Origin of the sequence: Paraburkholderia graminis C4D1M, assembly GCF_000172415.1 — a bacterium.
In the GTDB taxonomy this organism is placed as follows: Bacteria; Pseudomonadota; Gammaproteobacteria; order Burkholderiales; family Burkholderiaceae; genus Paraburkholderia; species Paraburkholderia graminis.
Genome location: NZ_ABLD01000021.1, coordinates 56,727 through 113,451 on the forward strand (window position 1 = coordinate 56,727; position 56,725 = coordinate 113,451).

At 63.8% G+C, this 56,725-nt stretch carries 50 protein-coding genes and 1 pseudogene (1 of these 51 running past the window's edge); 20 read left to right on the forward strand and 31 right to left on the reverse strand.

Features of this window, described 5'->3' with window-relative positions; genetic code table 11:
* On the reverse strand, positions 1–114 hold the 5' portion of the coding sequence (locus tag BGRAMDRAFT_RS25455) for an ABC transporter ATP-binding protein (protein WP_006051753.1). The gene continues 1,053 nt to the left of window position 1, outside the view; only the first 114 of its 1,167 coding nucleotides appear in the window; the start codon lies at positions 112–114; its stop codon lies off the left edge, out of view.
* 94 nt (positions 115–208) lie between these two features.
* Positions 209–1,309, reverse strand: coding sequence for a polyamine ABC transporter substrate-binding protein (locus BGRAMDRAFT_RS25460; protein ID WP_006051754.1), 1,101 nt, complete (start codon positions 1,307–1,309; stop codon positions 209–211).
* A gap of 426 nt (positions 1,310–1,735) precedes the next feature.
* On the opposite strand from BGRAMDRAFT_RS25460, the gene BGRAMDRAFT_RS25465 reads away from it, so the two are divergent.
* The 3 genes from BGRAMDRAFT_RS25465 (at position 1,736) to BGRAMDRAFT_RS25475 (ending at position 5,014) form a co-directional block, all read left to right on the forward strand.
* On the forward strand, positions 1,736–3,031 hold the full coding sequence (locus tag BGRAMDRAFT_RS25465) for an Nramp family divalent metal transporter (protein WP_006051755.1): 1,296 nt from the start codon (positions 1,736–1,738) through the stop codon (positions 3,029–3,031).
* Positions 3,032–3,325: 294 nt separating this feature from the next.
* Positions 3,326–4,690 carry a phospholipase A gene (locus tag BGRAMDRAFT_RS25470; RefSeq protein ID WP_006051756.1) on the forward strand — a complete coding sequence of 455 codons (1,365 nt, stop codon included), beginning with the start codon at positions 3,326–3,328 and terminating at the stop codon, positions 4,688–4,690.
* A gap of 120 nt (positions 4,691–4,810) precedes the next feature.
* Positions 4,811–5,014, forward strand: coding sequence for a DUF1289 domain-containing protein (locus BGRAMDRAFT_RS25475; protein ID WP_006051757.1), 204 nt, complete (start codon positions 4,811–4,813; stop codon positions 5,012–5,014).
* Positions 5,015–5,023: 9 nt separating this feature from the next.
* On the opposite strand, the gene BGRAMDRAFT_RS25480 is transcribed toward BGRAMDRAFT_RS25475, so the two are convergent.
* The 3 genes from BGRAMDRAFT_RS25480 to BGRAMDRAFT_RS25490 all read right to left on the reverse strand — a co-directional run bounded on the left by BGRAMDRAFT_RS25480 (position 5,024) and on the right by BGRAMDRAFT_RS25490 (position 8,493).
* A complete protein-coding gene (locus tag BGRAMDRAFT_RS25480; RefSeq protein WP_006051758.1) occupies positions 5,024–5,680 on the reverse strand; it encodes an OmpW/AlkL family protein in 657 nt (218 codons plus the stop codon).
* Positions 5,681–5,748: 68 nt separating this feature from the next.
* Complete coding sequence (locus BGRAMDRAFT_RS25485) at positions 5,749–6,939, reverse strand: NAD(P)H-dependent flavin oxidoreductase (protein WP_006051759.1); 1,191 nt, start codon at positions 6,937–6,939, stop codon at positions 5,749–5,751.
* A gap of 129 nt (positions 6,940–7,068) precedes the next feature.
* Positions 7,069–8,493, reverse strand: coding sequence for an aldehyde dehydrogenase family protein (locus BGRAMDRAFT_RS25490; RefSeq protein WP_006051760.1), 1,425 nt, complete (start codon positions 8,491–8,493; stop codon positions 7,069–7,071).
* Between the two features lie 199 nt (positions 8,494–8,692).
* Here BGRAMDRAFT_RS25490 and BGRAMDRAFT_RS25495 point away from each other — a divergent pair, with 199 nt between their 5' ends.
* A complete protein-coding gene (locus tag BGRAMDRAFT_RS25495) occupies positions 8,693–9,145 on the forward strand; it encodes a hypothetical protein (RefSeq protein WP_006051761.1) in 453 nt (150 codons plus the stop codon).
* 103 nt (positions 9,146–9,248) lie between these two features.
* Here the strand turns inward: BGRAMDRAFT_RS25495 and BGRAMDRAFT_RS25500 are convergent, their stop codons facing one another.
* Entirely contained in the window at positions 9,249–10,841 is a 1,593-nt protein-coding gene (locus tag BGRAMDRAFT_RS25500) for an ABC-F family ATPase (RefSeq protein WP_006051762.1), read from the reverse strand.
* 225 nt (positions 10,842–11,066) lie between these two features.
* Between BGRAMDRAFT_RS25500 and BGRAMDRAFT_RS25505 the strand changes: the two genes are divergently transcribed.
* Positions 11,067–11,276: a dodecin gene (locus tag BGRAMDRAFT_RS25505; RefSeq protein ID WP_006051763.1), complete on the forward strand. Its 210-nt coding sequence runs from the start codon at positions 11,067–11,069 to the stop codon at positions 11,274–11,276.
* Positions 11,277–11,430: 154 nt separating this feature from the next.
* Here BGRAMDRAFT_RS25505 and BGRAMDRAFT_RS25510 read toward each other — a convergent pair whose 3' ends face one another.
* The 4 genes from BGRAMDRAFT_RS25510 to BGRAMDRAFT_RS25525 all read right to left on the reverse strand — a co-directional run bounded on the left by BGRAMDRAFT_RS25510 (position 11,431) and on the right by BGRAMDRAFT_RS25525 (position 16,364).
* Positions 11,431–12,537 carry a BMP family ABC transporter substrate-binding protein gene (locus tag BGRAMDRAFT_RS25510; RefSeq protein ID WP_006051764.1) on the reverse strand — a complete coding sequence of 369 codons (1,107 nt, stop codon included), beginning with the start codon at positions 12,535–12,537 and terminating at the stop codon, positions 11,431–11,433.
* A gap of 65 nt (positions 12,538–12,602) precedes the next feature.
* Positions 12,603–13,532, reverse strand: a complete 930-nt coding sequence (locus BGRAMDRAFT_RS25515) for an ABC transporter permease (RefSeq protein WP_006051765.1) — start codon at positions 13,530–13,532, stop codon at positions 12,603–12,605.
* A 28-nt stretch (positions 13,533–13,560) separates the two neighbouring features.
* Positions 13,561–14,667, reverse strand: a complete 1,107-nt coding sequence (locus BGRAMDRAFT_RS25520; RefSeq protein ID WP_006051766.1) for an ABC transporter permease — start codon at positions 14,665–14,667, stop codon at positions 13,561–13,563.
* An 83-nt stretch (positions 14,668–14,750) separates the two neighbouring features.
* Positions 14,751–16,364, reverse strand: a complete 1,614-nt coding sequence (locus BGRAMDRAFT_RS25525) for an ABC transporter ATP-binding protein (protein ID WP_006051767.1) — start codon at positions 16,362–16,364, stop codon at positions 14,751–14,753.
* A 249-nt stretch (positions 16,365–16,613) separates the two neighbouring features.
* Between BGRAMDRAFT_RS25525 and BGRAMDRAFT_RS25530 the strand changes: the two genes are divergently transcribed.
* Complete coding sequence (locus tag BGRAMDRAFT_RS25530) at positions 16,614–17,546, forward strand: LysR substrate-binding domain-containing protein (RefSeq protein WP_006051768.1); 933 nt, start codon at positions 16,614–16,616, stop codon at positions 17,544–17,546.
* Positions 17,547–17,625: 79 nt separating this feature from the next.
* Here the strand turns inward: BGRAMDRAFT_RS25530 and BGRAMDRAFT_RS25535 are convergent, their stop codons facing one another.
* Both BGRAMDRAFT_RS25535 and BGRAMDRAFT_RS25540 read right to left on the reverse strand, forming a co-directional pair.
* Positions 17,626–19,041 carry an 8-oxoguanine deaminase gene (locus BGRAMDRAFT_RS25535; protein WP_006051769.1) on the reverse strand — a complete coding sequence of 472 codons (1,416 nt, stop codon included), beginning with the start codon at positions 19,039–19,041 and terminating at the stop codon, positions 17,626–17,628.
* A gap of 172 nt (positions 19,042–19,213) precedes the next feature.
* Complete coding sequence (locus BGRAMDRAFT_RS25540; RefSeq protein WP_157140678.1) at positions 19,214–19,471, reverse strand: hypothetical protein; 258 nt, start codon at positions 19,469–19,471, stop codon at positions 19,214–19,216.
* Between the two features lie 118 nt (positions 19,472–19,589).
* Between BGRAMDRAFT_RS25540 and uraH the strand changes: the two genes are divergently transcribed.
* Together uraH and BGRAMDRAFT_RS25550 are read left to right on the forward strand one after the other, a co-directional pair.
* On the forward strand, positions 19,590–19,943 hold the full coding sequence (uraH, locus tag BGRAMDRAFT_RS25545) for a hydroxyisourate hydrolase (protein WP_006051770.1): 354 nt from the start codon (positions 19,590–19,592) through the stop codon (positions 19,941–19,943).
* A 180-nt stretch (positions 19,944–20,123) separates the two neighbouring features.
* Complete coding sequence (locus BGRAMDRAFT_RS25550) at positions 20,124–21,317, forward strand: urate hydroxylase PuuD (protein WP_006051771.1); 1,194 nt, start codon at positions 20,124–20,126, stop codon at positions 21,315–21,317.
* 378 nt (positions 21,318–21,695) lie between these two features.
* Here the strand turns inward: BGRAMDRAFT_RS25550 and BGRAMDRAFT_RS25555 are convergent, their stop codons facing one another.
* The 9 genes from BGRAMDRAFT_RS25555 to tadA all read right to left on the reverse strand — a co-directional run bounded on the left by BGRAMDRAFT_RS25555 (position 21,696) and on the right by tadA (position 30,516).
* On the reverse strand, positions 21,696–22,208 hold the full coding sequence (locus BGRAMDRAFT_RS25555) for an ureidoglycolate lyase (protein WP_006051772.1): 513 nt from the start codon (positions 22,206–22,208) through the stop codon (positions 21,696–21,698).
* Positions 22,205–23,218, reverse strand: a complete 1,014-nt coding sequence (gene alc, locus BGRAMDRAFT_RS25560) for an allantoicase (protein WP_006051773.1) — start codon at positions 23,216–23,218, stop codon at positions 22,205–22,207. Before alc ends, BGRAMDRAFT_RS25555 begins: the two co-directional genes overlap by 4 nt.
* A 73-nt stretch (positions 23,219–23,291) precedes the next feature.
* Entirely contained in the window at positions 23,292–23,813 is a 522-nt protein-coding gene (gene uraD / locus BGRAMDRAFT_RS25565; RefSeq protein ID WP_006051774.1) for a 2-oxo-4-hydroxy-4-carboxy-5-ureidoimidazoline decarboxylase, read from the reverse strand.
* Entirely contained in the window at positions 23,810–24,760 is a 951-nt protein-coding gene (gene puuE / locus BGRAMDRAFT_RS25570) for an allantoinase PuuE (protein ID WP_006051775.1), read from the reverse strand. The genes uraD and puuE overlap by 4 nt, the downstream gene beginning before the upstream one ends.
* 240 nt (positions 24,761–25,000) lie before the next feature.
* On the reverse strand, positions 25,001–25,828 hold the full coding sequence (locus BGRAMDRAFT_RS25575) for an aspartate/glutamate racemase family protein (RefSeq protein ID WP_006051776.1): 828 nt from the start codon (positions 25,826–25,828) through the stop codon (positions 25,001–25,003).
* Between the two features lie 60 nt (positions 25,829–25,888).
* A complete protein-coding gene (locus BGRAMDRAFT_RS25580) occupies positions 25,889–27,370 on the reverse strand; it encodes an NCS1 family nucleobase:cation symporter-1 (protein ID WP_006051777.1) in 1,482 nt (493 codons plus the stop codon).
* 355 nt (positions 27,371–27,725) lie between these two features.
* Positions 27,726–28,562, reverse strand: coding sequence for a GntR family transcriptional regulator (locus tag BGRAMDRAFT_RS25585; protein WP_006051778.1), 837 nt, complete (start codon positions 28,560–28,562; stop codon positions 27,726–27,728).
* Between the two features lie 310 nt (positions 28,563–28,872).
* Entirely contained in the window at positions 28,873–29,799 is a 927-nt protein-coding gene (gene ldcA, locus BGRAMDRAFT_RS25590) for a muramoyltetrapeptide carboxypeptidase (RefSeq protein WP_006051779.1), read from the reverse strand.
* A gap of 180 nt (positions 29,800–29,979) precedes the next feature.
* The gene (gene tadA, locus BGRAMDRAFT_RS25595) at positions 29,980–30,516 is read right to left on the reverse strand and encodes a tRNA adenosine(34) deaminase TadA (protein ID WP_083803852.1); all 537 of its coding nucleotides are present in this window, start codon (positions 30,514–30,516) and stop codon (positions 29,980–29,982) included.
* Positions 30,517–30,605: 89 nt separating this feature from the next.
* Here tadA and BGRAMDRAFT_RS35075 point away from each other — a divergent pair, with 89 nt between their 5' ends.
* Positions 30,606–30,884 carry a hypothetical protein gene (locus BGRAMDRAFT_RS35075; RefSeq protein WP_198143939.1) on the forward strand — a complete coding sequence of 93 codons (279 nt, stop codon included), beginning with the start codon at positions 30,606–30,608 and terminating at the stop codon, positions 30,882–30,884.
* Positions 30,885–31,097: 213 nt separating this feature from the next.
* Here BGRAMDRAFT_RS35075 and BGRAMDRAFT_RS25605 read toward each other — a convergent pair whose 3' ends face one another.
* Together BGRAMDRAFT_RS25605 and BGRAMDRAFT_RS25610 are read right to left on the reverse strand one after the other, a co-directional pair.
* Positions 31,098–31,544 carry a DnaJ family domain-containing protein gene (locus BGRAMDRAFT_RS25605; RefSeq protein ID WP_006051782.1) on the reverse strand — a complete coding sequence of 149 codons (447 nt, stop codon included), beginning with the start codon at positions 31,542–31,544 and terminating at the stop codon, positions 31,098–31,100.
* 258 nt (positions 31,545–31,802) lie between these two features.
* Positions 31,803–32,408: a 2'-5' RNA ligase family protein gene (locus BGRAMDRAFT_RS25610; protein ID WP_006051783.1), complete on the reverse strand. Its 606-nt coding sequence runs from the start codon at positions 32,406–32,408 to the stop codon at positions 31,803–31,805.
* A gap of 240 nt (positions 32,409–32,648) precedes the next feature.
* On the opposite strand from BGRAMDRAFT_RS25610, the gene chrA reads away from it, so the two are divergent.
* The gene (gene chrA, locus BGRAMDRAFT_RS25615; protein ID WP_006051784.1) at positions 32,649–33,977 is read left to right on the forward strand and encodes a chromate efflux transporter; all 1,329 of its coding nucleotides are present in this window, start codon (positions 32,649–32,651) and stop codon (positions 33,975–33,977) included.
* 285 nt (positions 33,978–34,262) lie between these two features.
* On the opposite strand, the gene BGRAMDRAFT_RS25620 is transcribed toward chrA, so the two are convergent.
* The gene (locus BGRAMDRAFT_RS25620; RefSeq protein ID WP_006051785.1) at positions 34,263–35,123 is read right to left on the reverse strand and encodes a class I SAM-dependent methyltransferase; all 861 of its coding nucleotides are present in this window, start codon (positions 35,121–35,123) and stop codon (positions 34,263–34,265) included.
* Between the two features lie 284 nt (positions 35,124–35,407).
* On the opposite strand from BGRAMDRAFT_RS25620, the gene BGRAMDRAFT_RS25625 reads away from it, so the two are divergent.
* Complete coding sequence (locus BGRAMDRAFT_RS25625) at positions 35,408–35,938, forward strand: low affinity iron permease family protein (RefSeq protein WP_006051786.1); 531 nt, start codon at positions 35,408–35,410, stop codon at positions 35,936–35,938.
* Positions 35,939–36,356: 418 nt separating this feature from the next.
* Positions 36,357–37,198: pseudogene (locus BGRAMDRAFT_RS25630) on the forward strand (EamA family transporter).
* Positions 37,199–37,253: 55 nt separating this feature from the next.
* On the opposite strand, the gene BGRAMDRAFT_RS25635 reads toward BGRAMDRAFT_RS25630, so the two are convergent.
* The 6 genes from BGRAMDRAFT_RS25635 to BGRAMDRAFT_RS25660 form a co-directional block, all read right to left on the reverse strand.
* Entirely contained in the window at positions 37,254–37,871 is a 618-nt protein-coding gene (locus BGRAMDRAFT_RS25635) for a hypothetical protein (protein WP_006051789.1), read from the reverse strand.
* A gap of 144 nt (positions 37,872–38,015) precedes the next feature.
* Entirely contained in the window at positions 38,016–38,807 is a 792-nt protein-coding gene (locus BGRAMDRAFT_RS25640) for a molybdopterin-dependent oxidoreductase (RefSeq protein WP_006051790.1), read from the reverse strand.
* 2 nt (positions 38,808–38,809) lie between these two features.
* Positions 38,810–39,418 (reverse strand): cytochrome b/b6 domain-containing protein, encoded by a 609-nt coding sequence (locus tag BGRAMDRAFT_RS25645; RefSeq protein ID WP_006051791.1) that lies wholly within the window; start codon positions 39,416–39,418, stop codon positions 38,810–38,812.
* 107 nt (positions 39,419–39,525) lie between these two features.
* Entirely contained in the window at positions 39,526–41,652 is a 2,127-nt protein-coding gene (locus tag BGRAMDRAFT_RS25650; protein ID WP_006051792.1) for a protein-L-isoaspartate(D-aspartate) O-methyltransferase, read from the reverse strand.
* Between the two features lie 16 nt (positions 41,653–41,668).
* The gene (locus BGRAMDRAFT_RS35645) at positions 41,669–41,998 is read right to left on the reverse strand and encodes a four-helix bundle copper-binding protein (protein WP_006051793.1); all 330 of its coding nucleotides are present in this window, start codon (positions 41,996–41,998) and stop codon (positions 41,669–41,671) included.
* Between the two features lie 203 nt (positions 41,999–42,201).
* Positions 42,202–42,996 (reverse strand): OBAP family protein, encoded by a 795-nt coding sequence (locus tag BGRAMDRAFT_RS25660; RefSeq protein ID WP_006051794.1) that lies wholly within the window; start codon positions 42,994–42,996, stop codon positions 42,202–42,204.
* A gap of 414 nt (positions 42,997–43,410) precedes the next feature.
* On the opposite strand from BGRAMDRAFT_RS25660, the gene BGRAMDRAFT_RS25665 reads away from it, so the two are divergent.
* Positions 43,411–44,625 (forward strand): hypothetical protein, encoded by a 1,215-nt coding sequence (locus BGRAMDRAFT_RS25665; RefSeq protein ID WP_029971643.1) that lies wholly within the window; start codon positions 43,411–43,413, stop codon positions 44,623–44,625.
* 28 nt (positions 44,626–44,653) lie between these two features.
* On the forward strand, positions 44,654–47,278 hold the full coding sequence (locus BGRAMDRAFT_RS25670; RefSeq protein WP_006051796.1) for an ATP-binding response regulator: 2,625 nt from the start codon (positions 44,654–44,656) through the stop codon (positions 47,276–47,278).
* Between the two features lie 33 nt (positions 47,279–47,311).
* Here the strand turns inward: BGRAMDRAFT_RS25670 and BGRAMDRAFT_RS25675 are convergent, their stop codons facing one another.
* Positions 47,312–48,505: a hybrid sensor histidine kinase/response regulator gene (locus BGRAMDRAFT_RS25675; protein WP_044021885.1), complete on the reverse strand. Its 1,194-nt coding sequence runs from the start codon at positions 48,503–48,505 to the stop codon at positions 47,312–47,314.
* 457 nt (positions 48,506–48,962) lie between these two features.
* On the opposite strand from BGRAMDRAFT_RS25675, the gene BGRAMDRAFT_RS25680 reads away from it, so the two are divergent.
* From BGRAMDRAFT_RS25680 to BGRAMDRAFT_RS25700, 6 genes are all read left to right on the forward strand, one after another.
* On the forward strand, positions 48,963–50,210 hold the full coding sequence (locus tag BGRAMDRAFT_RS25680; RefSeq protein WP_006051798.1) for an MFS transporter: 1,248 nt from the start codon (positions 48,963–48,965) through the stop codon (positions 50,208–50,210).
* 389 nt (positions 50,211–50,599) lie between these two features.
* Positions 50,600–51,580 (forward strand): TetR/AcrR family transcriptional regulator, encoded by a 981-nt coding sequence (locus BGRAMDRAFT_RS25685; protein ID WP_006051799.1) that lies wholly within the window; start codon positions 50,600–50,602, stop codon positions 51,578–51,580.
* Between the two features lie 130 nt (positions 51,581–51,710).
* A complete protein-coding gene (locus tag BGRAMDRAFT_RS25690) occupies positions 51,711–53,390 on the forward strand; it encodes an acyl-CoA dehydrogenase (RefSeq protein WP_006051800.1) in 1,680 nt (559 codons plus the stop codon).
* Positions 53,290–54,210, forward strand: a complete 921-nt coding sequence (locus tag BGRAMDRAFT_RS35650; RefSeq protein WP_232292369.1) for an acyl-CoA dehydrogenase domain-containing protein — start codon at positions 53,290–53,292, stop codon at positions 54,208–54,210. Before BGRAMDRAFT_RS25690 ends, BGRAMDRAFT_RS35650 begins: the two co-directional genes overlap by 101 nt.
* A 116-nt stretch (positions 54,211–54,326) precedes the next feature.
* Positions 54,327–55,769, forward strand: a complete 1,443-nt coding sequence (locus BGRAMDRAFT_RS25695) for a 3-oxoacyl-ACP reductase (RefSeq protein WP_006051802.1) — start codon at positions 54,327–54,329, stop codon at positions 55,767–55,769.
* A gap of 2 nt (positions 55,770–55,771) precedes the next feature.
* Positions 55,772–56,707: a MaoC/PaaZ C-terminal domain-containing protein gene (locus BGRAMDRAFT_RS25700; protein WP_006051803.1), complete on the forward strand. Its 936-nt coding sequence runs from the start codon at positions 55,772–55,774 to the stop codon at positions 56,705–56,707.
* Positions 56,708–56,725: the final 18 nt, after the last annotated feature.

The window sequence follows — 56,725 nt, forward strand, 5'->3', positions numbered from 1 at the left end:
CTTCACGACGTCGACGACCTGCACGAAATTATCGGCGGCGGCGTCGATCGCGGCGTTGCCGCCGGCGGGCGACACGGCCGTCCGGTCCAGCGCGCCCGGCTGCTCACTACTCATCACAATGCTTCACTCCGGCGTTTGACGAACAAAGCCCCCGGTGAACACCGAGGGCTTCTTGATGATGCTGTTACCCGTTCACTCCGGCCACGCTTCAGCGGCCGGACTTGAACTCGGTCCAGAGCCGCGTCTGCAGCCGCTGCACTTCGGGCGGCAACGGCTTCAACAGGAACAGCGTCTTGATGACTTCGGGCGGCGGGTACACGGCGGGATCGTTCGCGACGTCCTTATCCACGTATTTACGCGCTTCGAGATTCGCGCTCGGGTAGTAGACGGCGTTGGTGATCGCGGCATGCACTTGCGGCGTTTCGATGTAGTTGATCCACTCGAGCGCGGCTTCCTTGTTCTTCGCGTCCTTCGGAATCGCCATCACGTCGAACCATACGGGCGCGCCGCCCTTCGGAATGTAATACTCGATCTTGTACGGCTTCTTCGCTTCGATCGCGCGATGTTTCGCGATCACCACGTCGCCCGACCAGCCGTAGGCGAAGCACACGTCGCCACCCACCAGATCGTTGATATAGCCCGACGAGTTGAACTGCGTGATGTACGGGCGAATCTTCTTGAGCATCGCGAGCGCCTCGCGATAGTCGGCCGGATTCGTGCTCATCGGGTCTTTGCCGATGTAATGCAGCGCGGCGGCGAACATCTGATCCGGCGCATCCAGCACGGACACGCCGCACGCCTTCAGCTTCGAGATGTTTTCCGGCTTGAAGAGCACGTCCCAGTTATCGAGCGGCACATTCTTGCCGAGAATCTGCTGGGCCTTCGTCACGTTGTAGCCGAGTCCGGTCGTGCCGTACGCCCAGGGCACCGTGAACTTGTTGCCGGGATCGGCGCCGGCCACAAGCGCCATCAGCGACGGGTCGAGGTACTTGAGGTTCGGCAGCTTTGACTTGTCGAGCGGCGCGAAGATGCCCGCGGCGATCTGCTTGCCGGCGTAATTGCTGGTCGGCACGACGATGTCGTAACCGGAATTGCCGGTCAGCAGCTTGGCTTGCAGCGTGTCGTCGCTATCGTAGTTGTCGTATTTGACCTGGACGCCGGACTGCTTCGTGAAGTTCGGAATGGTGTCCTTGGCGATGTAATCGGACCAGTTGTACACGTTGAGCTGCGTATCCTTCGCTGCCGCCGTCAACCACGGCGCCGCGCACAAGACCAGCGCAGCCACTTGCCCCACTACCCGTCTTTTCATCCCGTTCTCCGATCGTGCCGGTCCGAGCCGGCCGTCCTCACGCACGCCGCGAGCTGCGCCATGCTGCGCTAGCGGCTCCCCTGAAAAACCCGAAAACTACCATCAATTATTGCGCGGTCCAAAAAAAATGCCGCAGTGTCGCGCAAACGGTACAGCGTAAGCCGCGCCGCCGGAAAATGGGCGCAATTTTAGCGGGTTATGGGCGCGTGTCTACCCGAAAAAAACGCCGCCACGCTTAGGCGCTCTGGCGGCGGCCTCACGTAGGCTCCCACGCGCATGACAAGCCAAACGCGAAGCCGGGCGACGGAGCACAATAGCTGACAACGGACAAGGGGCAACAGCGGCGAGGCGCGGGCTCGATCGGCAGCAACGCGCCCGGCGGGCACAAGCCTTGCGAAACCAGGCAGTCTTTGACCTCAGGCATCCATGAACACCAATCCGTTCGCGCTGCGCCCAAACCGCCGTCGACGTCTGCCCGAAGGAGGACCCGCGCACTGGTTCTCGTTCGTCGGCGCGGGTGCGCTGATTGCCGTCGGCTATATCGATCCCGGCAATTGGGCAACGGCGCTCGGCGCGGGCGCCGGCTACGGCTACCAGTTGCTCGGCATGGTGGTGCTCTCCAGCCTGATGGCGATGCTGCTGCAATGGCTGTCGTCACGGCTCGGCGTCGTGACCGGGCGCGATCTCGCGCAGGTTTGCCGCGAGCGTTCGGGGCCGCGCCGCACGATCTTCCTGTGGCTGACCAGCGAAGTGGCGATCATCGCCTGCGATGTCGCCGAAGTGGTCGGCAGCGCCGTCGCGTTGCAATTGCTGCTGGGCGTCTCGCTGACCGTGGGTGTGCTGATGTCCGCGGTATGCACGTTCGCGCTGCTGGCGCTTCAGCAGATAGGCGGCCGCAAGCTGGAAGCGGTGATCGCGTTGCTGATCGGCTTCGTCGGCTTGTGCTTCGTGATCGAACTGGCGCTCGCGCGGCCCGACTGGCACGCGGCGCTGGCGGGCACCGCGCCCAGCCCCGAGCTTCTGCGCAACGCGGGCATGCTGTGGCTCGCGGCGGGCATCGTCGGCGCGACGGTGATGCCGCACAACCTCTATCTGCACTCGTCGCTCGTCAAGCATCACGCGCCCGACAACAGCGACGCGCAGATCAAGGCCGCGCTGCATGTCGTCAATATCGACACCATCGGCTCGCTGCTCTTTGCTTTCGTGATCAATGCCGCGCTGCTGATCGTCGCCGCCGCCGTGTTCCATGCGAGCGGCCACCGCGACGTCACCGATCTCGCGGACGCTCATCGTCTGATCGCGCCGCTGCTCGGCACGCGCTGGGCCGGCATCCTGTTTGCCGCGGCGCTGCTGGCCTGCGGACTGAGCGCGACCGTCACCGGCACGCTGGCCGGCCAGGCGGTGATGGAAGGCTTCCTGCAACTGCGTCTGCCGCGCTGGAAGCGTGCGCTGCTCACGCGCGCACTGGCAATCGGACCGGCGCTGGTGGCCGTGACGATGTTCGGCCAGGAAGGCTCGAATCAGTTGCTGGTGGCAAGCCAGGTGGTGCTGAGCCTGCAATTGCCGCTCGCGGTCGTGCCGCTGATCCGCTACGCGTCGGATACGAGCCTGATGCGCGACTGGCGCGTGCACGGCGTGCCGCTGGTGCTGGCGTGGATGTCGGCGGCTTTCATCATCCTGCTGAACGGCGCGCTGCTGTGGCAGGTTGCGTTGGGTGAGTGAGCCGCCTCGCGAGCCGCGAGGCCATTCGCCAATCGTTGCAACGCAGTTGTAAATATTCTTTTAGTATTTCGAGTTGAACGGCGCCGCCGCTGGCCGTGGCGCCGCCTTCGCCGTAGTCCCGATGGCTGCCTGCGCTATTGCGGCGGCCATTCGCTTGTTTGTCTTGCCACCGCGTTGTGCCGTCTGCGTGCCGTATCCGCCAGGCGGCGGCGATGACGCCATGCCCCGCGCATGACTTCAGTCGACACGCGGCGCGCCGTTTTGCTCACCGCCCTTGCTCCTGGACGACAGCCCATGCCGCTTCCTGCTTTGCCTCCGGCTTTCCTCATTGCTGCATTCGACCGCCTTACCCATCGCGCCTCCGCCAGACCCTTGCGCGTGCCCGGCCACCGCTTCGGCCGCGGCAGACTCGTCTGCGTCCTCGCTGCGCTGGTGTTGTCGAGCGCCTTTCCCGGCGAGGCGGCGGCCACCGTCGCGATGCTGCAGCCGGCGCGCATCGCCGCGGCCAACGAGCCGCTGCAGATCACGTTGCTCTATTCCGCCGACGACGCCACGCCGCTTACCGTCGCCGTGCCGCAAACGCTGCGCGTGAACCTGAGCGGCGGCGAGCAGTCTGCGCAGCCGCTCGAACTCGCGCGCGAAGCGGGCGTGCCCGACACGCTGCGTCTGCGGCCGGGCCAGTTCCGCAAGGTGCGCTTTTCCGCGCCTTGGCCGGACTCGGCTCGCGGAGAAGTGCGTGTCGATCCGATCGGTTTCGATGCTTCGCCCGCGGTCGTCGTGATCAATCGCGGTCCCAACCAGAACGCCATAGCGCAGGCCGAGCGCAGCGAAAGCCAGGCCCGCACGCCGGCCCAGGCCGCGGCGACGGCTGCCGCGCTCGACGGCCCCTCGGGCGACGCGATCTCGCCGCCAGGCGACTCGCTATCGACGACCGGACGCGGCGTGCTTGCGCACGTTTCCTACTACGACCCGATGTATATCGGCGTCGGCCACAACGGCGACACCAATGCGCGGCTGCAACTGAGCTTCAAGTATCGCTTGCGCATTCCCGACGACCTGCGCTCCAAAGCCTTCACCGACAACCTCTACTTCGCCTACACGCAGACGTCGATCTGGGATCTCTCCGCCGACTCGCGTCCGTTTCGCGACACGACGTACTCGCCGCAGCTTTTCTACTACGTGCCGGACACGGGCTGGCGCAGTCCGTTCTTCACGCGCATGGGTTTTGCGGCGGGCGTCGCGCATGAATCGAACGGCAAAGGCGGAAGCGATTCGCGCAGCATCAACATGCCGTTCATCCGCCCGACGTGGGAATTCGGCGATCTGACGGCCAACCATCTGACGGTGTCGCCGAAAATTTATTACTACGTCGGCACGTCCAGTAATCCGGACATTGCGGACTATCGCGGCTATGTCGATCTGCTCGTCAAATACGGCAGCCCCGATGGCTGGCAACTGGCGACCACGCTGCGCAAAGGCACGAAGCACTGGTACGGCAGCGTCGACACGCAATTCACCTATCCGCTCGCGAAGCTGCTCGGCAGCGCGTGGGGCGGCTATCTGTGGATCGGTTATTTCAACGGCTACGGCGAGGATCTGCTCGACTACAACAACCGTCAGCACTGGATGGCGCGAATCGGTTACAGCATCGCGCGGTGAGGCCGACGCGGGCCGCGCTCGGCGGCGGCGCAGTATCGGCCTCGCGGACGGGCTCGGGCGGCTTCACGTCCCGTATCGGTTAACATAGCGGACCTCCGCTTTTCTGCTGCAAGGTTTCCGATGGCTTCCAATCTCCACGCTCTACCCGACAGCCCGTGCATCGGCGTGTGTTCGACACTTTTCGACGAAGTCTGCAAAGGCTGCGGCCGCACGGCCGGCGAGGTATCGAACTGGGTATTCATGAGCGATGAAGAAAAGCGGGCCGTGTGGACCCGCATCGAACGCGAAGGCACGGCCATGCGTTTTCAGAACGACAAGCTCTGAGCGTTTCGCTCAGAAGCGCATGCCGACGCCGAGCCCCACCACCACCGGATCGATGCTCACGCGGCCAAGCGGCTGCCCGCCGAGCGATGCATCCGTGTGCATCCAGATCTTCTTGATGTCCGCGTTGACGAAGAGCGTCTTTGTCACCTGCACGTCGACGCCTGCCTGCAATGCCGGACCGAAGCTGTGATTGCGGATCGACACCGGCTGCCCGCCGGCGTGCAAGCCATTGTTATAGAACAACGTGTAGTTCAGACCCGCGCCGACATACGGACGCACGCGCCCCGCGTGATTGAAGTGATATTGCAGCAGCAACGTGGGCGGCAGCACGTTCACTCCGCCAAGCGGGCCGATGCTCGAAGTCAACTGATGACGCGACGTGCCGAGAATCAGTTCGACGCCGAGATAATCGCGGATCATGTAGGTCAGATCCAGTTCCGGCACGATCGCGTTGTTGACGTCGGTGTTCAGCGTGGAGAGCGTGCCTGTCGTCGATACGCTCGGCATGATGCTGATTGCGCGCAATCGAACGATCACGTCGCCGGCGTGAATGCCGCTCATCGAGTCGTCGCCGGCGGCATGCGCCTGCGGAATGAGCGCGGCGGCGCAGAGCAGCCCCGATGCCAACGCAGCCGTCCTGATGGTGTTGCTGAGCGAGAGCTTCATTTTTCTTCCCCTTTTTGTTGATCTACGGGGATTGTCGAAGCTCCCGCCGCGCGTCACGTTGACTCCCATCAACCGAGGGAGAAAGCCAGCCGCCCTGCGACAGCCGGTCGCGTCGCGCCGGTCAACAGCAGTTCGATCAGGTCGTGCACGCTGCGAATCGCCGAGCCGAACGGCAGCGCTTCCTTGCCGCGAAAAAAGAGGCCGTTGGCCACATCGCCGCGCAAGGCCGCGGCAAGCCGCGTGTCGATGCAGAAGTGCCCGAACTTTTCGACGCCGTCACGCCACCCGCACACGCTCAGACATTCGAGCGCCGTCGGGCACGCCTGCCTGAGCGCGCCGACCTTCTCGCGAATCCTCGCTTCATGCCGCAAATAGCGCGTGAGCCACGGCGTTTTCACGGCACGCGCGGGCAAACCCGTCACGCTGACGAATTCGACGATGTCATCCGGCGCCGCCTCGGCCAGCACGCGCTTGAAGTTCGGATGCGCGTCGCCTTCCTCGGTCACGGCGAACGGCGTGCCGAGCTGCACGCCGTTCGCGCCCGCGTTCAGCAGCGCGCGCACGGCCTCATGACTATTGATGCCGCCCGCGAGAATCAACGGCACCTGCTTGCGATCGATCCCGAGCGACGTGAACACGGTCTCGAGTTCATCGAGAATGCGCCTGAAGTCGAAGCGCTGATCGTTCATATCGGCGATGTTCGTGACGCCGAGATGGCCGCCCGCATGCGCCGGATGTTCGATCACGACGGCGTCGGGCAAGCGGCCCTTCTTCATCCACTTCTTCAGCACCAGCGCGACGCCGCGGCTGTCCGACAGAATCGGAATCAGCGCGATGTCGTGGCCTTGCGTCATCTCCGGCAAATCGAGCGGCAGGCCCGCGCCCATCACGATCGCGTCGGCGCCGTTTTCGCAGGCGGCGCGCACGTAATCGGCTTGCGCGCTGACCGCCTTCATCACGTTGACGGCGATCATGCCGCGGCCTTCGCTCAGCTTCTTCGCCGCATGAATTTCACGCGCGAGCGCGGTGAGATTCGCCTCTTCGAGCGTGGCACGGTCGGGCGACTGCCGGCAACGTTCGACGAGATCGGGATGATGATGACGCAAGTCGATACTGGCGATGGTGCCGAGCGCGCCCTCGCGCGCGACGCTGCCTGCGAGCCGGTGCGCCGAAATGCCGACGCCCATGCCGCCTTGCACGATCGGCAAGAGCGAGCGGCCGCGAATGACCAGCGGAGAAAACGAATGAGAGTTGAGCATGGCTGACCCGACGGACGATTATCAAAGCGTGGATAATCGTCGGTCGGGCGCGGCCGGGGTTGCGTCAGATCAAGCGGTGCGCGCATGCCGTTGCGGCGCGCGCGGGTTCGTTGATGCCGGTCATCCGCGTCAGACTTTGAATTGCATCGACTTGAGTTCGAGATATTCCTCGAGTCCAAAGACGCCGTTCTCGCGTCCGAAGCCCGACTGCTTGAAGCCGCCGAACGGCGCCGCCATATTCCACGCGCCGCCGTTGATGTCGATCTGCCCCGTGCGGATGCGGCGCGCGACGCGTTGCGCGCGCTCGTCGCTGCCGGCCCACACTGCGCCGCCGAGTCCGTATGGCGAATCGTTGGCAATCCGAATTGCTTCGTCTTCGTCCTTGTAAGTCAGAATGGACAGCACCGGCCCGAAGATTTCTTCTTGCGCGATCGTCGCTTTCGGATGCACGCGGCCGAACACCGTCGGCTTGACGAAAAAGCCTTTCGACACGCCGTCGGGCAGCCCCGCACCGCCGGTCACGAGTTCGGCGCCCTCCTCGATGCCCTTCGCGATGTACTGCTGCACACGCGCCTGTTGCGCGGCGGAGGCCAGCGGGCCGAGGCGCGTTTTCTCGTCGCGCGGATCGCCGGCTGCGTAGCTTTCGGCCGCCTGTTTCGCGAGCGCGCGCGCTTCGTCGTAACGCGCTTCGGGCACCAGCATGCGCGTGTGCGCCGAACAGGTTTGCCCCGAATTGAGGAAGCATGCGCCGACCGTGCCTTTGACCGCGGCGGCGAAATCGGCGTCGTCGAGAATGACCGATGCCGATTTGCCGCCCAGTTCGAGCGCGACCCGCTTGATCGTCGCCGATGCCAGTTCCGACACGCGCTTGCCGGCGCGCGTCGAGCCGGTGAACGACACCATATCGACCGATGGATGGCTCGCCAGCATTTCGCCGACCACCGGCCCATAACCGCTGACGAGGTTGAACACGCCGGCGGGCAGCCCCGCTTCGTGGATCGCTTCGGCCAGCACGAACGCATTCAAAGGCGCGATCTCCGACGGTTTCAGCACCACCGTGCAACCGGCCGCGAGCGCGGCCGCGACCTTCAGCGTGATCTGATTGAGCGGATAGTTCCACGGCGTGATCGCCGCAACCACGCCGACCGGTTCGCGCACGACGAGCGAATTGCCGACGCGTTCTTCGAACTGGAAGCTGCCCGCGAGCTTCGCATAGGCGTTCCAGTTGTAGACGGGACTGCCGACCTGGATCGCGCGCGCGAGCTTCAGCGGCATGCCGACTTCGCCTGCGATCAGCGCGGCGAGTTCGTCGGTGCGCGCCTTGAGGTTCTCCGCGATCCGCTCGAGGTATCGGCCGCGCTCGGCGGCGGGCGTGGCGGCCCAGCCGTCGAAGGCCACACGCGCGGCCGCGATCGCGCTTTCCGCATCGGCGTCGACGCCCTCGGGGATGCGGCCCATGACTTCCTCGGTGCCGGAGTCGATCACGTCGATCGTGCCGGTGCCGCACGGCGCGATCCATTTGCCGTCGATGTAGAGTTTGTCGTAGATCTTCATGATGTCGGCCCTGGCTTCGGATGGTGGTTGTTCTATTTTAGCCAGCGTCGGGGGATGGGTTCGGTGGGCGAGATGGGCGGTGAGTTGCCGGCATGCGGCGAAGTACCCGCGGATAAGGGCACTATTTTGTAGTTTGATCGCCGCCTAGCTCCCGTCTTACCTCTGCTACGATGCCGTCGACAAACATAAAAGGGACCAAATGAAAGCCGTTCTGTCCGTAGCTCTATCCGCTCTCGCGCTTACCGCTTGTGTCTACGTCCCGACCGAATACAAAGCCGGGCCGGTCCAAGGTGATCCGAAGAAAATCGTGGAACGCGTTATGTACGAGCAGCCCGGGAGCAAACGGCCGGAATACGTCGATGTTACTGATGACTATGTGGAATTCGGAGCCGGCAGTAAAGGCTCGTCTCGCGAGACGCTGACCGGGTTCAACCATTCGTCCAAGAAGGACGTAACGAGGCTCTACTATCGAACGATGGCCGACGTAAAGCTGTTAGATCGTGCTTCGTTGAAGGGTCACTGGTACATAGTCGAGCCGCGCACAGGGCAAGGACGAAAGCTTGCTGACGTGTACGTGGAGAATCAGAAAGATGCAGAGAGCTTTGTTGACGCACTGATCGCGCTGAAGGCGGCGCTGCCCCCAACGGAGTAGCGATTCCACGCGGCGGCTTCCCGGCGGATATGTCGGCCGCCATTGTCCCAACGGGACAATCCCGCAGGACAACGGCGTCACATGAATAGGCGTTCCGGGACCCTTACTGCACGCCTTGGCTCGCCAAAAAGTCCTCGTAATTCCCGCCAAAGTCGTTCAGCGTGCCGTCCGTCTTCACTTCGATAATCCGGTTCGCCAGCCCGCTCACGAACTCGCGGTCGTGCGAGACGAAAATCAGCGTGCCTTCGAACTTGTCGAGCGCGATTTGCAGCGACTCGATCGATTCCATGTCCATGTGATTGGTCGGCTCGTCCATCATCAGCACGTTGTGGCGGCCGAGCATCAGCTTGCCCCAGATCATGCGGCCCTTCTCGCCGCCCGACAGCACCTTCACCGATTTGCGAATGTCGTCGGCATTAAAGAGCAGCCGCCCGAGCGTGCCGCGCACCATCTGCTCGTCGTCGCCTTCCTTGCGATAGGCGTCGATCCAGTCCATCAGCGTGACGTCTTGCGGAAACTCTTCGTACGTGTCCTGCGGCATATAACCGACGTTCGCGTTTTCCGCCCACTTCACCGTGCCGTGATCGAGCGGCAGATTGCCGAGCAGCGAGCGCAGCAACGTGGTCTTGCCCGCGCCGTTCTCGCCGATGATCGCAATGCGCTCGCCCGGCTGCACGCTGATGCTGAAGTTATTGAAGATGGTCCGCTCGTACTTCTTCGAAATGTTTTCGGCGACCACTGCGATGTTGTGCAGCTTCTTCTCGAACTCGAAACGGATAAACGGATTCTGCCGCGACGACGGCTTGAATTCCTCGATCTTGATCTTGTCGATCATCTTGAGACGGCTGGTTGCCTGACGCGCCTTCGACTTGTTCGCCGAGAAGCGGCGCACGAAGTCCTGCAGGTCGGCGACACGCTCCTTCGCCTTCGCATTCGCGTTCTGCTGACGCTCGCGCGCCTGCGTGCTCGCGAGCATGTAGTCGTCGTAGTTGCCCGGATAGACCTTCAGCGTGCCGAAGTCCATGTCGGCCATGTGCGTGCACACCTGGTTCAGGAAGTGTCGATCGTGCGAGATGATGATCATCGTCGAGTTGTACTGGTTGAGCACGTCTTCCAGCCAACGGATCGAGTTGATGTCCAGGTTGTTGGTCGGCTCGTCGAGCAGCAGCACGTCCGGCTTCGAGAACAGCGCCTGCGCGAGCAGCACGCGCAGCTTCCAGCCCGGAGCCACGTTGCTCATCGGACCGTTGTGATCTTCAATGGCGATGCCGATGCCGAGCAGCAGTTCGCCCGCGCGCGCTTCGGCGGTGTAGCCGTCGTATTCGGCGAACTTCGCTTCGAGCTCGGCGGCGTGCATGTAGTCGTCGTCGGTCGCGTCGGGGTTCGCGTAGATCGCGTCGCGCTCGGTCATCGCGGCCCACATTTCTGCGTGGCCCATCATCACGACGTCGAGCACGCGCACGTCTTCATACGCGAACTGGTCCTGGCGCAATTTACCGAGGCGCACGTTCGGCTCCAGCATGACGTTGCCGGAACTCGGCTCCAGGTCGCCACCGAGGATTTTCATGAAGGTGGACTTGCCGCAGCCGTTAGCACCGATCAGGCCATAGCGGTTCCCTCCCCCGAATTTGACCGAGATGTTCTCGAACAGGGGCTTTGGCCCGAATTGCATGGTGATGTTGGCAGTAGACAGCACGGCGCGTCCCTTTGAATGTGATATCGGCGAAAAACCCAATATTTTAGCAGGTTACCGGGATTTCAACCGGACGGGAATTCGGCGCGCGCCGCGCCCTGCTGGCTGGGGGCGTCCGGCGTATCGGGCATGCGACGTGCGATAGAACGCGTTCACACGGCGGCCGTGCGCAACCGTCCGCGTTACCTATACTTTTTGAACGCCAACGAAGATTAAAGGAGAGATTTCATGTCAGACCACGTCTACAAGCAGATCGAACTGACCGGCTCATCGACGAAATCGATCGACGACGCGATCAGCACCGCCATCGCCAAGGCGTCGAAAACGCTGCGCAATCTGCACTGGTTTGAAGTGACGGAAACGCGGGGCCAGATCGAAAACGACCGCGTCGCTTACTGGCAGGTGACGATCAAGGTCGGGCTGCGCATCGACGATTGAGGCAGAGCACGTCGCGCATGTGGCGCGCTGACGCCCAGCCCCACAAGCACAAAACCGTAAACCGAAAGAGCTGCCATCCGCCAACAACGGATGCAGCTCTTTCTCAACAAGTAATCAACCAGGCGAGCAGCACAACCCGCCCGGCATCACCCGCTTACTTCGGCAACGACCCGTCGACACCTTCGACATACCAGTTCAGCCGCTGCAACTCCGGGTCCGTCAGCGTCTTGCCGGCCGGCACCTTGACCGTGCCCGACTGATCCTTGATCGGACCGGCGAACACATCCCACTTGCCGCTCGCCAGTTCTTCGCGCTTGCCCGCAACCTTCTTCTGCGCGTCAGCCGGAATCGCCGACGTGTTCAGGTCCTCGAGATCGACCGCCTTCTGCGGAATGCCCCACCACACCGGATCGTTCTTCCACTTGCCGTCGAGCACCTGCTGGATCGCCGAGTTGTAGTACACGCCCCAGTGCGCGACCACCGAACCCAGATGCGCGCTCGGGCCGAACTTCTTCATGTCGGAATCCCAGCCGAAAGCATGCACGTGCTTCTCGGACGCGGTCGCGAGCGTCGCGCTCGAATCCGTGTTCTGCAACAGCACGTCGGCGCCCTGGCCGATCAGCGTTTCAGCGGCCTGCTTTTCCTTGCCGGGATCGAACCAGCTATTGATCCAGATGACCTTGGTATGAACCTTCGGATTCACCGAGCGCGCGCCGAGCGTGTACGCGTTGATGTTGCGGACCACTTCGGGAATCGGCACCGACGCGACGAAGCCGAGCGTGTTGGTCTTCGTCACATAGCCCGCGGCGACGCCGGCCAGATACGCGCCCTGGTACATGCGCACGTCGTAGGTGCCGAAGTTCGGCGCCTTCTTGTAGCCGGTTGCATGCAGGAACACCGTGTCCGGGAAGTCCTTCGCGACCTTCAGTTCGAAGTCCTGATAGCCGAAGCTCGAACCGATGATGACCTTATTCCCCTTGTTCGCCAGATCGCGAAACACACGCTCCGAGTCCGCCGATTCCGGCACGTTCTCGATGCGCGTGATCTTGATCTTGTTGCCGAACCTGGCTTCCGCTTCCTTCGATCCCTGGTCGTGCGCGAAGGTCCAGCCGGCATCGCCCGGATTGCCGAGATAGACGAACGCGACGCCCGGTGCATCCGCCGCCTGCGCGGATTGCGCGAACGGCGCCGTCACGGCTGCACCGAGCGCGAGCGAGGCGGCGCCCCATGCGAAAGCCGTCAGCAGATTCCTTTTCTTCATGTTTTCTCCAGTCGTGTGATTAGTCATTGAAACGTGTGGTTATGTCTGGCCAACCGGGCGGCGCGTCAGCCCGCCGAGAAAAACGGCTTGCCAAGCGATGCCGGCGCATTCAGGCGAATCGTGTTCGGGTTGCGCGAAATCAGCACCAGCACGACGACCGTCGCGACATACGGCAGCATCGCGAGGAATTGCGTCGGCACGGGCACGCCGATCGCCTGCGCGTAGAACTGCAGGCCCGTCACCGCACCGAACAGCAGCGCGCCGATCAGCAAACGCCCCGGCCGCCACGTCGCGAACACGACGAGCGCAAGCGCGATCCAGCCGCGGCCGGACGTCAGTTGCTCCTGCCACAAGTGCAGATTGACGATCGAGTAGTAGCCGCCCGCGAGTCCCGCCATGCCGCCGCCGAACGCGACCGCGCCATAGCGCACGCCGACCACCGGAAAGCCGACCGAATGCGCGACCTGCGGCGACTCGCCGACCGAGCGCAACACGAGCCCCGCGCGCGTGCGATACAGAAACCAGCCGATCGCCGCGAACATCGCAAACGCGAGGTAATCGAGCGGCGTCAGACTGAAAAGCGCGGGCCCGAGCACCGGAATCTTCGAGAGGCCCGGAATGGTCCACGTGTCGATGGTGGCGCGCACCGCCGCCGACGTGTACGGCTTGCCGACATACGCCGACAGACCGATGCCGAAGATCGTCAGCGAGAGACCCGTCGCGACCTGGTTGGCGAGCATGGTCAGCGTGAGAAACGCGAACAGCAGCGACATCGCGAGACCCGCGCCAATCGCGGCAATCACGCCGAGCCACGGGTTGCCGGTGATCGCGGTGACCGCGTAGCCGGTGACGGCGCCCATCAGCATCATGCCTTCGACGCCGAGGTTGAGAACGCCCGACTTTTCGGCGACGAGTTCGCCCGCGCCCGCGAACATCAGCGGGATCGCGGCGGTGACGGCGCTCGACGTGAGCGCGCTGGCTTGTTGAATATCCATGAATGGCGTGAGCGAAGCGGTGAGCGGGTCAGTGGGCTTGCGCGGCAACGGAGCGCCGGCGCACACGGTAATTCACGAACAGATCGGCGCCGAGCAGGCAAAACAGCAGCAGCCCCTGGAACACGCCGGAGAGTGCCTGCGGCAATTGCATCGAGGTCTGCACCGCTTCGCCGCCGAGATACAGCAGCGCCATCAGCAGACTGGCGAGCACGATGCCGAGCGGATGCAGCCGTCCGACGAACACCACGATGATCGCGGTAAAGCCGTAACCCGGCGACCACGTCGCCTGCAACTGACCGATCGGCCCGGCGATCTCGCCCATGCCGGCAAGACCCGCGAGCCCGCCGCTGATGAGGAGCGACATCCAGATGGTTTTCTTGTCGGAGAAACCCGCGTAGCGCGCGGCCAGCGGCGCAAGACCGCCGACGTTCATCCGGTAGCCGGCGAAGCTCTTGCGCATGAAGATCCACACCAGCGGAATCGCGATCAGCGTGACGAATACCGACGCGTTCAGCCGCGTGCCGCGCAGCCATTTCCAATGCCAGTCGCCGTAAAACGTCGGATAAAGCGCGTCGCCGCTGAACATCTCCGAGAGGGGAAAATTCATGCCCTGCGGATCGCGCCACGGGCCGCTCACCAGATAGATCAGCAACTGCGTCGCGACATACGTGAGCATCAGGCTTACGAGAATTTCGTTCGTGTTGAAACGGCTCTTGAGCAGCGCGGGAATCGCCGCCCACAGCATGCCGCCGATCACGCCGGCCAGCATCATCAACGGCAGAATCCACCAGCCGCTCGCCTGATCGAAATAAATCGCGACGCCGCTCGCGGCAATGCCGCCGAGCAGCATCTGCCCTTCGGCGCCGATATTCCACACGTTCGCGCGATAACCGATCGCGAGGCCGAGGCCGATCAGGCACAACGGCGACGCCTTCAGCAGAAGCTCGGACCAGCCGTTCACGCTCGACAGCGGTTCGATGAAGAACGCGTGCATGGCTTGAAGCGGATCGCGGCCGACCAGCCCAAAGATCACGAAGCCGATGGCGAGCGTGAGCAACGCGGCGATCAGCGGCACGGCGATCTGCATGGTGCGCGAGGGCGTCGTGCGCGCTTCGAGTCGATACGGAAGAATCATGAGTAGCGTGTCGTGTTGTCGGGTTCTGTTATTGGACGCAAAGCGCGCATAAACGCACGGATAACCGCGTGGACAGGCGCGGTTCAGGCATGCGCCGGCTGTTCCGCCGACGGCGCCGCGCCTTCGCGGCCGCCGAAAAGCCCCGCCATCCAGCGGCCGATTTCCTCGGCGTTGGTCGCGCCTGTCGCGCGCACCGGCGAGAGTCTGCCGCCCGCGAGCACTGCGATCCGGTCGCAGATGTCGAACAGTTCCTCCAGCTCTTCGGAAATGACGAGGATCGCCACGCCGCGCGCCGACAGATCGAGCAACTGCTGACGAATGAACGCGGCCGCGCCGACGTCGACGCCCCACGTCGGCTGCGCGACCACCAGCACCTTCGGCGCCTGCAAGATCTCGCGGCCCACGATGTACTTCTGCAGATTGCCGCCCGACAGACTCTGCGCGAGCGCTTCGGAACCGCCGCAACGCACGTCGAACGCTTCGATACAGCGCTTCGCAAACGCACGCATCGCGCCCGCGTTGATCCAGCCCGAGCGCACCATCTTCTGCCGATGCCCGGTCAGCAGCGCGTTTTCAGCGAGCGTCATCGCGGGCACTGCGCCGCGGCCAAGCCGCTCTTCCGGAACGAAGCCGAAACCGAGCGCGCGCCGCGCGCCCGCGCCGAGACGGCCCGCGGGCTTGCCGCAGATCGTCACCGCATCGGCGCGCACGCCCCGCTTCTCACCCGACAACGCCGACAGCAACTCCGCCTGACCATTGCCCGACACGCCCGCAATGCCGAAGATTTCGCCCGCGTGCACGGCGAACGACACGTTATCGAGCGAGGTGCCAAACGGGTCGTCGCTTGCCACCGAAAGCGCCTTCACTTCCAGCAGCACGTCGCCGGGCTTGTGCTCGCGGCGCGTGTAATCGGGCAGCGAGTGGCCCACCATCAGTTGCGCGAGCGATGCATGCGTTTCCTGTTTAGGCTTCACATGGCCCGTCACGCGACCGCCGCGCATCACCGTGGCCGTGTCGCACAGTTCCTGGATTTCGTCGAGCTTGTGGCTGATGTAGAGAATGCTGCAGCCTTCGGCCGCGAGCCGCCGCAGCGTCGCGAACAGCTTGCGCACCGCTTGCGGCGTGAGCACGGACGTCGGTTCGTCCATGATGAGCAGCCGCGGGTTCTGCAGCAGGCAGCGCACGATCTCCACGCGCTGCCGCTCGCCGACCGTCAGGCTATGCACGTGACGCTGCGGATCGATGTCGAGGCCGTAGTCGGCGGACACTTCGCGAATGCGCTTGGACAGCGCTTTCAGATCGAACGGTTCGTCGAGTGCGAGCGCAATGTTTTCGCCGACCGTGAGCGTCTCGAACAGCGAAAAGTGCTGAAACACCATGCCGATGCCGAGCTTGCGCGCGGCCGCGGGACTCGCGATGTCGAGCGCCTGGCCTTCCCAGTGAATCTCGCCCGCGTCGGGCCGAACCGCGCCGTAGATGATCTTCATCAGCGTGCTCTTGCCCGCGCCGTTTTCGCCGAGCACCGCGTGGATCTCGCCCGGCGCGACGATCAGCGTGACGTCGTCGTTGGCTCGCACGGCCGGATACTGTTTGGTGATGCCCTTGAGCATCAACCGGGGCGCCGCCTGTTCCGGCCTGGGTTCCGATCCGGCTGCCGGCTGCGCGGCGGCGCCGTCGCTATAAGAAGAGTCGCTCATGTGATTCCGTAGTGCGTCAGTGACTGCGGTTGCCGTGCGTTCGCCCACCTTCCCGGCGGCCGATCCGTCACCACAACCGGATGACAATACCTAATTCGCCCCGCTCAGTCGAGCCGACAAAATTCGCTGAAACCCGCGCCACAGCAAGCTCTGCGGGTATGCCTCCCTTGACGCCGTTTTTCGTTCATATTAAAACGCATATACCCCTGCACCCCGTCGATCAGCCAGAACATATATTTCGGAGAAGTCATGAGTCAGCAACGCGAGGCGATCGATACCTATCTTTTACGCGTCTTGCACACCCTGTTGATGGAACGCAGCGTCACGCGCGCGGCCGTCAAACTGAATCAATCGCAACCGGCCATTAGCGCCGCGCTGCGCCGCTTGCGCGACATCACCGGCGACCCGCTGCTGGTGCGCGGCAAATCCGGCATGGTGCCCACCGAATACGGCCTGCGCCTGCTCGAACCGGTGCAGAACGCATTGCGCGAAATCGAGCGCATCAAGTTCCAGCAACACAATTTCGATCCGGCGACGTCGATCCGCTGCTACCGCATCGGCTGCCCGGACTACCTCAACGTGCTGTTCGTGCCGACGGTGGTCGAACGCTTTCGCCAGGCCGCGCCGAACGCGACGCTCGAATTTCATTCGCTCGGCCCCGCGTTCGACTACGAACTCGCGCTCGAAGACGGCAAGCTCGACATCGTCGTCGGCAACTGGCCGGAGCCGCCCGAGCAACTGCATCTGTCGAACCTGTTCGTCGATCAGATCGTCTGCCTGATGAGCAACACGCATCCGTTCGCGAAGCGCGGCGGGCTCACGCTCGATCAGTATCTGAACGCGCCGCATCTCGCGCCGACGCCGTATTCGGTCGGCCAGCGCGGCGCCATCGACGTGCATCTCGCGCGCGAGCGCTTGAAGCGCCATGTGGTCGTCACGCTGCCGTACTTCAATCTCGCGCCGTACGTGCTGATCAAATCCGATCTGATCTTCACGACGACGCGCCTCTTCGCCGATTACTACGCCAAGTTTTTGCCGCTGACCGTGGTGCCCGCACCGCTCGATTTTCCGCCGATGCAGTACTACCAGCTCTGGCACGAGCGCGTTCACTACTCCGACGAAGTGCGCTGGCTGCGCAGCCTCGTCGCGGAAGCGACCAGGACGTTGATCGACAAGCCTTGAAGCTTGAGTGGCCGCGTGAGCGGTCGGCGGCGATTTCGTGCATCTGCATCCCCGCACGCGGCCGCCTTTTGCCTTCACCTCACACCGCGGCTTCGTAAAGCGCCTTCGCCAACCGGTTGTGCCGCTCGATGACCGGTCCGAGTTCCAGCGTCGTCAACTGTCCGTCCTTCACCACGACCTTGCCGCCGATCACGCTATGGCTCACCTGCGGCGGCGCGCAGAACACCAGCGCCGCCACCGGATCGTGCAACGCGCCGGCGAAGAGCGGTTGACGCAAATCGAACGCGACAAAGTCGGCCGCCATGCCCGGCGCGAGCGCGCCGATGTCGTCGCGATTCAGAACCTTCGCGCCGCCGAGCGTGGCGATCTCCAATGCTTCGCGCGCGGTCATCGCATCCGGCCCAAAGCCGACGCGCTGCAACAGCAGCGCCTGGCGCACTTCGGCGACCATCTGTGCGCCGTCGTTCGACGCCGAGCCATCCACGCCGAGACCCACCGGCACACCCGCGAGCCGCATCCGCTTGATCGGCGCGATGCCGGACGCGAGCCGCATGTTCGAGCACGGACAATGCGCGACGCCCGTGCCGGTTCGCGCGAACAGTTCGATGCCGGCGTCGTCGAGTTGCACGCAGTGCGCGTGCCATACGTCGCGCCCGACCCAGCCCAGGTCTTCCGCATATTGCGCGGGCGTCATGCCGAATTTCTCGTGGCTATAGGCAACGTCGTTCGTGTTCTCGGCGAGGTGCGTGTGCAGCGATACGCCGTAGTGCCGCGCCATCACCGCCGATTCGCGCATCAGATCGCGGCTCACCGAAAACGGCGAGCATGGTGCAACGACGACGCGCAGCATCGCGTAACGCCCCTCGTCGTGGTAACTCTCGATGAGCCGCTGCGTGTCCTTCAGGATCTCCGCCTCGCGCTCCACGACCGAATCCGGCGGCAGGCCACCGTCCTTGCGCCCCACGCTCATGCTGCCGCGCGCCGCATGAAAACGCATGCCGATGCGGCGTGCCGCGACGATGCTGTCGTCGAGCCGGCTGCCGTTCGGATAGATATACAAGTGATCGCTCGACGTCGTGCATCCCGAGAGCAACAGCTCGGCCATTGCGGTCAACGTCGAAATTCCGATCATCTCCGGTGTGAGGTTCGCCCACACCTTGTAGAGGCTCGTGAGCCAGCCGAACAGCTCGGCGTTCTGGGCGGCGGGCAGCGCGCGCGTGAGGCTCTGATACATGTGGTGATGCGTGTTCACGAGGCCGGGAATCACCAGATGTCCGCGCATGTCGAGCACTTCGTCGGCGGTGGGCGGCAGTTCCGCCGTCGGCCCGACCGCGACGATGCGGTTGTCCTCGATATACAAGCCGCCGTCGCGCAGTTCGCGCCGTGCGCCGTCCATTGTGACGAGCACGTCGGCGTGCTTGACCAGCATCGTTCTGTTCGGTTTGTTCGTTTTGTTCGTTTTGTTTGTTTCTTGTGCTGCCTGTTCCATCGTCATCCGCTTTCTCCGCCTGATTGCTTCCGTGCAAAGTCGTTCGAACGCGATGTGACCGCGCGTGAGCCGTGTCGCCGCGCCGCCGCGTCCCGTCGAACGCTGTTGGCCCGGTTACCCGGCGTGCTCCGCCGTCTTCGGGACGTGTGCCGCGCATAAGCCTTGAGTTGCTCGGGCATTATTGCTGCGGCGCACAGACGTAACCTTCGACGGCCAAAATAACGCTGGCAACTCGCGCCGTTGCGATAACCATCCTCAGGCCGGCGATATAGTCGGTCATTTTTGACGACGGTACGATCCAACGGGGATCGTCTGCGCAGCAAGGCCGCGCCAATGCATCCGCCGAGGCTTTCAGCAGACTGTCGTTCATGCGCCAGCTATTATCTTTCTTATCGCGCGCGCGCTCGACAGAACAAGTTTTTACAATGGCTGCCACGGCGCTCGCTTCAATTCGCCGACGGGTATGTAGCCACTGACGTGGAGCCTCGATCCGCCGCAACGTATCTGGATCGGGCTGCCGCCGAAACCTCGCAAACACACAAGGAAAACTGCGAATGGGAAAGCTCACTACCCATGTGCTCGACACCGCGAACGGCCGTCCCGGCGCGGGCATCAAGGTCGAACTCTTCGCGCTTTCGGGCGACACGCGCCGCGCGCTGAAAACCACCCTCACCAATGACGACGGCCGCTGCGACGAACCGCTGCTGCAAGGCGACGCGCTGGTTCCGGGCGAGTACGAACTGGTGTTCGCCGCGGGCGATTACTTCGCGTCGATCGGCACGAAGGTGCCCGAGCCGCGTTTCGTCGATCGCGTCGTGTTGCGCTTCGGTATCGCCGATGCCAACGCGCACTATCACGTGCCGCTGCTCGTATCGCCGTGGTCGTACAGCACTTATCGCGGCAGCTGATCGATCGGGAACCGCAAAGCGTGCGGTCGATTGCAGAAGCGCAATAACAAACCTTAGAGACGAGTGAACGACGACGCCGTGCGAACTGAGCGCACCGCGTCTTTCACCCCGCAGTCCGCGGGGCGGCGTGACGCACACAACGCCGCCGCTCGAGCAACGAATCAGAAGTGGAGGAGTTTCATGGAAGGCTTTATCACCGACTGGTTGAATCTCGCGATTCGCTGGTTTCACGTCGTCGCCGCAATCGCATGGATCGGCGAGTCGTTCTATTTCGTCGCCCTCGACAACAGCCTGAAACCGCCGCAGGACCCGAACCAGCGCAAGCGCGGCGTGTTCGGCGAACTGTGGCATGTGCACGGCGGCGGCTTCTACAACATGCAGAAGTACACTGTCGCGCCGCCGGAAATGCCGGACGACCTGCACTGGTCGAAGTGGCCGTCGTACACGACGTGGCTGTCGGGCTTCGGGCTTTTTACGGTGCTGTATCTGTTCTCGCCGTCCACGTATCTGATCGACAAAAACGTGCTCGACATGGGCCCCGTGGTCGCGGTCGCGTCGGCGCTTGGTTTTCTCGCCGCCGGCTGGATCGTCTACGACTCGCTGTGCCGCCTTCTCGGCAACAAGGACAAGGTGCTCGGCATCTGCGTCGGCGTGTATGTGCTGATCGCGGCGTGGCTCGCGTGCCATATCTTCGCGGGTCGCGCGGCGTATCTGATCATGGGCGCGATGCTCGCGACGATCATGTCGGCCAACGTGTTCTTCGTGATCATTCCGGGCCAGCGCAAGATGGTCGACGCAATGCTCAAGGGCGACACGCCGAACCCGATCTACGGCAAGCGCGGCAAGCAGCGCTCGGTGCACAACACGTATTTCACGTTGCCCGTCGTCTTCGCGATGCTGTCGAATCACTACGCGATGACGTACACGCATCCGCACAGCTGGGCGGTGCTCGTCGTCATCATGCTGGCCGGCGCGCTGATCCGTCAGTTCTTCGTGATGCGTCATCGTGGCCAGGTGCTGTGGTATTTGCCGCTCGCCGGCATCGCGCTGATGTTCGGCGCCCTCTTCTGGACGATGCCCAAGCCGATGGTCCCGCAGGCGCAAGCGGCGAATGCGCCGACGGTGAAAGTGGCCGACATCGCGCCGGTGCTGCAGCAGCGTTGCGTGGCATGCCACTCCGCGCATCCGACGATGATGGGCAGCGCGCCTGCTGGGGTGTTGCTCGATACGCCGGACGAGATCTCGCAGAACGCGCAGCGGATTTATCAGCAAGCGGTGACGCTGAAGGCGATGCCGCTTGGCAATGTCACGCATATGACGGACGACGAACGGATGAAGATCGCTGCGTGGTTCGAGGGGGGTGCGGCGAAGTGATGGCGAAGTGACCGAGACTTTGCCGGTGTGAGGTCGTTGGAACCAGGTCGCTCAGCATCACGAAGCGGGCTTTTCGCGGAAGCGGGAAGCCCGTTTTTTGTTTGCTGCGCGGTGATGGTTGAATTGCTTGCTGGACGCTTCCTCTGTCGCGCAGGCATTCTGTACGGCCTGCTGCCGGTCGACGTTGGTTTCACCAGTCATGGCCGCAACCGAGGCGCCGGCTAACGCACGTTCTCAGTGATGCCGCCGCTGGCCAAGTCGAAGCCGACTCGCCCATGTTGACGACCGTCAAAAAACAAAAGAGCCCACGGCATTTCTGCCATGAGCTCCTTACCATCATCCTGCTCGTCAATCGCCAATAACGCCGGAACAGGAACGCTAAACCGCCACCCCACTCAACGCATCCTCAGTCAACCACAGCGGCTCCACAAGATCCTGCTCGTTAAGATTGAGCCCCTCCCCGCCACGATCGACGACGATAAAGTCGCTCACTTCGCCCAACGCGATCAGCGGATGGTGCCAAACCCCCTTCGCATAATTAACGCCCTGCCAACCGCTCGTCACGAATGCCCGAATCTTCGATTCGTCGAGATCACCCGCGGGCGCGACCACCACCAGATACGGCTTGTCGTTCAGCGGCACGAAAGCCTGGCTGCCGAGCGGATGCCGTTCGAGCATCTTCACTTCGAACGGCAGCGTGCGCGGCTGTCCGCGAAACAGGTTGATCAGCGTGCGGCCGTTCTCGTCCGTCACGTCCACCTTTGCGAGGTCGTGATAGCGGACCGTCGTGCCGAGGTTGATCGGGATCTGCTTCGCGCCCTCGAGTTCGATCACGTCGCCGAACGCGGCGAACGCTTCCTTCGTCAATGGTTCGATAGCGAGCGTTTTCATGATGCCAGCGTGCCCCACAAACGCAGACGCGATACGCCGCCGTCCGGAATGATGTTAAAGCGCACGTGCGTCACCGGACCGAGCGCGGCGATCTCGCTTTCGAAGTAATGCTGCTTGTCCATTTGCAGCTTCTGCTCGCCGAGCAGCACGGGCCAGAACATCGCTTGCGTAATCAGCGAACTGTCCGTGCCGCCCGTCACATACGCGGCCTGAATCGAGCAGCGGTCCGGATAGTTGCCCTTGAAGTGCGCGGTGTCGACTTCGATCTTCGAGATCACGCCCGGCTGCGCGAGCGCGACGATCGCCCAGTCGTTGCCCGGTTCGCGACGGCGCCGCGTTTCCCAGCCGTCGCCCATGTTCACGCCGCGGCCCGGCATGAGAATCGTCGACGCCGCACCGAAGTGCTGATTGTTCGCCGCGACCAGATACGCGCCGTTCTCCATCGCCGCGAGGTCGAACTGCTGCGTGCGGCTGGCGCCCGCCCAGTCGACTTGCGGCTGACCGTACACACGCAAGCGTGCAATGCCGCCATCCGGATAGATGTTCACGCGCAAGTGCGTGTACGCATTCGTGTCGCCGACTTCGAGATAGTGGTGGCTGTTGCCTTGCAACGTGATCGACGGCACGATTTCGGTCCATTGCGTCGACTGGTTCGGCACGCCGTCCACCACGCGCGCGGCTTCGACGGAAGCGGCCGGCGGAAAGTTGCCGGTGAAGTGGCTCGTGTCGAGGTCGAGTCCCTTGATCACGCCCGGACGCGCGAGCTTGACGACGCACCAGTCGTAGCCGGTCACGCGCTTGCGGCGCGTTTCCCAGCCGTCCATCCACTTGCCGTGCTCGTCGTACTTGCCTGGAATGAAGACGGCCGGCTCCGGGTTCAGCATGCGGTCCTTCGGCGCGAAGAATTCGTCGCTGGCCTCGAGCGCCTGCGCGCCCAGGCGCGGGTCCGCCAGATTCACGTAACGCCGCGTGAATTCGGGTGCGTTGGGGTCGAGAGTCGGGAGTGCCATCTTTGTCTTCCTTGATGTGTTTGTTAGTGCGAGGAAACGTTCCGTGAAGCCGCGCGTCGAATCATGCGTTGATTCACGCACCAATCAGGTCTTCGAGCCGGAAACGTGCGATACGGTAGATCTGATCGAGGCTCGCGCGCAGTTCGTCGGCGCGGCTGTTGTTCACGCGCGCCTCGAAGTTCGCGATGATGCCGTGACGGTCATAGCCGCGCACCGCGAGAATGAACGGAAAGCCGAACTTCTCGCGATACGCCGCGTTCAACGCAAGCAGCTTGTCGAACTCTGCCTGCGTGCATTGCGCAAGGCCCGCGCCGCTTTGTTCGCGCGTGGATTCCGCGGTGAGTTCGCCGCGCACCGCCGCCTTGCCCGCGAGCTCCGGGTGCGCGTTGATCAACGCGAGCTGCTTGTCTTCGCCCGCCGTCTCGACAATCTTCGACATCTTGCGATGCAGCTCGTCGATGCTCGCAAATGGCCGCTCATTTGCGGCGATTTCCGCGACCCACGGCGAGTGCTCGAAGATGCCCGAGAGCGCCGCGACGAATGCGTCGGTGGAAACGGTGTTGAGTTGGTCCAGTGTGTATTGCATCGCCTTCATGCCGCCGCCTCGCGGTTGTTTTGCTGATACGGATGATGTTCGCGCCAGTGCCGCGCGATGTCGACGCGCCGTGTCACCCAGACGCGATCGTGCTGTTCGATATGGTCGAGAAAACGCTGCAGCCCGCGGAAACGCCCAGGGCGTCCGAGCAGCCGGCAGTGCATGCCGATCGACAGCATCTTCGGCGCTTCGTCGCCTTCTTCGTAGAGCACGTCGAACGCATCGCGCAGGTACGTGAAGAAATGGTCCGCGGTGTTGAAGCCCTGCGGGCTCGCGAAGCGCATGTCGTTGGTGTCGAGCGTGTACGGCACGATCAGTTGCGGCACGGTCGAGCCGCCTGTCACTTCGACGTCCATCCAGAACGGCAGGTCGTCGCCGTAGTAATCGGAGTCGTATAGAAAGCCGCCGTATTCGGCGACGAGCCGATGCGTGTTCGGACTGTCGCGGCCGGTGTACCAGCCAAGCGGCCGCTCGCCGGTGACGCGCTCGATCGCCTGCATGCCGAGCCGCATATGCTCGGCTTCTTTTTCCGGCGATACGTCCTGATAGTGAATCCAGCGATAGCCATGACACGCGATCTCATGGCCGAGTTCGACGAATGCACGCGCCACTTCGGGATGCCGTTCGATCGCCATGCCCACGCCGAACACGGTGAGCGGCAAGCCGCGCTTTTCGAATTCGCGCAGAATGCGCCACACGCCCGCGCGCGAGCCGTATTCGTAGATCGACTCCATGCTCATGTGACGCGCCGGATACGCAGCCGCGCCGACGATCTCCGACAAGAACTGCTCGGAGCCGGGGTCGCCGTGCAGCACGCAATTTTCACCGCCCTCCTCGTAGTTGAGGACGAATTGCACGGCGACGCGCGCTCGCCCTGGCCAGTTGGCCTGCACGGGGTGGCGGCCGTAGCCGATCAGATCGCGTGGATAGTTGGGGTCGAGTGGCATGGTTTGACGAATGCGTAGTGACGATACGTGTGGGCTCGCGAAGCGCGCTGCAGGATCTGTTGAAGCCTTGTGCGGCGCCGCCGCGATAACCGTCGCGACGGCCACTGAGATGGCCACCGAGATGGCCACCACAACGGCCACCACAAGGCAGCGCACAGCACGTCGGACGGCCCGCGGCGAGTTGGACCAGTGTAGCGAAAACGCGTTGGTGCGCCCATACACCGGCGCAGATAGTGCGTGTCAGACTGAATGTATGTGCGGCTCGGCTGCGCTGGTGTTTACCCGCAGCGAATCGGCATGGCTCACGCGCGGCGGCGCGGGATTCGGGTCCGCTGCCGACGGACTGAACGATTCCAGCGCGCCGTCATAGCGCTTGGGCAATGGCCGCGCATAGTCGCCGCGCTTGGCGGTCGACAGCCGCAGTGCGACGAGCGCTTCCGTCCACTTGACGGCGGCCGTCACGCCTTCGATCACCGGCGCGCCGAGCGCGTCCTCGATCTCCGCGCACAACTCGGCCATGCCCGCGCAGCCGAGCACGATTGCATCGGAACCGTCTTCGGCCAGCGCCCGCCGGCATTCGTCGAGGATGATGCGGCGCGCCGCCGAGCCAGGCTTGTCGAGGTCGAGCACGGCGACGTCGGTCGCGCGCACGTTGCGGCAAAAACGCCGCATGCCGTAACGCTCGGCGAGATGCCACGCCATGCCGCAAGTGCGCGCAAGCGTCGTGACCACCGAAAAGCCCGGCGCGAGCACGCTCGCCGCGTGCATGGCCGCCTCCGCGATGCCGATCACCGGGCCACGCGCGAGCTCGCGCGCCGCGTAGAGACCAGGGTCGCCGAAACACGCGATCACGTAGCCGTCGCAGCCCTCGCGCTCGCCCGCCATCACTTCGGCGAGCAGGCCCGGCGTCGCGAGCGCTTCGTCGTAATAGCCTTCAATGGACGGCGGCCCCATCGTCGGACTGACCGCGATCACCTCGGTGCCCGGCGCGGCGACTTCGCGCGCGCAGCGGCCCATTGCATCCGTCATGCGTTGGGTCGTGTTCGGATTGATCAGTTTGATACGCATCTCGTCTCCTCTTTCGACTGCATGGGCAATGCACCGGCACTGCCCTTCACCTACCGAAGCTCAGCGTGCCAGCAGGCGATAGAACAACGCCCCAAGGCCCGCGCCGATGAACCACGAGAAGTTCGCCATGCCGTCGAGCGACGGCACCATCACGCACAATACGGCGATCAGCGCGGCCGGCAACAGCGCGGCAACGGCCCGATAGTTCACGCCGTTGCGATACCAGTACGAACCCGTCGGCGCGACCGTGTACAGATCGTCGAGCACGATCTTCTGGCGCTTCACGAGGTAGTAATCGACGATCAGGATTCCGTACAAAGGTCCGATGAAGCTGCCGAGCACGTCCAGCGTGTAGTGAATCACGGCCGGGTTATTGAACAGATTCCACGGCGTGATGAAGATCGACGCAACCGCCGCGAGCATGCCGCCCGCGCGCCAGCTAATGAGCCGCGGCGCGACGTTCGAGAAGTCGAAGGCCGGCGAAACGAAGTTCGCGACGATGTTGATGCCGATGGTCGCGATCGTGAAAGTCAGCGCGCCGAGAATCACGGCGGTCGGATAGTCGATGCGGCCGACCGTTTCGACCGGGTCCGTAATCAGTTGACCGAACACCGGCAGCGTGGCCGCCGTCGTGATCACCGTGACGAGCGAGAACGCGAGAAAGTTGACCGGCAGTCCCCAGAAGTTGCCGCGCTGCACGCTGCGAAAGCTCTTGCCGTAGCGCGAAAAGTCGCCGAAATTCAGCATCGGCCCGGAGAAGTAGGACACCACCAGCGAGGTCGCCGTGATCATCACCGGCAGCACTTCCATGCCGTGATATTTGACGCCGCCCAGATTGATGCCGATGTTGCGCCAGCCCGCGCGATACACCATGTAGCCGGCGAGGATGAACATCACGACATAAACGGCCGGACCCGCGAAGTCGATAAACTTCTTGATCGTCTCCATGCCGTGCCAGAACACCAGCGCCTGTAACACCCAGAGCAGCATGAAGCCGGACCAGCCGAGCGTCGACAGTCCCATGAAGCCATGACGATGCACGTCCGCATACGGCAGCAGTTGCGGCACGAACTTCAACACGACGATCACCAGCGCACTCGACGCGAGATACGTCTGGATGCCGTACCACGCGACCGCGATCAGCCCGCGAATCACGGCGGGAACATTGGCCCCGAGCACGCCGAAAGTCGCGCGACATGCGACCGGATACGGCACGCCGTTCGCCTGGCTCGGCTTCGCGATCATGTTGCACAACACGTTGACGATGCCGATGCCGACGAGCAGCGCAATCAGCACCTGCCAGCTCGTCAGGCCGAGCGCGAAGAGACTGCCGGCGAACACATAACCGCCCACGCTGTGCACGTCCGACATCCAGAACGCGAAGATGTTGTAGGCGCCCCAGGTCTGGTGACGCAGCGGCGCGAGATCCTCGTTGTATAAGCGCTCGCTGTAGCCGGCCGGCATGGCGGGATTGCCGGATGCGTCGCCGTCTGCATAAGGGGGGATTGCGGAACTGCCGGGCGCTGCACTGAACTGAGCCATGATTCCTCCTTGTGATGGGACCGTCGATTGCGAATCGAAGGGCAATGCATTGGCCATGCCACTTGCGGCTTTGCTGCCGGTCCCGCGCCTGCTGTCGTTGCAAGCGCAACAGACTCGGGCCGCCGCGATGGCCACGCCGCGGATGTCTCCGTACTGAAGTACTTGTGGTTATCGCATTGCCGGCATTCCGCGGACGTCCGGCAACGGGTCTGCTGCTACTTTCGTCCGGCGCGTTGGCGACGGACACGCGTGCGCCGGCCGGCAGCGCCCGCGCCGGGCCGCCTTGCAACGCTCGCTCTATCGGTTCAGTTCAGTGCGGCGCGCACCAGCAACGGGCGCACGCCGGCCGCTTGCCTCAGCTTGGCGCGGACTTGCGCTTGGATAACGCTTTGGGTGATTCTTCACGCGATGTTTTCGCGGCGCCGCGTGGTGCACCGCTCATTGCGCCGCTGCTTGCGCCGCTTATGCCGCTCATGCCGCTCATGCCGCCGCTCAGCGCGCCGAATACTTCATGCAGGTCGGCTGCGCCGCGTGCGGGCCGCTCCAGCATCTTCAACTCGACGCTTTGCAGATGGCGCGACATGAGTGCCGCCGCCTCTTTGGCATCGCCGGCGTCGAGCGCGGCGAGAATCGCTTCGTGGTCCTCGAACGAACACGGGCTTCGTCCAAGCGACTCGTACAACGCCGAGATCAGCGTGGAGCGCGCGACCAGTCCGTTCAGGCAATCGCACAGCACGGTGTTGCCGGTGAGTTGAGCCAGCTCCGTATGAAACTCGCCGGACAAACGAATCCACGACGAAAAGTCGCGCGTCTCGAACGCCTTGCGTTCGCGGCCGATCATGCCGCCGATGCTCTTTAACCGCCGCATGCCGTGTCCGTTGCAAATCTTTTCGACGACGGCCAGCTCGATGATGCGGCGCATCTCGAACACCTCATGCACTTCCTGGAGCGACGGACTCGCGACGAACGCGCCGCGGTTCGGCTCAAGATCCACGAGACGATCGGTCGCGAGTTGTGCCAACGCTTGCCGGATCGGACCACGCTTCACCGCAAATACTTCGCACAACTGTGCTTCCGTCAACTTCGCGCCCGGCGCCAACCGATGCTCGAGAATCGCGGCACGAATGCGCTCGACAATTGCTTCGGGCTTCGAACTATTTGCGCTGACGGATTCGGTGTCGATGTCGGACATGATGTGTGTCTCGGTATGTTGGTCATATTAGGATGGACATAAAGATTGTCAACAATTTTTGCGGCGATCATCGACAATTTTTCGTGTTGCGGTGCGGCGTGATTCGTCTGGGTGGCTTGGCGGCTTTGTCAGCAAGGATGCGCCGCTCGGCCGGCGAGCACAGTCGCTGTCTTTAAGCGGCTATTTTGTCGACAAAATCGTTACTTCACCGCTGTCTTCCTTGCCCGAACGAGCGTTCAGATGCGGCCGTTAGTTGCGCGGACAAGCCATAAAAAACGGGCCGCAGCCCGCTTCTTAGGTGCCCGGGCATTCAACCCAGGAATGGATAGTTGGATAACGTCAGCCTGAAGCCGCGGGCGTCGGCGATGAGGTGCGCGTCGGCGCCCACAGGCAGCGTCACCATGTCCGGCACATGGCCGAACTGCAGGCCAGTGACGATCGGAATGCCGATCACCGATCTCATGTGCTCGATCATGGCTTGCAGGTCGTAGCCGTTGTCATAGTCATACAACTTGCCGCCCGAAAAATCGCCGAGCACGAGTGCCTGCTGCTGACCCAGGATGCCCGACAGATGCAATTGATAAAGCATCCGCTCGATACGAAACGGTTGCTCGTTGACGTCTTCGACAAACAGCACGCCGCCTTGCACCGGCGGCATGTACGGCGTGCCGATGAGCGACGTCAGCACCGCCAGATTGCCGCCCCACAAGGTGCCGGAGACGTCGACCGCGTGCGCTTGCGGGACGTTTCGCGCGATCGTCACCGTCGGCTTTGTCAGCGCGGACCAGAAATGCTGCATCGTGAATTCGCTGACGTGTTCCGCGCCGAAGTCGCTCATCAGCATCGGCCCGCTGAACGTTTTCAGCCCCGCGCGCGCGAGCAGCGCGAGCTGAATCGCCGTGAAGTCGCTATGGCCGACGAGCGCGACCGGTTGATCGGTCAGCCGGCGTTGCAGCCCGTCGTAATCGAGGCCGTGCAGGAGACGCATCGCGCCGTATCCGCCGCGCACGGCGAGCACAATATCGGGCAACGCGCGCGATGCATCCGCGAGCCGGTTCAGGTCCGCAGCGCGCTCGCCGTCCGTACCGCCGAAGCGCTGATAACGACGCCGCGTCGCGTCGACGCCCTCCACCCGATGTCCTTGCCCGCGCAGGCGCTGCAACGCCCGATTCAGCACCTCGGAGTCAGGCGGGTAGCCGGACGGCGCGATCAGATCGAAGGTACGGTGGACAGTCATCGGCGGGACCTTGTTATGGTGTTGGCTGCGGTTGTTGGCTGCGGTTGTCGGCTGCGGTTGTTGGTTGCGGTTGTTGGTTGCGGTTGTTGGTTGCGGTTGTTGGTTGCGGTTGTTGGCTGCGGTTGTTGGCTGCGGTTGCTGATCGAGGTTGTTGGTTGGAGTTGTGCGCGCGGTTGCTGTTCAGAGCGGCTCGCCTGGCTTGCTTTGCGCACCGACGCCGGCGCGCGCCGCTGCCCGCGCTTCGCGGCTAGCACGCCGCCGTTCTGCGAAGAACGACTTCAGTGCGGCGCCGCATTCGCTTTCGAGCACGCCGCCCGTTACCTCGGTGTGGTGATTCAACTGCGGGTTCGCGAACGCATCGACGACGCTCCCGCACGCGCCCGTTTTCGGATCGCGTGCGCCGAACACAACCCGGGCGATGCGCGCATGCATGATCGCGCCGGCGCACATCAAACACGGCTCGAGCGTCACATACAGTTCGCAGCCCGGCAAGCGATAGTTCTGCGCAACTTGCGCCGCGGCACGCAACGCGACCATCTCCGCATGCGCCGACGGATCGTGCGCGCCGATCGGATGGTTGAAGCCCGTGGCGATTACTTCGTCGCCGCGCACCAGCACTGCGCCGACGGGCACTTCGCCGGCCGCGCGCGCCTCGTCGGCGGCGGCCTGGGCGAGCGCCATGAAGCGGCGGTCGCGGTCGGAGATGGGGGTGGGGATGCCGGTGGGCGGTGCAGCCGGATCGCTTGCGGCGGTTGCGGCGGTTGCGGCGGTTGCGGCGGTTGCGGCGGTTGCGGCGGTTGCGGCGGTTGCGGCAGTTGCGGCAGTTGCGGCAGTTGCGGCAGTTGCGGCAGTTGCGGCAGTTGCGGCAGTTGCGGCAGTTGCGGCAGTTGCGGCAGTTGCGGCAGTTGCGGCAGTTGCCGGAGTTGTGGCAGGTGCAGCGGTTTCAGCAGAGGCAGCGGTTTCAGCAGAGGCAGCGGTTTCGGCAGGTGCAGCAGTTTCGGCAGTCGCAGCGGCTGCGGGGATCGCGGCAGTTGCAGCAGGAGCACCAGACGCAGCGGTTTCAGCAGAGGCCGTTGCAGTTGTAGTTGCGGGTGAAGGCTCAGCGACGGCCGACTGCGCGACCAGCGGCCGCCCTGGCGCGGACACGCCAGCGGCGTCGACGCGCGGCGTGCCCCCCGCGCAAGCACCGCTCGCCGTGTCAACGCCCTCGACAACAGCAGGCGATCCATCCGACGCCTTGCTGCCCTCGATCCGATCCGGCTCGGCATGCGCCGCGCCCCGATGGACGACGGGCTCGCTCACCGCGACCTCGCAGCGACGTTCTCCGCGCCGGACACAACCGACGCCGCGCTTTCCAATCGAGACGTTTCGTCATTGGAAGCACGCTCGGACAGCCGTTCGGCGATCCGACGGCAATATTCGCGCGGCAACGCCATAGCGCTCCCGCGCAGCGATTCCAGCGCCATATCGAGCGCCAGCATGCGCGCCTGGAGGCGACAGCGCGTAGCCTTGTCGCTCACGGCATTCAGCTCGGCCTGCAAGTCACGCAACGCGCGCAACTGCTCGACGGCAGGCGGCACGAAACCCGCATTTTTCAGAATCCGGTTAGCGACGCGCACCTCTTCCGGGACGAGTGCATCGTCGTCGAGGCAAAGCGGCGCGCCCGCGCCCGGCAAATCGTCGAACTCGCCGCGCGCGGCGGCGGCGGCAATACGCTGTTCGACTAACGCATCAAGCAATCTCATCTGCAATCCACTACGTTGCGGCCCAAGGCATTCTATCAGGGCGCGCGACGGTTGCCTCCGCCGGGGCGACCGGCGCCGCCGCCCCTTCGCATCTTGCGCGGACATTTCGTGGATGCTGTGTATGCGGCGTTTGTGGACGCAAGCCGGCCATGTGAGCGCGCCGAGCGTGCAATCAATTCGAGCCCAGTTCCGCAGTAGCGCCGGGCCCTCGTACGATCCACACCAAGCCCGAGAGCCCACGATGCGGACTTCCCTCCCCTATGACTCGGCAGCTTCGAGCGGCCACCGCGCAAGCGCGATATGCCGGGTACGCCCCAACAAGCTATGTATCAACGCAAAACCGCGCACATTCCAGCAGACCGGCTCGACCGGGCGCGGCGCAGCCCACGGCAAACCGTAAGCCAACGTCACATGCGGCGTAAAAGCCACGGCCCCCGAGCCCCGATGACTGTCGAGGCCGCAGCTCTCCAACGCGCTGCGCAATGCATCATGAAGCGCATGCAGGCCGACGACGCCCTCAGTTCCCGTCAGCACCGATGGCCCCGGCCGTGGCTTCGAAGCGAAGCTCTCGACCGTATCGAATTCGACGGTAAACGGCGCCACGCGCACCGACGCGGCCGCCTGCATGGCCGCCGCCACCTGGGCCTGCGGCAGCCCGCCTGCAAAAGTGCCGAGGTGACGCAGCGTGACGTGCAACCGATTGGCGGCGAGCGGCTTGCCGCGGGCGCGCGCCTCCCCGCAAAGCTCCTGCGCGAGCTTTGAAATGCTGGCCGCCGTGCTAGTGTCCGGAAACACAGCGAAGAACAGACCGTCTGTCGGTGTTGGCGGCGCCTCGAGCCCGGGCAACCACAGTTGTTCAGGCATCTTGCTCCTGCGTGGTGAAAGCCGGCATCTACACGGATCCTCCTTCACATTAACTGGCCATTAACTGACTCGGGGGTGCTGCGAGCGCGAAAGCCACACTGCCGCCCCCCCCCCAAAAAAACGCTTGCCGTACCAAACCGTCTACGTAGAATACTGTACATTCATACAGTATCGGCGGCAACGTGAAATTGGAAAAAAACCAGAAGAAGTTCTGGCAGAGAAAACAACAGGTCCACCTCAATGGAAGACGACGTCGCGCAGGTCCCTTTTTCCACGGCGTTCTGGTACTGGCTGCGGCTCGGCTTCATGAGCTTCGGCGGTCCGGCGGGCCAGATTGCGCTCATGCATGAGGAACTCGTCGAACGAAAGCGCTGGATCTCGGAAAAGCGCTTCCTGCATGCGCTGAATTTCTGCATGGTGCTGCCGGGCCCGGAGGCGCAGCAACTGGCCACGTACATCGGCTGGCTCATGCATCGCACGTGGGGCGGTGTGATCGCGGGCGGACTGTTCGTGCTGCCGTCGCTCTTCATTCTGATGGGCCTTTCGTGGGTCTATCTCGTGTTCGGCAGTGTGCCGGCCGTGGCCGGCGTGCTTTATGGCATCAAGCCGGCCGTGACGGCGATCGTCGTGTTCGCCGCGTATCGCATCGGCTCGCGAGCGCTCAAGAACGCGTGGCTATGGACGATCGCCGCCGCCGCGTTTCTCGCGATTTTCGTCGGCAATGTGCCCTTTCCGCTGATTGTCCTCGTCGCCGGCATCATCGGGTACTTCGGTGGCAAATATGCGCCGGCCCGCTTCGCGATGGGCGGGAAACACGCCGCCGCCGCACAGCTTCATGGTCCGGCGCTGATCGACGACGACACGCCGACGCCTCGCCATGCGCTCTTCACCTGGAAGCGCTTTTTTATTGTGCTCGCGAGCTTCGTCGCCTTATGGCTCGCGGCGATCGGTACGCTGGCGGCGCTCTACGGATGGAGCGGCGCGCTCACGCAAATGGCCTGGTTTTTCACGAAGGCCGCGCTGCTTACGTTCGGCGGCGCCTACGCTGTTTTGCCGTACGTCTATCAGGGCGCGGTCGAGCATCAGCATTGGCTCACGGGACTTCAGATGATCGACGGCCTCGCACTCGGCGAGACGACGCCCGGCCCGCTGATCATGGTCGTCGCGTTCGTCGGCTTTGTCGGTGGATGGACGAAAGCGATATTCGGTCCGCACGCGCTGCTGTTGTCAGCGGTCGTCGCGTCGACGGTCGTGACGTTTTTCACCTTCCTGCCTTCGTTCATGTTCATTCTGCTTGGCGGCCCGTTCATCGAGACCACGCACGGCAACCTGAAATTCACCGCGCCGCTGACGGCGATCACCGCAGCGGTGGTCGGCGTCATCGTGAATCTCGCGGTCTTCTTTGCGTTGCACGTTTTGTGGCCGCACGGCGTGCATGGAAGCTTCGACTGGCCGTCGCTCGTCATCGGCCTTGCGGCGGCGCTTGCCCTGTTTCGGCTGAAGGCCGGCGTGATACCGGTGGTGCTGACGTGCGGCGCGGCAGGGCTCGCGTTCCGGCTGCTTGCATGAAGCGCGGAACGCGGCTGCGTCGCGGCGTCCGTCAAGAACGGTTCAGGTACTCGCGACATGAAGCGCGGAAGGCGGGTGCATCGTGGCCTCCGTCGAGAGCGGGCCAAGTACTCTCAGCATGAAGCGCGAAACGCCGCTGCCTCGCGGGCGTCCGTCAAGAGCGGGCCAGGTACTCGCGACACTAAGCGCGGAAGGCCGTTGCATCGCGACCTCGGTCAAGAACAGGCCAGGTACTCGCGACACTAAGCGCGGAACGCCGCTCAGCGGCGTCCGCCAAGAACAGCCTTACATACTCGCGACCAATAGCTCTTCAGCATTGCTCGGCGGACGCAAACCGTCGGTCCTGTCCGCGAAGTAGCGCTGCGTGAGATCTGCCGCCGAAACGTGCTGGGCCTGCGTGAACCCGGCTTCGTACGCAAGAGCCAGCATATCCGCCGGCGTGAAGAAGCTGAGAAAAGGCGTGCCGCTTGCGCGCGCGCCCTTCTCCGCCATTTCCAGTCCGGGGCGTACCTCGGGGTCCGCCATCTGCAGCGGCAGCAGGAAAGTCATGGCGAGCGTCGATCCGCGCGCGAAGGCAGCAACTTCACGCAGCGTGGCCGCGTTTGCATCGCGTGTCAGATACATGCTCACGCCCGTCGAGACCACGATTGCCGGCTTGTTGCTGTCGAAACCCTCGGCCATCAGCCGCTCGCGCCACGCTTCGCCGGCCTCGAAATCGACCGGCACGAAACGCAGCCACTGTGGAATGCCGAAGCCAAGCTCCATCAGCCGCCGACGTTTCCACGCCTGCGGCACAGGCTGATCGATCTCGAACACGGTGAGGCGTGAAGCAAGCTCGGGCCTGCGCTGCGCAAAACTGTCGAGGCCCGCGCCAAGAATCACATACTGATCGATTCCGTGCGCGGCCTGCTCGGCCACGAGATCTTCGATAAAGCGTGCGCGAGCCACGATCGATGCGCGAAACGGACGCGTGAATTGCGGGTCCATGTCGCCGCGCTGACGCCAGTCGTCGCCAGGAGACAGCAGCTTCAGCCCAATGGAATCGTCGAAAACATGCGGCGCGGCGTCTGCCTCGGTATGCAACGCACGCCACAGGGCGACGCGGGCCGCGGTGCTGTCGGGTGCCAGATCTCGCTCGTCATTCATGATGGCCGATCCTCCTCGGTTATGCGATGCGGGTGTTTCGCTTCATCGCCGGGTTGGCGCGCAGCAGCACACAGCGCAGCACCGCAGTCCCAGCACGCAGCAACCCAGGCACAGAAAGCTCTGCCCTCTGCTCTGCGCGCCCAGCCCGCAGCAAACAAAAAGCATAGCATCGGCACACAACACCATACAGATCCCCACCGCGCCGAATCGCCACTCAACATCCGATCCCTCCGCATCTCTATGCGATCATCCTATGAACCAGACCAGACCTCAGGGAGATCGCCATGAGCAGCAGATGGTTTTCGAACTTCGCGAGCTATCTTTCGACGATGACCGGCCGTCCGGGCACCTTCGTCATCGCCGTCTCGCTCGTGATCGTATGGGCCGTTACGGGGCCGTTCTTTCACTACAGCGACACGTGGCAGCTCGTGATCAACACATCCACGACGATCGTCACGTTCCTGATGGTCTTCCTGATCCAGAACACGCAGAACCGCGATACGGCCGCGATGCAGATCAAGCTCGACGAACTGATCCGCGCGATCGAAGGCGCGCATAACGCACTGCTCGATCTCGAAGAACTGGAGGAGAAAGACCTCACGCGCTTTCGCAAACAGTACGAAAATCTCGCGAAAGACGCGCGCGTCGCGCTGCGCAAAGGCGGCAGCGATACCGATTCGCCGTTCGTCGACAATCGCGACATGAGCGACGAAAAGCGGAGCGACGACGACAAGCGCCACGGCGACCATGACGACGACAAACACGACAAGCGAGACACACAAAACACACCAAACCCACACGAGCGAAAAAACTAGCCCACGTTTCCCAACGCAACGCAACGCGGCGAGGCGAGGTGAACCACGCACCCATCGATAACAGCAAAGAAAGCCGCTTCGCCTCACCCCACCGCCGCGTCTCCCTTCAAACGAAACACGGCCACCGCATCGTTCAACTCGCGGCTCTGCTCCTCAAGCGACACCGCAGAAACGTCGAGCGCTTGCAGCGCACCGACGCTCCTCCGCCGTGCAGGCCCTTGCGAGACGCACGGGCAATCCCTGTGAATTCCGTTTAAGATCGAACGCTTCGCGCGGCTTCACGCGCGCTCGCGCGTCGGCACCTGATCCGCCTTACGCCAACCACGCTGCAACAGAAAAACCATGAACATCGCTCAAGCCGTTGTCCCCGCTTTCGCGCCCCCAAGTCCGCTTCCCGCACTCCTGGCCTGACCCGCGCATGCTCAGCTATACCGGCGGTCTGGTCCTCGTCGCGGCCCTGCTTCATGCAAGCTGGAACGCGTTGCTGCACGGCAATCGCGACCGTTTCCTGTCGATGACGTGGATGAGCATCGCCATCGCGGCGGTCAGCACGGTCATCGTTCTGTTCACGCCGCTGCCGGCCGCCGCGGCGTGGCCGTATGTGGTCGCATCGGGGCTCGTGCATATCGCCTACAACGCGAGCCTCGTGCACGCGTACCGGCGCGGCGATCTGGCGCAGGCGTATCCGGTCGCGCGCGGCTCGTCGCCGCTTCTCGTCACGCTCGGCGCGGCGCTGTTCGCTCACGAGGCGATTGGCCGCTGCACGCGCTCGGGATCGCGATGATCTCCGGCGGCATCATCGCCATTGCACTGCAAGCGGGGCGCGTGTCGCGCGCGGGCGTGCTGGCCGCCTTGACGACCGGCGCGACCATCGCGCTCTATACGGTGATCGACGGTATCGGCGTGCGGCTGTCCGGCGGCGAGGCGCTTGCCTACACCGCGTGGATGTTCCTGTTCTACTGGCTGATGCCGCTGCTGTTCATCGCGAGGCGCGGGCTGCCCGCGCTGTGGATGCCGATACGCTCGGCGCCGGCGGCGGTCGGCTCGTCGCTCGTGGGCGGGCTTGTGTCGGTGGCGGCGTACGGCATCGTGATCTGGGCGATGCAGTCGGGCGCGATGGGCACCGTCTCGGCGTTGCGCGAGACCAGCGTGGTGTTCGCCGTGCTGATCGGACGCGTGTTCCTCGGCGAAACGGTCAACGGCAAGCGCTGGCTTGCCTGCGTGGTGGTCGCGGCCGGCGCGGTTTGTCTCGGGCTTTGATGCTCAAGCCCTCGCCGCGCCGCCGCGCTTGCCGCACTTGCCGCACTAGCGCCCATTACATCGGCGGCGCGACGCCATCCTTTTCGACGACCACGCGCTGAGCGACATACGCGCCGCCCTGCGATGCGGCGGTTGCCACGACGAACACCTTCTTGCCCGGCGTCAGATCGGAGCGCGCAGCCGGCGTGAAGGTCACGACAGGCACGTTCGGCGGCACCGTCACCTCGTTGCTGCCGCCCTTGTACGAGAGCTTCAGGTTGCGGCCGCTCGTGCCCTGGACCACCGTGTCGACGTTCGCATTCGTCATCGTGCTGTTGGGGCCGAGGTCCCAGCCATAGTGACCCTCGCCCGTGCCGCGCGCGGCTTCGGGGAAGACGACGACTTCGGTTGCGGTGAGCTTGCCGTCGGTGCCGGTCGTCGCGGCCGTGCCGACGAACGAGCCCGGCTTGATGTCCGAAAGCTGCATGGACTTGACCGCCGATACGGCGACAGCCGGCTTCAGTTCAATCGATACCGTGTCGCCGCTGCGGCGATGCACCTTCAGCACGTCGCCGTCGAGCGAAACGATATCGCCGCGAATGCGCGACGGTTTGGCGGCAGGCGTCTGTGCGAGCGCGGCGCCGGCAAAGGCGAGCGTCGCGAGCGTGATGCCGATTTTCAGGCGAATAGACATGAATGAATGCTCCGTGAGAAACGATCGAAAACGATCAAAAAAGAACTGCAAAGCGGGGACTGCACAAGCGAGCACTGCAAAACGACAATGCATAAGCGAGTACTGCAAACCGAAACTGCAACACCCTGAACGGCCCGCTGCAAATCACGAACCGCCGAACCAGTTATAGCCCTGGTTCTCCCAGTAGCCGCCGGGATAGTCGTTCGTCACGCTGATCGCGACGATATGCTTCGGATTCTTGTAGCCGAGCTTGGTCGGCATGCGCAGCTTCATCGGGAAACCATATTTCGGCGGCAGCGTCTCGCCGTCGTAACCGAGCGTGAGCTGCGTCTGCGGATGCAGCGCCGTCGGCATGTCGATGCTGGTCCAGTAGTTGTCCGCGCAATGAAACGACACATATTTCGCGGTCAGATCGGCACCCGCTTGCTTGAGGAACGATGCAAAGCGCACGCCGTCCCAACGGCCAATCGCACTCCAGCCTTCGATGCAGATATGGCGCGTGATCTGGCTTTCCTGCGGCAACGCGCGCAGTTCGTCGAGTGTCCACACGCGCTTGCCGTTGGCAAGGCCGCTCACTTGCAGCCGATAGCTCGCCGCGTCGACCTCGGGCACGTCGTCGATGTCGTAGAACGCGTTGAACGGAAACGGCCGCGTGATCATCGACTCCGGATAGGTCGGCGCGAGCGTAGTCGGACTGAAGAGCAGCGCCTGCACGTCGTCGTTGAAGGACGACATCTTGCGCAACATGCTGTTCACGGACTTGTCGTTCGACAGATCGCAGCCCGACAGCATCGCGATTCCGCCGAGCGTGAGAATGCGCTTGCCGAGCAGGCGGCGTGCGGGATTCTTGAGCTCGTTGCGCGCATCCTTGATGATGCTCTCGGCATGCGACGAAGCAAACTCGCTTAGCCTTCCTGACTTGTTTCGAAGCGTCATGATCAGCGCCCCCGAATCATCACGAGAAGCGAGCGCGGCACGAGCGCCACCATCGCCACATGCACGACGAAGAACGCCACCAGCACGCTCATCCCGACGAAATGCACGACCCGCGCGTTGTCGTATCCGCCCATCAGCGTGCGCAGCAGCGGGAACTGCACGGACTTCCAGATCGCGAGCCCCGACAGGATGACAAGCACAATATCGACGATCACCACGAGGTACGCGAACTTCTGCACCGCGTTGTAATGCGCGAGGTCGTCGTGCCCGAGCTTGCCGCGCAGCGCGGCGGTGAGATCGCTCATCAGCGAGCGCATGCTGAGCGGCAGCAGCTTGCGCTGCAAACGACCCGAAGCAACATTGAGCGCGACGTACACGGCGAAATTCGCGACCAGCATCCACATGATCGCGAAATGCCATTGCAGCGCGCCGCCGAGCCAGCCGCCCAGCGTGATCGCGGCAGGAAACCGCACACCCGCGAAGATCGGCGAAGCGTTATAGATCTGCCAACCGCTCATCACCATCAGCGTGACGGCGAGCGCGTTGACCCAGTGTGAGATCCGAACCCATGCGGGTTGAATCGTGGCATGACGAATTCTGGCGTAATTCAAGGCGGCCTCGTGGTGGATAGCTGCAAAAAATCGGCACTGTCATGGGCGTTAACAGCGCGTGTGGGCAGCTATTCCATCGCACGATAAATTTATTTCGGCTCCACCCTTCATACGCCAAACGGATACAGGTCCGGCGCGCGTTCGGTCGCGCGCGTGGCAAGCGGCTCGACGGCGCGCGTCGTGTCGAACCAGACATAGGCATCGAATTGCTCGGGCAACACGGCTTCCGCATAGTGGCTATGCAGTTCGGTCTCGGGCCGGTAAATCACGCCGATAAAGCGTTCGAGCCGCGCCTCGCTCAAGCGCGCGCGCAGCAGCGCGTCCGCGCCGTTCGACAGGTCCACGACGCAGCGCGGCTCGCCGGACGCATGAAACTGATACTCGTAACTGTCCTCGCGTGAAGGCCGCACCGCCTTGATTTCCATTGGACCGTCCCAGTCGGATGCGGCGGCGACGTCGCCAGCATGCGTGCCGAATCCGATCAATGCCGCGGCGTCACCGAAACGTTCGCGGCATAGCTGCCCCACGTTCAGCTCGTTGCGCACGCGGCCCATTTCGGTCGCGGCCGCGTTGCCGATGTGCGAGTTATGCGCCCACACCACCGCGCGGCTGTCGGGGCCTTGCGAGTCGAGCAGGCTTTCGAGCGTCTCGAACATGTGCGTGTCGCGCAGGTTCCAGCTTGCGGCGGAGCTGCGGTACATGGTCCGGTAATAACGTTCCGCCGATGCCACGAGCCGCGCATTCTGCGTCGCATCGAACCAGTGCTCGCCGTCGACGTTGGCCTCGTCGAGCCGTTTGCGCAACAGGTCCTGCAACTGCTGGATCACCGCATTCTCGCAAGTCCTGAAGCCCGCCGAAAACGCCGCGCGTCCGTACACTTGCGGGTCCTTCTGCCACGGCGTGAGGCAGCCGTAGCGCTCGCGCGCAATCCTGGCCGCCTCGGGATCGGTGCGGTCGAGATAATCGAGCACGGCGGCAATCGACGCCGACAGGCTATACATGTCGAGCCCATAAAAACCACAGCGCCGTCCGTCGCTCTGCTGTTCGTTATGCGCGCGCAACCAGCGGACGAACGCCGCGAACTCTTCGTTGCGCCACATCCATACCGGAAAGCGCTGGAACGGCGGCTCGCCGTTGCGCGGCTCGCGCGCGCGTGCGTAACTGTCGATGACCGCCGCATCGGGCCAGTCCGCTTCCACCGCGACGATCGTGAAGCCATGCCGCTCGACGAGCCGCCGCGTAATCGCCGCACGCGCCCGGTAAAACTCCGACGTGCCGTGACTGCATTCGCCGAGCAGCACCACTCGCTTCGTGCGCAGATGATCGAACGCGTCGGCGAAGGTTTCGTCTTCGGGCTCAGGCAGCGGACGCGCGCTCGCTGCGATCAGGCCGGCGAGCGAATGGGGTTGGCGCTGGGTTCGCGCTTGCTTAGGCGTTGGTCTTTGCGTTGGTCTTTGCGTTCGCGCTCGGGTTGGCCCTCGCTGTTGCCCCTGCGGCTCATCCACCGAAACCCCACCACCCGCTTCACTCGACTGCTCAGCACCCGCCGCCGCAACGCCGTCTTCCTCCGGCCAGCCCTGCTCGCCGATCAGCGGCACGAAATGCACGCCGCAGATGTCCTCTTCGTCGAACTCCGTGTCGCTGCGGCGCGTGACCTTGATAAGCCGCTGCGTCTCCGTCGACGCCCCCACGGGCATCACGAGCCTGCCGCCGATCGCCAGTTGCTCGCGCCACGCCCGCGGTACATCCGGGCCGCCGGCCGCCGCGATGATCGCATCGAACGGCGCCGCGGCGGGCCAGCCGCGCGTGCCGTCCGCGTGATGCACGGCGACATTGTGGAAAGCGTGCTTGTGCAGCGCTTGCCGCGCGCTGTCGGCGAGCGACGCATGCCGTTCGATGCTGTCCACGTGGGCCACAATCCTCGACGCGACGGCCGCCGCATAACCCGAACCGGTGCCGACGTCGAGCACGCGATCGCCCGGCGACAACTGAGCCGCCTCCAGCATGCGCGCGACGATCACCGGCTGCGAGATGGTCTGGCCATCGTCCAGCGGCAACGGCGTGTCGCTGTAGGCAAACTCGGCAAGCTCCGGCGGCACGAACAGATGCCGCGGCACCTCGCGCATCGCGTCGAGCACGCGCGCATCGCGCACGCCGCGCGCGGCGATCTGGCTTTCGACCATCTGCTGCCGCGCTTCGTCGAACGCCTCTTCATTGACTGTCGATTCGTCCATCATGGGCCTTCACGCATCACGATGCCATTGCGCGGCACGCCTTCGCGCACGCGCGGCACGACGCAGCACAATCCTTGCAGTGCTGCGCTTCGTGCTTTTCGCATTCCGCTGCGCAGGCGTCGCAAATGTCGGCACACATGCGGCAGATCGTGGCTGCCTCGCTGCTGCCGCGCGCCATCGCAGCCGATGCGAAGTGGCAAGCCGCCGCGCAATCGATGTCGAGTTTGATGCATCGGGTCATGTCGGCCACGCCGTCTTCCGCGAGGCAAGAGCCGGCGCAGTGGCCGCAGGCGAGCGCGCACGCATCGCAGGCTGAAATACAGGACTGAAACTGTTCGTGCGTCATGGTGACCTCCTTCTGACGAGTCGAATTTTCAATCGACGACGCAACGCGCTCTCGCGTCGCGCGTCCTGCATGATGAGCAGCAAAGCGCATTCCGGCTGCGGTTTTTCTGCTTGGGCAGCAGCGTCGCGCCGCAGCGTTTCGGTGCCAATGGGCTCGCGATTCGCAGGCGCGGGTATTAGGCAAACCTCGCGTGCCGATGCGTGTCAGCGCCGCAGATTTCTCACGTCCACTTCGGCCAACGTCAGTTGCACGGTCTTGCCGCTTTCCCACGCGTTCGCGCCCTTCACCACTTGCGGCTCGGCGATGTCGGCGCGCTTGCGCCTCGCTTCGACCGTCGACGTGCGAAACCGCGTGTCGCGCGCGTCGAGCATCGGCGGATTGATCTGCCCGTCGCGTGTGAAGCCCATCATCAGTTGCGGGATGCCGAGCGGCAGGCTCGCGTCGCGGTCGATCTGCCACGTGTGCCAGGTCTTGCCGTAGGTCGTCACGAGGTCCTGCATCAGCGCATTTCGGCGAGATCGGGAATGCGCGGCGCGACGAGTTCGCCCGACTTCACCTCGTAATGATGGCTGTGCCAGAGCTTCTTTTCGTCGTCCGGCAGCGATTTTGAAAATGCGCTCGCTGACGATGTACTCGATGCCGATCAGCTTCGCGTTGCTCTCGTTGGAATCGAAGATCACGCACTGGTGAAAGTCCTCGGTCACATGCGTGCAGAAGTGATGCGCCTCGACCTGGCGGCCCATGTCGTCGGCGTAAAAATGAAAGCCGTTCAGGTAGGCGCTCATCGCGTCGATCGGCTTGCGGTTCTGCAACACGTCGGCGCCCGCGTCGAGCGCCTTGCTCTTTGCGCTCTTTTGCGACCCCGGCGGCGGCACGCCGAGATTGTGCTGCGCCCGCGCCTCGGGCACGAAGAGGCTCGCGAACGGCAGCAGCAGCACGCTTTTGAGTATCGACGACGTGAAAGCGCGGCGGCAGCCGCACGCGGCAGGTCGGTTCATACGGGTTTCCTCCACGGATGGGCGCGCGGCCGGCGCGTGGCAGTCCGGCTTCGCGCGGCGGTACGGTTTCAAGACGAGGCGGCGCTGACGCGTCCGCACGGCGGGTTGCCTGGCGGCGACGCCGTCGAAGGCCCAGGCCCAGGCCCGGCCCCATCACAACCAGCATCGCCTATGCCCAGCCGCGCGCGATTCGCAGCAAGCCGGCCGCCAGCCGACCGCCCGCCCGAGCCGCAAATCCCGCCAAGCCGGCGCGGTCCAAGCCGCGCAATCCCCCCAACGGCGGGCGATGCGCACGAACACACGGACAAAAACTATTGGATTTCTCTAGAGTTGATGGATCGCCGGCCAATGGCGGCTGGCGAAGCCGCGCTAACACGCAGCGCGGGTCATCCAGAGGAAACCAGGGAAAAACAAATGGGAACGTCTCTTTACAACGATCGATCGACCGGCCAACACGGGCACGGCACCTCGAGGCTGCATCTATCCGGTGCGCCGCTGACACTCAAGCACACGATCCACCCCGAGCAGATTCGCGACAATCTGCCGGCGGGCCAGGGCGGTGTCGGCTTTCTCTTTCACGCTACAGACTGGGATACGCTTGCTTTCTCCTTTCACAATGTCAAAACCCGAAGCGAGTCATTCGAAGAAGAGCTTTGGCGCACGAAGCCTTTTATCGCGTCGCCGATCTATTCGGGCTCGCAGATGATCGGCGCGAACATTGCCTGCCCGGTGCCGCTCGAGCTTTGGCTCGGCAGTCCACGCGGCATCAAGCGGTTTCGCGAAACGCAATTCTTCCCCGCGCTGGAACTGGCGAGGCAGGCTGGCTTGAACATGGTGGCAATGGGCGCCTCGACGCCTTATGCCTGCAACTATGGGGCGCTGCCGCGGCAGACGAAGCCGCCGCACATCACCACGGGCCATGCAGCGACCGCGGCGATGCTGAAGGACTGGGCGATTCACTGCTGCAACGAGCTCGATCTCGAGTTCGGCAAGACGAAGCTCGCGCTCTTCGGCGCGGCCGGACGGCTCGGCACCACGGTGGCGAAGTATCTGCTGTACAAGGAAACACCGACGGAACTGGTGCTGATCGACCTGCCCGACAAGGTCAATCTGCTGGCGGACCAGGCGCGCGAACTGATGGCGGCCGACCTGCTCGGGCGCACGAAGGTATCGGTCCACACCTTCAGCCCCGACACGCCGTTGCCGCAGTTCGACGGCGCGATCCTCGCGAGCAGCACCAGTGTGCCGTATCTCACCGCCGCCGATCTGAAGCGCGCGCGCTTCTGGATCGACGACTCGCATCCGCGCGCGGCAAGCGTGGAAGCGGAACTCGCGTCTCGCGGACATACGCTATATATTGAATGCTTCGCGCGCGGCCCCGCCGGTCTCGATTCGAGGTTCCCGTTCCGACTGCCTACTACGCGCGACTGCTATACCTGTTTCGCCGAGGGCTATGCCGCCTGGCAGGAAGGGATTGCTTCGGACTTCATCATCGGCAGTCCGCCTGTGTGGTCCGTCTCCTATACTCATGGCCTGCTGAAAAAGTACGGATTCTCGGTCGGACCTTTTCACGGCAAAGACGGCTCGGCGATCAACCTCGATCTGGGCGTGACTGCAAATATGACTTGACCGGGTCGTCAATGTCTCTGGAGGCCAGATGATCATACCGCGCGAAAGCATGCAGGACGTGCTTGAACGAAGCCGGTTTGCAATTCGATGGGGAGGCGTACTCGGCCTCGTGTGCCACCCCATCTATTACCTGGTCTGGACTTACATCCTGCCGCAGCCGTACGACAACCTGGCGCTGCGTCTGAGCGCCGCGTTGCTCTGCATTCCGTTGATCTTCCAGGCGCGCTGGCCGAAGCGCTTCAACCAGTACCTGCTGATCTACTGGCACATCTGCCTGATCTACGTGCTGCCGTTCGTTTGCACGTTCCTGGCTATCCGGAATTCGTTCTCCACCATGTGGATGATGACGGAGGTCATGATGATCTTCATCATGGCGCTGTGCATCGACAACCCTTTCCTGCTGATGGGCTGCATCGGCATCGGCATGCTGTCGGGCGCATGGGCCGCGGTGGCCAGTTCGCCCGCTCCTATCGTGCTCAGTACGGCGAATCAATCGGATCTCGCGGTGCTGCCGGTCGTCGTGCTGTGCAGCATGGCCTTCGCTCATGCGATCAGCAAGGGACGCATCTTTGTCGAGAAAAATCGCGCGCTGCAGGCGCTCGCCGGGTCGATCGCGCATGAAATGCGCAACCCGCTCAGCCAGTTGAAGCACGTTCTGGATCGCGTCGAAGAAACGCTGCCCGCGCTCACCGAAGCCGGCCGCGGGCCCGCTCTGTCCGGTGCAGGCGCGGGCCTGCTGTACCGGCATATCGCGCATGGGCAGTTGTCGATCGAGCGCGGCCTGCGCGTGATTGCGATGACGCTCGATGAAGTCAGCGCGAAACAGATCCGCTCCGACTCGCTCACTTACCTGAGCGCGGCGGCCACCACGCGCAAGGCGCTCGACGAATACGGCTTCGCGGATAAAAAGGAGCGCGGCAAGGTTCGCCTCGTCGTGCTCGAGGATTTCATGTTCAAGGTCGACGAAACCGTCTACCTGTTCACGCTTTTCAATCTGATCAAGAACGCGCTGCATCACATTGCGCCGCTTGCTTCGGCCACGCTCACGCTGACGGTGGACCGGCACACGGTCACGGTGCACGACACCGGCAGCGGCGTCGCGCCGGAAATCCTGCCGCATCTGTTCGAGCCGTTTCGCACCGCCGGCAACTCGGCGGGCACGGGCCTCGGGCTCGCGTACTGTCAGCGCGCGATGCGCGCGTTCGGCGGCAGCATCGCGTGCAAGTCGGAGCCCGGCAAGTTCACGCAATTCACGCTGCAATTTCCGCCCGTCACCGAAAGCGAGGTCGCCGCGCACGAGCGCGCTGTGGTTGCGCGCGCAACGACGGTGCTCGACGGCAAGCACGTTCTTCTCGTCGACGACGACGCCGCTCAGCGCATGCGCACGCGACGCACGTTGTCGAAGGTCGGCATGCAGGTGAGCGAGGCCGATAACGGCCATGCGGCATTGACGATGCTGCGCGAAGCGACGGCTTACGACCTCGTGCTGATGGACGTCAACATGCCGGTGCTCGACGGCTACACCACCACCGAACAGTTGCGCGCCGACCGCGATCATCCGAACTGGAACGTGCTGGTTGCCGCGTACACGTCGGAGCCGGGCAACATCGCGCGAGTGCTGGCGCGCCGTGCCGGCATGGACGACATGATCAGCAAGTCGTGCAGCGTAATGGAACTGTTTACGTCGCTGCAGGCGCTGTTCGAGAACGGCAACCGGCGCCATCTGAACCAGCGCTTCGACGACTTCTCCGGCAAGTCGATTCTCGTCGCCGACGACGACACCTACAGCCGGCTCGTCGCCAAAGCGTATCTGGAGCGCTTCGGCGCGAGCGTCGTCGAAGCCGAACATGGACAGGCGGTGCTGGAGCGGCTCGATGAGGAGCCCGTCATCGACGCGATCGTGGTGGACATGAACATGCCGGGCATGGGCGGGCTCGAGACGGCCGCGGCCATTCGCGCGCGCACCGACGCGCACGCGAGCGTGCCGATCATCGCGCTCACGAGCCAGTCGGATATCGGCTCGGTGCAGGCGTGCATGAGCGTGGGGATGAACGAGGTCATGGTCAAGCCGGTGCAAGGCGGGTCGTTGTACGCGTGTCTGACGAGGCAGTTTGCGCAACAGCGTGGCGGGAGCGGTCGTAACGGTGGCGACAGTGGCAACGGTGCCGGCGCTGCGGTCGAGCTGCGGCGCTTGCCGACGCTGCTCGACTCCGGCAACACGCAAAACGCAATCCTCGACAACGATCTCCTCGACACGAACCATCTGCGCGAGCTGGCCGCGCTCGGCCTCATCGACGAGACGTTTTCAAGCGGTATCGAGCAGATTCGCACGCTGATTTCGCAGCTTCGTGCGCACGCCGCGGATCGCGACCTGGACGCCGCGCATGGCGCGCTGCATCTGCTGCTCGGCGCGAGCGGCAACATCGGCGCGAAGGCGTTGCACCAGTACACGCGGCAGATTTATCCACGTACGCTCGAAGGCGCATGGCCCGCGGAACCCGACTGGCTGGAACGGATTGGCGAACTCGGCGAGCGCTCGACCGAGGCGCTGCGTCGCTATCTCGAGTCGGTGACAGTAAGGCCTGGCCTGCCCGAATCGTCAGGCGATCCCGCGTCGGCAAGCGCGAACGGCATCGCGATGCGCGAGCATTAACTAAGACTAAGGCGTCCGCGTCAAACTATCGAGTCAGATCGCGCCGCTGTCGCGCGCTTCGCCGACGCCACTCTGCACCCGGCCTCTGATGCCCGGAAAGCGCATCGTCACGGTCGTGCCCTCGCCGACCGCCGATTCGATCCGCAGCCCGCCGCCGAACGATTGCATGATGCGGTTGCAAAAGATCATGCCCATGCCGTGACCGCCGCGGCCGGCGTGCGTCGTCACCGGATCGAGCAGCAAGCGCGCCTTGACCTCCGGTTCGATGCCCGGACCATTGTCGTGCAGACGAATTTCCGGCTCCGGTTCGCTTACCACTTCGACACGCAACGAAGGCGCGGGGCAACCGTCGAGCGCGCGCAACGCATTCGAGATCAGCGACGAGAGAACCAGCGCGACGCAATTGGGCATCGCGTGAATGACAAAATCGCCGCGCGCGTCGACCGCGACCCATTCGCGCTGTGCGCCCGCAAACGGATACGAGTCCAGCAAGGTGGCGATGAGGCGCGTCGCCTTCACCTCGCGCGCCGCGCTGCCCGACGCCGGCTGCGGGCCGCCGCTCTTGTGCACCGTCGCCCAGAACGACGAGATCAGCGTCAGGCAATACTGCGCGTTGTTGAGCATGGACGTGGCCGCGAGACCGATCTCGCGCTGACGCTCGGGATCGTAGTCCTGCGCGACGTCGTTCTCCACCGAGCGCGCAAAGAGCGAGATTGCGGCGAGCGGCGTGTTCAGTTCGTGAGCGAGGAACGCAAGCGTCTCGTCCATTGCGAGAAGCCGTTGCTGACGCGTTTCCCGCTCGGCGTAACGCGTCACCGCCTGCCGCAGCACCTCGCGCACGGACTCCACGCGAAGCGGCTTTTCGAGGATGCGAAACAGGTCCCCGGTATTGAAGGTTTGCAGCAGCATGTCCTTGTCGGCATACGCGGTCACGAGGATGCGCACGATCTGCGGATACGTTTCTCCGACTTCGCGCAGCAGATGGCCGCCGTCGCGGCCCGGCATGCGAAAGTCGGTGACGAGCACGGCAATCTCGGGACCCAGATCGTGCAGCAGCGCCATCGCTTCGTCGGCGTCGCGCGCGAGATGCACGCGGTAATCGTCGCGGACGGCGCGGGCGAAGTGGTTGCGCGACATCTCATCGTCGTCGACGAACAGGACGGAGAACGGCGTTTGGAGCGGCGCGGGCGTTGCCGTCTGATTTGTCGTTTGGGTTGAATCGCTCATTGCGTTTTCGGGCACATCCATTCGTGGATGCCGACAGTCGGCGGTCGATTGCATTCTACCGTTGCGGCGCGGGCGCATCGGAAAAGCTTGCGGGGCTACGCAAAACGGCGAAGTCATTGCGACCGGATGAGGCCGCGTTTGCAATTGATCGGGCAATTGATCGGGCAATTGATCGGCAATCCATTCCGCAATTCATTCCGCGATTCATTCCATTACATATCGCATGCACTTTCGCAAACAAGCTCAATACAATAATTACATTAAACCGACACTCCGCCTCAGTTGCGCATTCAGCACGATAATTGCTCCAGGATTAACACCGATAACGCTGCGCGGATTCCTGCAGACGCTTAAAGGTCGGCGTACACTCGCGCTCGAAGACCATGCCACGGGCGTGTCGGTCATCGGCATCGCGCGCGGCTTACCGAAAACGGAATGGAGACCAGGAGAACAATCCATGAGCTGGACACGCGAGCAGAGAAACGTCACGATCGCCGCCTATCTCGGCTGGACACTCGACGCATTCGATTTCTTTCTGATGGTTTTCGTATTGAAAGATATTGCAGCGGAATTCAATACGAAAATCCCCGATGTCGCGTTCGGCATTATGCTGACGCTGATGATGCGGCCGGTCGGCGCGCTGATTTTCGGCTGGCTCGCCGACCGCTACGGCCGCCGGCCCACGCTGATGGTGAACATCGCGTGTTTCTCGCTGCTCGAATTGCTGTCTGGCTTCTCCCCTAACCTCGCGACGCTGCTGGTGCTGCGCGCGCTGTTCGGTATCGCGATGGGCGGCGAATGGGGCGTGGGCGGGGCCTTGACGATGGAGACCGTGCCGCCGAAGTCGCGCGGCATCGTCTCCGGTTTGCTGCAAGCCGGCTATCCGAGCGGCTACCTGCTCGCGTCGGTGGTGTTCGGCCTCTTCTTTCCGTATATCGGCTGGCGCGGCATGTTCTTCGTCGGCGTGCTGCCCGCGCTGCTCGTGCTGTACATTCGCGCGCACGTGCCGGAATCGCCCGCGTTCAAGACACTCGAAAAGCAGGCACGGCCCGGCCTCGTCGCCACGTTGAAAAAGAACGTGAAGCTGTCGCTGTACGCGATTGTGCTGATGACCGCGTTCAACTTCTTCTCTCACGGATCGCAGGACCTGTACCCCACTTTCTTGCGCGTGCAGCATCAGTTCGACGCGCACACGGTGTCCCTGATCACGATCACGCTGAACATCGGCGCGATTTGCGGCGGGCTCTTTTTCGGCATGTTGTCGGAGAAGATCGGACGCAAGCGCGCAATCTTTATCGCCGCGCTGATCGCTCTGCCGGTGCTGCCGTTGTGGGCTTTTTCGAGCACGCCGGTGCTGCTTGCAGTGGGCGCGTTCCTGATGCAGATTTCCGTGCAAGGCGCATGGGGCGTGATACCGGTTCATCTGAACGAGATCTCGCCCGACGAAATCCGCGCGACGTTCCCCGGTCTCGTGTATCAGCTCGGCAATCTGATTGCGTCGGTGAACGGACCGCTGCAGGCGAGCTCCGCCGAAGCGCACGGCAACAACTATGCACTCGTGATGGCCGTCGTGATCGGCATCGTCGCGCTCGTGATCTGCGCGCTGATTCCGTTTAGCCGCGAGCGCCGCGGCATCGACATGACGCAGTCGGCCGCGCATGTCGGCGAACACGTGCAAGGCCGCCCCGTTGGAGGACAGCTTTAAGCGTTCGAACCAAACAACTGTTTCGCCGCGCGGTTATCGGGCACAATAGACGACAAGGCGGCTCGAACCGCCACGGCACGCAGCCTGTATGCACAGAGCACCACGGCATACATAGCGCGCGTGCCGCATTGAACTAGCGCATAAGCGCAGGCCAAACAGAGTACCGATCAGCACCGATTCATACGAGGCCGTTCCGATTCGTCGGAACGGCCTTTTTATTTTTGCGCGCGAAGCGTTGCGCCCAAGCTTGAGTCTTCTAGAGGAGTTAATCGACACGCAACCCTTGCTCAGCTTCACCATCCTTCTTATCCTGAAAAAAACGGCTGTTTCAAATTGACATTTGAATCGCCTGTTTGCGGGCCGGGCGCCCGGCAACTGGGAGACGCAACATGGCAGGTCGCACAACAAGCCGGCACGCCGGCGATACGAAGTCACGCATTCTCGACGCCGCTGAGACGCTCTTCATCGATTGCGGATACGAGGCCATGTCGCTGCGGCAGATCACTTCGCGCGCCGAAGTGAATCTCGCGGCGGTCAACTATCACTTCGGCAGCAAGGAATCGCTGATTCACTCGATGCTGTCGCGCCGGCTCGACCGCCTCAACGAAGAGCGCGTCAAGCTGCTCGATCGTTTCGATCAGATGCTCGGCGAACGGCTCACCTGCGAGCATGTGCTCGGCGCGATGTTCATTCCGGCGCTGCGGCTGTCGCGCGATCCGCGCGTCGGCGGCAAGGCATTTTTGCGCTTGCTCGGCCGCGCTTACACGGACCCGTCCGCCTTCATTCGCGACTTTCTGAATGCGCACTATGCGTCGGTAGCCGTGCGTTTTTTCGATGCGTTTCAGCGCGCGTTGCCGCATCTGCCGCGCGAGGAACTCGGCTGGCGTCTGCACTTTGCGATCGGCGCGTTGTCGGGCGTGCTGGCGGGCGCCGACACCGAGAGCCTGATCGCGGAGTTCTCGCAGGGCAAGTCGATGAACGACCTGCAACTGATCGCCCGTCTTGCATCGCTGATGGTCGCCGCGTTGAAGGCGCCGCTGCCCGACGCGTCGCAACTGGCGATGTTCGCGGCAGTGCTCGGCGACGCGACGGATACCGATGCCGAAGCGGATGCGGACAGCGACGCGAGCACCGCCACGGCCGCGCAGAACAGCCAACACGCTACGAACGATGCCGCGAACGAAGCACATCGCGACGCTGACGACTCAGCGAGTTCATCTGCTTCGCGAGGCAACCCAGGCATGTCGGCTGCATCAGCACATGTACATACACATGCACATACACCGGCACATGCGAGCCTCGACGGCGAATCTCGCGGCAGTGCGATAGAAACGTGTCCGTTGCAGCAGGTGTGGCACGGCGCGACATAAAAACGCCGTTCGACAAAAAGCAGGCCAAGCGTCAATCGACGCCAAGCCTGCTCGCACAACATCAAAAAAGCGAACCTTCCACGCGCCGTGGATGCGTTCGCACGCATCATCGAAACAGGGAGGAAACGTCATGTCGTGGTTCGTTCTACTGCTGGTCGTCGGCGCGCTTGCGCTCGTGTACGTTCAGGCGCGCGCGCTCTGGTGGCTGGTCTTCATGGTCGCGTGGGTCGCCGCCGTGCGCGTGAGCGGAGCGGCGGGCGTGGCCGCGACCACGCTGTTCGCGATCGTGCTGGTCCTGCCCGCCCTCGTGCTCGCCGTGAAGCCGCTGCGCCGCGCGTGGCTCGCGAAGCCGGTGCTCGACACATTCCGCAAGATCTTGCCGGACATGTCGCCGACCGAGCGTGACGCGATCGAAGCCGGCACCGTCTGGTGGGACGCCGAACTCTTCTCCGGCCGTCCGCATTGGGACACGCTGCTAGGCTACGGCCCAGCAACATTGACGGCCGAAGAGCAGTCCTTTCTCGACAACGAATGCGAACAGCTATGCGACCTCGCGAACGACTGGGAAACCACCATGGTGTGGCAGGACCTGTCGCCGCAAGCATGGCAGTTCATCAAGGAGCGTGGCTTTCTCGGCATGATCATTCCGAAGCAGTATGGCGGCAAGCAGTTCTCCGCGTACGCGCATTCGCAGGTCATCATGAAGCTCGCCACGCGCTGCTCGGCCGCGGCCGTTTCGGTGATGGTGCCGAATTCGCTCGGCCCCGCCGAACTGCTGATGCACTACGGCACCGACGAGCAGAAGAACCACTATTTACCGCGTCTCGCGCGTGGCGATGAAATCCCCTGCTTCGCGCTGACGAGCCCCTACGCCGGCTCGGACGCCGCCGCGATTCCCGATGTTGGCATCGTGTGTAAAGGCATGCACGAAGGCCGCGAGACGCTCGGCTTTCGCGTGACATGGGACAAGCGCTACATCACGCTCGGGCCGATTGCCACCGTGCTCGGCCTCGCGTTTCGCGCGCTCGATCCCGACCGTCTGCTCGGCTCCAACGACGAACCCGGCATCACGTGCGCGCTGATTCCGACCGATCATCCCGGCGTGAACATCGGGCGCCGTCACTGGCCGCTCAACGCGGTGTTCCAGAACGGCCCGAACTCCGGCAAGGACGTCTTCATTCCGCTCGACTGGGTGATCGGCGGACGCGCGCAAGTGGGCAACGGCTGGCGCATGCTGATGGAATGCCTCGCGGCGGGCCGCGCGATTTCGCTGCCGTCGTCGAATGTGGGCATGGCGAAGCTCGCCGTGCGCGGCACGGGCGCGTATGCCGCCGTGCGCCGTCAGTTCCGCACGGCCGTCGGCAAGTTCGAGGGCGTGCAGGAAGCGCTCGGCCGCATGGGCGGCAATCTGTACGTGATGGACGCCGCGCGCCGCCTGTCCGCGCATGCGGTGGACCTCGGCGAAAAGCCTTCGGTGATTTCGGCGATCGCGAAGTATCACATCACCGAGCGCGCGCGCATGGTCATCAACGACGCAATGGATGTCACCGCCGGCAAGGGCATTTGCATGGGGCCGTCGAACTTTCTCGCACGCGCCTATCAGCAGGTGCCGATTGCGATCACCGTCGAAGGCGCGAACATTCTCACGCGCTGCCTGATCATCTTCGGTCAGGGCGCGATTCGTTTGCCATCCGTACGTGCTGAAGGAAATGACCGCAACGCGCGAAGCCGACCGCGCCAAAGCGCTGCGCGATTTCGACGACGCCTTCTTCGGCCACGTCGGCTTCACGCTGTCGAACGTCGTGCGTAGTGTCGTGTACGGCATCACCGGCGGCGCCTTCATCGCCACGCCGCGCACCGCGCATGCGCCGCTGCACGCGTACTATCGCGCGGCCACGCGCATCGCCACGGTTTTCGCGCTGCTCGCGGATGTCTCCATGTTCGTGCTCGGCGGCGATCTGAAACGCCGCGAACGCATTTCGGCGCGTCTTGGCGACGTGCTCTCGCAGCTCTATCTGATCTCCGCAACGCTGAAGCGTTTCGAGGACGAAGGCCGTCAGGAAGACGATCTGCCGCTCGTGCGCTGGGGCGTGGAGGACTCGCTGTATCGCGCGCAACAGGCGCTCGACGGCGTGCTCGCCAATTATCCGAATCGCCTTGCCGCCGGGCTCGTGCGTGTGCTCGCCTTCCCGTTCGGCCTGCCGCATCGCGAGCCGTCCGACCGCCTCGGCAGCGCGATCGCGGAACTGATGCAGACACCGGGCGCGGCGCGCAACCGGCTGGTCTCCGATTCGTACGTGCCGCATCCCGACGTCGATGCGCTTGGCTACGGCGAACTCGTGTTCGAGCTGAACCCGCGCTTCACGCAGATCGAGCAGAAGCTTCGCGAAGCGGTGAAAGCGCGCCGCCTCGAGCCGATGCCGCAGAGCGTCGTGCAACTGGGCGCATGGGCCGACGCCGCGCTGCAGCAAGGCCTGATCGACGCCGACGAGCGCCGCGTGCTCGACGAGTACGCGCGCTACGCGGCACACGTCGTGAAGGTCGACGACTTCCCCGCCGACTTCGACCTGCTCGCCAGTCTGCAACGACGCAAGGACGCACTCGAAACGGCGCTCGAAGTCGCGCTGTGACGCGCAGCAGGGCTCGGGCCTCGCCATGAAAAAACCTCGCTGCGAAACACGCCGATGCGCGAAACTCAGTGCACACTGACGGACGTGCGGACGTGTCCAGCGGAGCAACCAACAACATGAACGACTCTTACCTGAACTTCGTCAATTCGCCGTTCGGCGCGCGTCTTGCGCGTTCGCTGGGCCTGCCGAAACCCGAGGTGCTGCGCCGCTATCGCGCGGATCGCCCCGAGTTCGACGGCCTGATTGCGATCGGCGCGGGGCGCGGGCCGCATCTGCTGGATGCGCTCGCGAATCTCGTCGCAAGCATCGGCGTGACGAGCGTCGCGCATGAAAGCGCCGGCTTGTGGATGCCGCTCGCGCATCGTCACGGTCTGATGACGGGGCGTTTTCAGGCGGCGGAGGCAGGCTCGGCCACGCGTCTTGCAGGGTTGATCTTCGATGCGAGCGGTATCGAGGACAGCAGCCAGATGGAGCCGCTGCATGCGTTCTTCCACGACACGCTGCGCTCGCTCGGCAAGTGCGGGCGCATCGTCGTGCTCGGGCGGCCGCCCCAGGACTGCGCGAATCCGCGGCAATGGACCGCGCAGCGCGCGCTCGAAGGTCTCACGCGATCGCTCGGCAAGGAAGCGCGGCGCGGCATCACCGCGAACCTGGTCTATGTCGGCGAAGGCGCTGAAGCGCGGATCGAGGCCACGCTGCGCTTTTTTCTGTCGCCGCGCTCGGCGTACGTGTCGGGTCAGGTCGTGCACATTACCGCCGACGGCCCCGACTCGAGCGCCACGCGTTCGCTTACGAAAGACGGCAAAGCCGCGGCCTTCGATTGGCAAGCGCCGCTCGCGAACAAGCGCGCGGTGGTGACGGGCGCGGCGCGCGGCATCGGCGCGGCCATTGCAAGCGTGCTCGCGGCGCAAGGCGCGCATGTGATCGGCATCGACATTCCGTCGGCACGCGACGCGCTCGACGCGACCATGCGCCAGTTGAACGGCACCGCGCTCGCCTTCGACATCGCCGCGCCCGAAGCGCCCGCGCAGATCGCCGCCGCGCTCGACGATCAAGGCATCGACATCATCGTGCACAACGCCGGCATCACGAAGGACAAAACCATCGCGAAGATGACCGCCGCTATGTGGCAGAGCGTGATCGACATCAACCTGTGCGCGCAGGAGCGCATCGACGACGCGTTGCTCGCGGCCGGCATTCTGCGCGACGGCGGCCGCATCGTCGCCGTGTCGTCGATCAGCGGCATTGCGGGCAATCTCGGGCAGACCAACTACGCGACGTCGAAAGCGGGCGTGATCGGCCGCGTGCAAAGCATGGCGCCGTTGTTGCGCGCGCGCGGCATCACGATCAACGCGGTCGCGCCGGGCTTCATCGAAACGCAGATGACCGCGAAGATGCCGTTCACGCTTCGAGAAGCCGGCCGCCGCATGAATTCGCTTGCGCAGGGCGGCCAGCCGGTCGACGTCGCGCAGACCATCGCGTGGCTCGCGCATCCGGGCTCGGGCGGCATCAGCGGCCAGGTGGTGCGCGTGTGCGGACAAAGCCTGATCGGAGCCTGACCATGCAAGAACCCGGTGATCCGTTCGGCGGCCAGCACGCGTCGACTCTCGCACAACGCGATGCAGTCCGGCCGAAGACTGTCGTTATCGACACCTTGCCCACACCGGCGCGTCTTTATGCGCGCGCGTTGTCGGGCATCGTCAAGCGCGGACGTCCGGCGCAGTTGCCGGCGTTGCGTCTCGTGCGCCCCGCCGTCGCGCTCGATGCCGGGCCCGCGTGGCGTTATGCGCGCGTGTGCGGCTTCATTCCCGAACACGGCGTGCCGCTCACGTATCCGCATCTGCTCGCGTTTCCGCTGCATCTGCTGATGCTCACCGATCCGGCGTTCCCGTGGCCCGCGGTCGGGCTGCTGCATCTCGCCAATCATGTGCGTCTGCGCCGGCCGCTCGCGTACAAGGACGTGCTGCGCATCGAAGTGGAGTTCGGCGCGCTGCTGCGTCACGACAAGGGCCAGGCGTTCCTGCTGCATACGCGCATTTACCGGCGCGGCGAAGCGGTGTGGGACGGCGACAGCGTTTATCTGAAGCGCGGCGTGGCGGCGAGCGGCGCGCCGCTCGATCCGCTCGTGGTGGATGCCGCCGCGTTGCAGCGCATCGCTCGCTGGCAGCTCGCGCCGCAACTCGGCCGCGATTATGCGAGCGTGTCCGGCGACTACAACCCGATCCATATGAGCGCGCTTTCCGCGAAGGCGTTCGGTTTTCCGCGTGCGATCGCGCATGGCATGTGGACGCTCGCGCGCGCGGCATCGTCATTGCAGCCGCCGAAGCCGCTTGCCGAAGCCACGCTCAGCGCCGAATTCAAGCTGCCGATGCTGCTGCCCGGCGAAGCAACGCTATGGAGCGCGTCGTCATCGCTGATCGAACGCGATATCGAGGTGCGCGACATCGCTGGAGAAAAGCCGCATTTGCGCGGGCGCATGCAATGGAGACTGCAATGAACGCATGTCCTGCAATCA

Bases quoted from the DNA above. Each gene is read 5' to 3' on its own strand.
- BGRAMDRAFT_RS25460 (WP_006051754.1), bottom strand. From the start codon at position 1,309: ATGAAAAGACGGGTAGTGGGGCAAGTGGCTGCGCTGGTCTTGTGCGCG.
- BGRAMDRAFT_RS25465 (WP_006051755.1), top strand. From the start codon at position 1,736: ATGAACACCAATCCGTTCGCGCTGCGCCCAAACCGCCGTCGACGTCTG.
- BGRAMDRAFT_RS25470 (WP_006051756.1), top strand. From the start codon at position 3,326: ATGCCGCTTCCTGCTTTGCCTCCGGCTTTCCTCATTGCTGCATTCGAC.
- BGRAMDRAFT_RS25475 (WP_006051757.1), top strand. From the start codon at position 4,811: ATGGCTTCCAATCTCCACGCTCTACCCGACAGCCCGTGCATCGGCGTG.
- BGRAMDRAFT_RS25480 (WP_006051758.1), bottom strand. From the start codon at position 5,680: ATGAAGCTCTCGCTCAGCAACACCATCAGGACGGCTGCGTTGGCATCG.
- BGRAMDRAFT_RS25485 (WP_006051759.1), bottom strand. From the start codon at position 6,939: ATGCTCAACTCTCATTCGTTTTCTCCGCTGGTCATTCGCGGCCGCTCG.
- BGRAMDRAFT_RS25490 (WP_006051760.1), bottom strand. From the start codon at position 8,493: ATGAAGATCTACGACAAACTCTACATCGACGGCAAATGGATCGCGCCG.
- BGRAMDRAFT_RS25495 (WP_006051761.1), top strand. From the start codon at position 8,693: ATGAAAGCCGTTCTGTCCGTAGCTCTATCCGCTCTCGCGCTTACCGCT.
- BGRAMDRAFT_RS25505 (WP_006051763.1), top strand. From the start codon at position 11,067: ATGTCAGACCACGTCTACAAGCAGATCGAACTGACCGGCTCATCGACG.
- BGRAMDRAFT_RS25510 (WP_006051764.1), bottom strand. From the start codon at position 12,537: ATGAAGAAAAGGAATCTGCTGACGGCTTTCGCATGGGGCGCCGCCTCG.
- BGRAMDRAFT_RS25515 (WP_006051765.1), bottom strand. From the start codon at position 13,532: ATGGATATTCAACAAGCCAGCGCGCTCACGTCGAGCGCCGTCACCGCC.
- BGRAMDRAFT_RS25520 (WP_006051766.1), bottom strand. From the start codon at position 14,667: ATGATTCTTCCGTATCGACTCGAAGCGCGCACGACGCCCTCGCGCACC.
- BGRAMDRAFT_RS25525 (WP_006051767.1), bottom strand. From the start codon at position 16,364: ATGAGCGACTCTTCTTATAGCGACGGCGCCGCCGCGCAGCCGGCAGCC.
- BGRAMDRAFT_RS25530 (WP_006051768.1), top strand. From the start codon at position 16,614: ATGAGTCAGCAACGCGAGGCGATCGATACCTATCTTTTACGCGTCTTG.
- BGRAMDRAFT_RS25535 (WP_006051769.1), bottom strand. From the start codon at position 19,041: ATGACGATGGAACAGGCAGCACAAGAAACAAACAAAACGAACAAAACG.
- uraH (WP_006051770.1), top strand. From the start codon at position 19,590: ATGGGAAAGCTCACTACCCATGTGCTCGACACCGCGAACGGCCGTCCC.
- BGRAMDRAFT_RS25550 (WP_006051771.1), top strand. From the start codon at position 20,124: ATGGAAGGCTTTATCACCGACTGGTTGAATCTCGCGATTCGCTGGTTT.
- BGRAMDRAFT_RS25555 (WP_006051772.1), bottom strand. From the start codon at position 22,208: ATGAAAACGCTCGCTATCGAACCATTGACGAAGGAAGCGTTCGCCGCG.
- alc (WP_006051773.1), bottom strand. From the start codon at position 23,218: ATGGCACTCCCGACTCTCGACCCCAACGCACCCGAATTCACGCGGCGT.
- uraD (WP_006051774.1), bottom strand. From the start codon at position 23,813: ATGAAGGCGATGCAATACACACTGGACCAACTCAACACCGTTTCCACC.
- puuE (WP_006051775.1), bottom strand. From the start codon at position 24,760: ATGCCACTCGACCCCAACTATCCACGCGATCTGATCGGCTACGGCCGC.
- BGRAMDRAFT_RS25575 (WP_006051776.1), bottom strand. From the start codon at position 25,828: ATGCGTATCAAACTGATCAATCCGAACACGACCCAACGCATGACGGAT.
- BGRAMDRAFT_RS25580 (WP_006051777.1), bottom strand. From the start codon at position 27,370: ATGGCTCAGTTCAGTGCAGCGCCCGGCAGTTCCGCAATCCCCCCTTAT.
- BGRAMDRAFT_RS25585 (WP_006051778.1), bottom strand. From the start codon at position 28,562: ATGTCCGACATCGACACCGAATCCGTCAGCGCAAATAGTTCGAAGCCC.
- ldcA (WP_006051779.1), bottom strand. From the start codon at position 29,799: ATGACTGTCCACCGTACCTTCGATCTGATCGCGCCGTCCGGCTACCCG.
- BGRAMDRAFT_RS25605 (WP_006051782.1), bottom strand. From the start codon at position 31,544: ATGAGATTGCTTGATGCGTTAGTCGAACAGCGTATTGCCGCCGCCGCC.
- BGRAMDRAFT_RS25610 (WP_006051783.1), bottom strand. From the start codon at position 32,408: ATGCCTGAACAACTGTGGTTGCCCGGGCTCGAGGCGCCGCCAACACCG.
- chrA (WP_006051784.1), top strand. From the start codon at position 32,649: ATGGAAGACGACGTCGCGCAGGTCCCTTTTTCCACGGCGTTCTGGTAC.
- BGRAMDRAFT_RS25620 (WP_006051785.1), bottom strand. From the start codon at position 35,123: ATGAATGACGAGCGAGATCTGGCACCCGACAGCACCGCGGCCCGCGTC.
- BGRAMDRAFT_RS25625 (WP_006051786.1), top strand. From the start codon at position 35,408: ATGAGCAGCAGATGGTTTTCGAACTTCGCGAGCTATCTTTCGACGATG.
- BGRAMDRAFT_RS25635 (WP_006051789.1), bottom strand. From the start codon at position 37,871: ATGTCTATTCGCCTGAAAATCGGCATCACGCTCGCGACGCTCGCCTTT.
- BGRAMDRAFT_RS25640 (WP_006051790.1), bottom strand. From the start codon at position 38,807: ATGACGCTTCGAAACAAGTCAGGAAGGCTAAGCGAGTTTGCTTCGTCG.
- BGRAMDRAFT_RS25650 (WP_006051792.1), bottom strand. From the start codon at position 41,652: ATGGACGAATCGACAGTCAATGAAGAGGCGTTCGACGAAGCGCGGCAG.
- BGRAMDRAFT_RS35645 (WP_006051793.1), bottom strand. From the start codon at position 41,998: ATGACGCACGAACAGTTTCAGTCCTGTATTTCAGCCTGCGATGCGTGC.
- BGRAMDRAFT_RS25660 (WP_006051794.1), bottom strand. From the start codon at position 42,996: ATGAACCGACCTGCCGCGTGCGGCTGCCGCCGCGCTTTCACGTCGTCG.
- BGRAMDRAFT_RS25665 (WP_029971643.1), top strand. From the start codon at position 43,411: ATGGGAACGTCTCTTTACAACGATCGATCGACCGGCCAACACGGGCAC.
- BGRAMDRAFT_RS25670 (WP_006051796.1), top strand. From the start codon at position 44,654: ATGATCATACCGCGCGAAAGCATGCAGGACGTGCTTGAACGAAGCCGG.
- BGRAMDRAFT_RS25675 (WP_044021885.1), bottom strand. From the start codon at position 48,505: ATGAGCGATTCAACCCAAACGACAAATCAGACGGCAACGCCCGCGCCG.
- BGRAMDRAFT_RS25680 (WP_006051798.1), top strand. From the start codon at position 48,963: ATGAGCTGGACACGCGAGCAGAGAAACGTCACGATCGCCGCCTATCTC.
- BGRAMDRAFT_RS25685 (WP_006051799.1), top strand. From the start codon at position 50,600: ATGGCAGGTCGCACAACAAGCCGGCACGCCGGCGATACGAAGTCACGC.
- BGRAMDRAFT_RS25690 (WP_006051800.1), top strand. From the start codon at position 51,711: ATGTCGTGGTTCGTTCTACTGCTGGTCGTCGGCGCGCTTGCGCTCGTG.
- BGRAMDRAFT_RS35650 (WP_232292369.1), top strand. From the start codon at position 53,290: ATGACCGCAACGCGCGAAGCCGACCGCGCCAAAGCGCTGCGCGATTTC.
- BGRAMDRAFT_RS25695 (WP_006051802.1), top strand. From the start codon at position 54,327: ATGAACGACTCTTACCTGAACTTCGTCAATTCGCCGTTCGGCGCGCGT.
- BGRAMDRAFT_RS25700 (WP_006051803.1), top strand. From the start codon at position 55,772: ATGCAAGAACCCGGTGATCCGTTCGGCGGCCAGCACGCGTCGACTCTC.